The sequence below is a fragment of the Haloarcula sp. R1-2 genome (genome assembly GCF_011627385.1).
Classification (GTDB): domain Archaea; phylum Halobacteriota; class Halobacteria; order Halobacteriales; family Haloarculaceae; genus Haloarcula; species Haloarcula marismortui.
Genome location: NZ_JAANTG010000007.1, coordinates 1 through 57671 on the forward strand (window position 1 = coordinate 1; position 57671 = coordinate 57671).

Below are 57671 nucleotides of genomic sequence, written 5' to 3' on the forward strand. Positions count from 1 at the left end.
GATCAGTTCCAGACAGAGCGACAAGAGATGGCTCTCATCATCGAAGACGGCGAGGTTATTGGACTAGTGACCGTCACTGACCTGCTGGAAACGATTATCGGCGATATCGAAGATCCGCTCGACCAAGGCAGCGCTGACGTACTTGAGTGAAAAATGCTTGACCGTTAACACATACGTCAGTGGATTCGCCATCGCTAATTGTTGTCGGAGCCACTCATGTGAGACTTGCGTATCTCTCGCGGAGCCGACTACAGATTGAACAGATTGGACTGGTAGATATTCCGCCTGTACTGATTGGTTCAAGCGCTGAACCACAATCGGTGAGTTACTGCTGTATTCGTGGGGTCTATTCAGCAGTTCGTGAACGAACCATTATGGATTCTATCAAAATCATGGTACCCAATACAGCGCGCCTATGCAGCAGCGGTCTCAACACCAGTAACCTCGAACCGCGCTCCGCCAGTTTCGCTGTCGGTCACACTGATATCCCACCCGTGGGCTTCGGTAATCTCCTGCACGATGTTCAGTCCAAACCCAGTCCCCTCGTCTGCAGTCGAGTACCCGGCCTCGAACACCTCGACGCGCTCGTTCTCGGGAATGCCGGGACCGTTGTCAGCGACATAGAAGCCGTCATCCAGATCGCCGGCTGTTATCCTGACGGTTTCACCACCGTGTTCGACCGCGTTCCGGAATAGGTTCTCCAGCAATTGTTTCAGGCGGCTCGACTCGGCGATGATCGTCTGCTCGGTCTCGGTCACGAGGGTTGCCGAGACTGTCTCAACGTTACGCCAGCACGCATCAATCGTGTCCCCGAGATCGACTGGGTCCGAGTCCTCGACTTGTTTGCCCTCTCGTGCGAGCGTAAAGACGTCGTCGATGAGTGCATCCATCCGGTCGTGTGCCTGCGCGACGCCGTCGAGATGGTCGCTGTTACACTCTCGTTGTGCCAGTTCCAAGCGTCCAGTGGCCACGTTCAACGGGTTGCGAAGGTCGTGAGAGATGATGCTGGCAAACTCATCAAGCCGGTCGCGCTCACGCTGGAGGTGCTGTCGCTGTTCGACGTGGTCGAGCGCAGTTTCAACATTCGCTGCGAATACGTCCGCGAGTACTTCATTTGTCGCGTCGAAAACGTCTGCTTCCGGTGATGAGAGGATGAAGACACCGTAGTCGTCGAGCGGAATGATGTATTCACTGCGAAACGGCGTCTCGGGGTCGAATGTATCGTCGGCCTCGCGAATATCCGCAAATCTCTGGGCCTCACCCGTTCGGTATACCTGCCCCGCCAGACTACTATCGACAGGAAGCGAAGGTGGCGAGTCGTCGAGTACGTCGTCGGTCTTGTCCGCCCATGCGATGGGTACAAGCGCGTCTGCCTCCGTGTCGTAGTGATGAATACCGTTCATCGGAACCTGCAATACCTGCGTGGCCGTCTCAGACGCCCGTGTCGCGACTTCCTCAACGGTCGTTGCCGTCATCAGGTCCCGCGTGGCTGCGTGTAACTGCTCCAGAGAATTCTCTCGTTGCTTTCGCTCGGTGATATCCTGAAACTGAGAGAAGATAGCTACGACATCCTCATTCTCGTCGGTTACTACTCTATTGTGCCACTCACAAATAATCTGTTCACCATCTTCCCGGATATTTTCATTGATGCTGTGGTATCCACCCTTGTTTTCGAGGAGATTGGCCACAACGTCACCAACGGCATCGCGGTCGGGTTCCGTGACAATCACCTCCCATGGTTGGCCTGCCAGATCGTCTTCAGCATACCCGAGGATATCTTCGGCTGCATCATTCATACGGACGGCATCGAAGTTCTCATTCCACTCGATGACACCGAGCGGAGACTGCTCGAAGAACAGGTTAAGCCGTTGTTCCCTGTCAGCAAGTTCTATCTGGGCATAGTGATTTTTGACTGCGTTCCTGATTCGGTTTGTGAGCAGGGCATACTGGCTGATTCCACCCTCTTTTTGCAGATAATCCGTGACACCTGCTGAGATCGCGTCGCTGGCGACTTCCTCACTGCCTTTTCCAGTATACAAAATAAACGGGAGGTCCGGGAACTCATCACGGACTTGTTCGAGAAACTCAATGCCGTTCTGCCCCGGCATATCGTAGTCGGAGACGATACAGTCGAAGTCATCCGCAGCAAGTCGCTCCAGCCCCTCACTCGCGCTCGTTGCGGTCGCAACAGTGAACCGGTCGTCCTCACGTTCAAGCATATCAGCTGCCAACTCTGCGAAATCCGGCTCATCATCGACGTGAAGGACGGAGATACTCACTGTTTTGTTCAATATGTCAGAGTTTGGCAGTTGGCCTTTATAAGGTTGTGGCACGATTTTCGGACGAAATAATAGGAATGGTAGCTGGTCAGAAGGTACCGTCCGCTGCCGACTCCTGATCGAAAATGTCGCAGTTTGCGCACGGCCATGACCCGGAGGTGATGGAGATGGGACCACCAGACCGTGCAAGATACGCGTCTTCCATCTTACATACCAGTTCGAATACCACTCTCATCTAGTAGTTGCTTGACCGGTCAGTTCGCAGACTGAGCAGCCTCTTCACTCTTTTCAATGAGCAAAGAACCTGTATTTACAACGGCTGAGAGACTGTGATTGTATAGTTTCAGTATGACGGGGCTCCTCTGTGACTAGTATTCAGCACTGAAGCAGTACTGCACCGTCTACGTCCAATACAGTAGTGCTACCTGCAGACAGCCGGTGCTAATCAGATTCATGTGAGTATGGATTGTTTCTGTCTATCTCCCTTCTAAGCGCGGCTTAGCGCGGGTTCTCTCCACATCTGTAAGCCACCAATGACTGATCCAGACAACTCGACAGACAGTCGTATCGTAACGCTAACCGACGCGAAAGGGTTCGTCTACGAGCCGGTTCGTGGTCCAAAGCGCAAAATCCAATTCAACCCGCGATCTGACGGCCGCTTCGAGCGCGTTGAGGCCGTCTGGAACGGGTGTCGCTGGCGTGTGACTGGTCGGGAAATCGTGACGACAATGCGCCGGATCTAATCTCTACATCGCTCTTTTTTAATCGAGTCGAGTGTGTAACTGCACTACTGTGGTGTATTAACCAACAACTTGCAGCTACTATCTACTTTTGTTGGTTAAGTTGACCGAGTCGTTGCACCGCCCCGCACCGGGTTTCCGGTGATGCAGGCATATGCGTTAGGTGGATCACAAAATATAGCGCAAATGTGTTCCGTGGTCCAAGGTACGGTCCCCACCACTCTCGGAGTAAATCAATGACTTTCCATTGGAATCTCTCATGTAGCGCAGGGTAGTGTGGCGACACACTAGGCTTTTGACAGACGATTACCTACTGAGAGATATGAGCAGCGACAGGATCGATGCCGAAAGTAAGGTGTCCGGGAATCAAGCAAACATCCCTGCCCGGATTCGACGTGAACTCGATATCGACGATGGTGACCAGCTCCGCTGGCAACTCGAAGACGACGGGAGCATCCGGGTGCAGGTCATCCAACAGCAAACGGGCACGTTCGCCGATTTTAACGGCTACGCTGGTGAGGAGTCGACCGATGTAATGAGCGATCACGACGCCTGGGGCGTCGACGTCGAGTAAATGCCACGGGCACTCATCGATACGACAGTCCTCTTTGCTGCCGCATATCGGCGGGATGGATCCCACGACGTTGCGCTCCCGGTACTCCAAGGCATCGACAATGGAACGCTTCCGGAAGCAGTCGTCCTCGACTACGTACTCGCGGAAACCCTCAACGGCCTCACGACCCACGCCGGCCACGACGCAGCCGTCGATTTACTTGATCGCATCGAAGAAAACGCCCGCTTCCACATCGACTCCCTCACCACCGACGCCCTCGCGACAGGGAAGGCCCTCTTTCGCCAACACGAACCGCTTTCCTTCGTCGATGCCTGCATTATCTCGTATATGCAAACCGAGGGACTCGGCTACCTGTATGCGTTTGATGACGATTTTGACGCTGTCGAGGATGTCTATCGGCTCGATACAGCAACGAATCCCTACGACCCAAACTGACGCTGGCAGACGGCACAGCTGGCGACGACGGCCGGTCTCAGGATAGTCACATCTCGTAGTCAACCGCTAGCTCCTGATACTCGTCCCACTCCGGAAGCCCGTCGTCGTCGACCTCGCCGTGCGTCTCGAGGTAGCGCAGCAAGGCGTCGATTTCGGCTTCGAGGCCATACTTCGCCGCCTGCTCTCGGAGGTCCGCCTCGTCGACGTCGACGTGGCTGAGCAGGAGGAGACAGTACGAGCGGTGGCGGCTGCCGTCGTCGATCAGTAGCGTGTGACAGCAAAGTTCCGCCGGGGAGACCGCATCAAGTTCCTCGGAGTAGACGTAGTAGCGGTGGCCGGTAAGCAGGAACTGGAGGTCGAAGGCCGCGAATCGAGCGAGGCCAGTTTCGTGGAATCCCTCGGCGTCGATTTCCGTCTCAGATTGGGCGAGAAATTCGTCGTAGTCCTCCCAAAGAATCGTGCCCTTCGGGGCGGCGGCTTCGAGGCGCTGGCGGTGCAGATGGTGTGCGAGTTCCCGGGCAAACGCGTGGAGGCGGTCGAAGTCGGCGTTGAAGTCATAGTGGCCGTCGTCCGTCCCGACGAGACCACGGTCGCGAAACCGCTTGAGGACGCGGTTGACCGTGTTGCGGTAGTTGTCGCTCCGGTCGGCAACCTCGGAGACAGTTCGCGACTCATCGAGGTAGTACAACACCTCAAGTGCCTTGCCGGTCAGCATCTCGGGGAAGCCGATGTGGGAATGCTGACGGACGAGGTCCCGATAGAGTTCGACGGCGCGAGCATCCGACGGAACGACTCGTTTTCGCCGGCCGTCGCGTTCCGTGTAGACGAGTCCCTTCTCGACGAGGTCGCCGACGGCACGAGAGAGGTAGCTCTCGCTGTGGTCGAGCTTCGTCGCGAGTTCGGAGATCGTGTCGCCGCGGTCGACCGTGGCGAGGACCTCGAGTTCGATGCGCCGGAGCACGGTGTAACATAGTACGAAACTATTATATAAAGAAGTTTCAAGTGGTGTTACAATCAGCGGTCGCGAGAACTGCCTCCACCGTCTTAACCAACAAAACTATGGATTCATGGGCCGTGTTGGTTAACACGAGAGGAACCGATGACCTACGAACCCCCGACCCCACCGGCGAACCTTCCGACGGAGGTCGTCAACACGCTCAACGAGTCGTCTCCGGAGCAGGTCCGAAACGTTGCTTCGTACGCTAAAGCGCTCGCCGAGCACAAGGAACGAGAGGCCCGCCTTGAGGAGTCAGCAGATCAAAAAGAGGTCGAAGAGCGACCAGACGATCTTCCAGACGACGTCCCTGCTAAAGCGACGATCACGATCAAGGAGATCAACGACAATCGCTACTACTACTGGCAGTGGCGGGAAGGAGATTCGGTGACGTCAAAGTACAAAGGGCCGGTGAATCCCGACGAGTAGATGAGATTGAACTGTAGCCTGATGTCCTTTTCAGTACCACTAGAGACGTAGCGGACGACGCCCCAGAGTGTGAATGGGTCCGGTCAAGCCGGACGAGTAAAACTCGAAGAGAGAGAACACCCTCCCCACGTTTCCGTCGTAACTGGATGTTGACAGAGGGGTGAAGCAGATTTGGAAGGGACCACACCCCCCGCATCTCCGTCGTTTCTCCACCGTCTCCGCATCATCGATGGTACCGACGACAAAGAAATCGTAGGACACCCTCCGTTTTCGAGTTGTAAATGGGAGAGGGCAAAGAAGTGACATCCTCCGCGCCGTGAACGGCGCGGCTTCCCTGCATGGGAATACCGGCTAACTACCGGCAGAGGGTTCCGACCCGACCTCTCCGAGCGTCATCTGCCGTGGTTGGCTCTGCTCGGTGGGGATCGCGGCGCTGTCACAGGCGCTCCCATCCCGTGGGATGTCATCGCCCGCCGGTTTCAGCGGCAGGCTCTCACCCCACGGGTCGTGGCGGTCAGCGATGTTGGCCGCCGCGTTGATGTCTGCGTGGTACTCCGACACCCAACACTCCTCGTTCTGACACCGAAATTCATCGCCGTCCCGACGCCCGACGTGGCCGCACTCGTGACACGTCTGCGACGTGTAGGACGGCTCGACGTATTCGACCGGGATGCCAGACTCTCGCGCTTTGTCCTCAATGCGCTCCTGCAAGCGAGCGAACGCCCATGCGTGGAGGCGTCGGTTCATCCACTCGCCGTAATCGAGATGCTCGCGGATGTACGAGAGGTCTTCCAGAACGATCACAGGCTTCTCGAATCGGCAGGCGTACTCGATTGCCTGCCGAGACGCCTTCTCGATGATGTCTGTGAGTGCGTTCTGGTAGTGGTCGAACCGTTCGTCAATCCGCCACTCGGCGGCGTCACGCTCTTGGAAGCGCTTGAGCGTCGTGTGCATCTCTTTGCGGAGGTGGCGAGCGCGGCCACCGTTGATGAGTAGTGGGTCGGTCGGAGTGCCCTGCTCGCAGGCACAGCCCGCGAGCAGGTGTGCTTCGCCAATGTCGAAGCCGACTGGTGTTACATCGTCGTCTGTCGGTTCGTAGTTCGGTTCTTCGACCGGGAACTCGACGGTGACGTGTAGCGTCCACGACGTGCGGTGGCGTTGCAGGCGGAGTTGCCCTGCCGACGGTTCACCGTCCACGAGGTCGTGCCACAGTTCTTTTTGAGCGGGGTTGATACGGAGTGGTATCCAGAAGTTGGTGCCGCGACCGGGCTGTGGTACCCACCACGTAAACTCGTAGTCGCGTTCCGGCGAGTGGTCGAACTCAGCGGCTTGGTTGGTGAGCCGAACCGGGTGGTCGTCGTCCAACTCCTGTGCATCGTAGGTTCCGTACAGTTGCGGAACGTAGTTGCACAGGGCCGCCTTCGCCTGATACGGCAGGTCGTAGGGCGTCACCACGTCGCTGGTGGCGGTCATCGTCTCGCACCCGGCCTCGAACGCCTCGTGGAGTCCTGCGCGGTAGGTGTCGAGCAGGTCGCACAGTTTGCGCTCTTTGTGGTCTGTCGGCGGGGCGAGCGTGGCCTCCAGCGTTTTCGTGGTTGTTGCGGTCATGCTACTGGTTTGCCACGTAGTCCATCAGCACGTCGATGCTCACTTGACCGGTCGTGGCGAGGAAATATCCCGGTTGCCAGAACGCATCTTCGAGCGTCTGTTTCACCTCAGGGTACTCCTGCCGAATCCGGCGGGATGTGACGCCCTTGAGCGAGTTGATGAACTTTGTGAGGTCGGTGGTGGGTTTGGTCGTGAACAGGATGTGAACGTGGTCGGTGCCGCCGTCCACGTTCTTGATGTCGGCCTCGAAGTCCTCTGCAATCTCGTGAGCGACTTCAGCCACGCGCTCCAGCCGCTCATCGGTGAGGATGTCGGCGCGGTACTTCGTGACGGTCACGAAGTGATATTGAAGCGCGTAGACCGTGTGCGATCCGGATTGCAGGTGATACTCCATTTGGCCTCACCGAATACAAGACACCCAATCTCAGTAACTCTTGCGCCGTTGGGTATTCGGTTGGGCAGAACCGCGTGGAGTGTCGAACCGGGCTTACGCGATTCACGCCCGCCGTGAACGGCGGGATTCTCTCGCTGAATCAAGATCGATGAGGATAGAATTGAATTCAGGTCCCTAATGAGTTCGTCGAACGGTGAGGAAGTATTCGAGAGTGGCCATCGAGGCATCACCAATCAAGAACAGGACGACGGCAGTTTAGATACAGCACGAAATGAAATTCGAGCGGTGAACATCAAAAGAGCCGGAAACTGAACCGGTTTTCACTTCGATGACGGGGGGATGGTCGACCCTGCATTTACACTTCGATGGCGGGGGGTGTCAGACGTTCGGCTTACACTTCGATGATGGGGAGGGTACATCTAGTTCCAACCACAGATACGCAAATATACATAGGGGCCGCCGATTCTGCGTTACACATCGATGACGGGGGGCCTTCCACCAGATATACTTCGGTGTCGGTTCTAACTAATGGGCCGTGAAATCGCTAAATTTAGACGATGTATTACATACAACGGGCGAATAAACATCGACGGAGGTTAATCTTTTTAATCCTCCGGCGTACAGCAGGCATATGCCCGGTAGTGATCAAAAAGAGGGGGACCAATCCACCCTTGATGAAGAAACTAATTCTACATCGGATGGACAGCAGTTAGAATCCGCCCGTGAGGATGCTGCCGGAGACGCAAGCCCAAATCAGGGATTGACCGAAGAGACCGCTCAGCGGTCGATCCGTGATATGCTCGATGATGAAGGGGAGGCATCGGTGTTCGTCAACCGGGACCTCGTCGAGCCTGACACGATCATCGACGAGGAGCGAATCGTCGGCCGGGACGACCAGCTTGAGTCCGTCGTCTCGTTTTTGAAACCGACTCTCCAAGGAAATCGGCCGCCGAATATGCTGCTGTACGGTCCCGCAGGAACAGGTAAGTCACTCATCATCGGGGCCGTCACGCAACAGATCATCGATCTCTGTCAATCCAAAGGCGAACGTTTCGGTGTTATCGATATCAACTGCCAGCCAATCAATACGCTCGATCAAGCCGTCTACGAACTTGTCCAAACCGTCGCTCAGGACGTTGGTACTGAAGTCGGTGTTCCAGAGACCGGTGTATCGACAAAGCGCAAGTACCGACGTCTGTACGAACTCATCAACGAGTTCTACGATTCGGTTATCTTCATTCTCGACGAGATCGATCTCTTGGTCGGCCGGCGTGAAAACGACGAACCCGCATACTCGAAGCTTCTCTATCAGTTATCGCGGGCAAGTAACACGAACGAAATCGAAGGCCGCGTGTCCGTTGCAGCGCTGACGAATGATCCAAGATTCATGGAAGACATCGACGGGCGTGCCGAGAGTTCATTCAATCCACGTGACGTCTACTTCCCAGATTACGACGCGAACCAACTGCGCGAAATTCTTGCAAATCGACGCGATGCGTTCCGTCAAAATGCTCTCGACGACGACGTGATTCCGCTCGTGGCGGCGTTCGCTGCACAAAGTCACGGTGACGCACGGAAGGCGATCGACCTGTTCCGCGGTGCCGGTGACCTCGCAGACGAACGGGGAGATGAAGTGGTCACGGAGGACCACGTCCGAGAATCTCAGGAGGAGATTGACAAAGACCGGTCGCTGAAGCTCGTTGAGGGGCTTACGACACAAAAGAAGATTTCACTGTACGCAACTGCAGCCGTTGCGTATCACTCGAGTCTGACGGGTAGTTCCGTCCCAAGCCCGGTTGGATTCAAAGTTTATCAGTGGGTCACGAACGAACTCGATGCGGACCAGATGACTCGTGAAACGTACGTCAAATATGTCAAAGAACTCTCGACGTACGGGTTGATTTCAACATCCCGGAAAAGCCGCGGACGAGGCGGCGGGATGTATATGGAGTTCACATTCACGGGTGATCCTGAAGCGATGATGACTCGGATTGTCGATGATACACGTCTGGAAGGAATAGCCCAGCAGGAAGAACTCCTCAGTTCAGTCGTGAATGCTCAACTGAAAGAATTTCACGAGGAGTGAGGTCTGGTCGAGCATCTAATGGAAAACACACCCCCCATGTTCGATGTGTAAAGCCGAGACAGTAGCGGGGTAGAGGTCGAGAGAGTCCTGAACTGGTCTCGGTGCGTCAGAGAACACGGAGCATCTACTTCCACATCAAACCTTCTAACGGACTAAAGATGAGATCAAGATACGGAGTCTCGTGACCCCCACCCCCCGTCATCGATGTGTAAACAGCAGGGGGTCGAAGGGGAACTCACGTGGATCAGATCACGAAAGTCGGGTTTGACGCCATGAGACGGTTGAAAACAAGATAGATCGCATATGAAGACAGGAGGCATGATGGAGACATCCATGTTCGGTTAGTCGAAGTATCACTTCTCCTAACCTTTTCATCTAAACCTAGTACGGTTTTGATTATAGCGCACTACATATAAAACTTCATCAGATAATATGCATTGCTTACGAGGATATAGATTCGACCGCTGAGACGTTCTTCTTCATGTCTGTAGCCTCATCGCCCGTTTTCGCCGTTCTCCTCTCGTCACCCCTCCCCTCCTCTCATCGTTTTACACATCGATGACGGGGGGAGGGAGTGGGGGGCATGGTTCTCTACTGAAATTATTCACTGGTCGGTCACTGGAAATCGGTTAGCTCTGGGTCACGTACCCCTGAGAGTTCTTTTTGAATGTCCGTGTAATCCCACCCTAGCGGAGAGAGGAGGCTCTCTATCGCCCGGACGAGTTGCGTTTCGTAGTATGACGCATCGTATGACCCGATCTCCTCGTGAGCCAATGCGACACGGTCTCGCGAGGATTTCTCGTCGTCGACGACCACGTACTCGATATCCTGGCCCGGGTGGACTGCCAGGTCCTGCTCGCGGGCTCGCTTCAAGGCGGCCACGTTCTGGGTATTCTGTGAGTAGCCTTCCAGCGGCTTGGAGACACGGTTCTGTTCGACGAGCCGCTCCACTGCTACGTTGCCCGCCTGCAGTTCGTCGATTGCTCGTTCGAGATGCCCGAGAACCGCGTCCGGAGATTGAGTCGCATCGAGCCGTTCGAGACAGTCCCGCTGGACATCCTCGATGAACGGCGGGGTCGAGCGCTGCCGGGCTTCGATACCTCTGACCTTGAAGTCGTCGTCGCCGGCGACCTTCCCGAAGTACTTCGTCAGCGCGCCGGCGCCGCTCTCGCGCTGCGGGACGAACCCCACCCAGTCGTAGTGGGCTTCGTGTTCGAGCCGGATTTCGACCTCTTCCGTGATTGCCGTCGCGAGTGTTTTGAGGTCCTCGCGGTTCTCATCGTTGACATCAGGGTCCGGGGTCACCCAGATGGAATCGACGATGCCGTGGACGACCCGCCAGCCGCCGGCTTCCAGTCGCTGTTTCGCCGTCAGCAGAATCTCGCGAGCAAACGCGTTGATTGCCTCGTGACACTCGATACGGCCGAACTTCGCGTTGCTGAACCCCTGATAGCCGAAGCAGGCGACGAGGATCCACTTCAGCGCTCCCGACCGTCCCTCGAGCTCCGCCAGCCAGTCCTCATCGGGGTCGTCCCGTTCCTTCTCGCGATGGATGGTCGCCTTGATCTCGTCGCGGGCGTCGATGATCGGCTGCAGCACGTCGACGAGGTAGCCCCGGTCGTCGCAGATCGAGTACCCGAGGCCGGGGACATCCTCCCGGTCGCTGTGGCAGTCACACCGGATGACATCCGGTGAGACGTTTCTGGTACAGATGATGTTCGGGTACAACGAGGAGAAGTCGAGTTCATGGACGTTCTCGTGGAGGCCGACCTCGGGCGCGAAAATGAACCCGCCGCGGTCGGCGTCGTGGAGTGTCCCCATCGGCTTGTAAAACTCGTGACGCCAGGAGTTCCACGGGACGAGGATGCCGCGGTCGTGGGCCTCACAGATCTGGATCGCCGTCAGCACGTTCCCGATCGACGCCCACGCGAGCTCCTGAACGGGCTTGTTCGAGCGCGACACGAGGTCGAGGACGCCGTCGAGGTTCGTCTCCCCATAGAAGAACGTGTTCGACTCGTCGATGATTGCCCGACCAGGCACGTTGTACCGCGCCGGCGAGTGACCGACGCGACCGTAGCTTGAGTATGTTGACCGGCTCGCAAGCTGCTGGTATTCGACGTCCGGCCACCGACTCAGCGAGAAGTCGTCGATGCCGGCGTCCGTCGCCATCTCGTACAGAGTCGGGACGATCTCGCTGGTTGAGCAGACCAGGACGTCCGGATCGTGTGCGTCGAGCGCCCCCTGGACGGCGGTCAGGAGATCCGTCGGCGAGCCGGTGACGGTGTCGCCGGCGACGGACAGCTCCCCATAGATGTCGTTGCTCGTTTCGGTCACCGGGACGCTGAGCCGGAGCGTCGACAGCTCGCTCGCCGGCGTCGGATCGGCGCCGGTCTCCAGACAGTACCGGAACTCTCGCGAAAAGTCCACGTTGAAACAGGCGAGGTCCCCGACTGGATAGTCCGACAGCTGGCGCGCTTGCCGGGCGAGTGGAGTGACGCGATCGATGTGGGCAACGTCGACTGCGAGAACGGCCTCCTCGTCTCGTCGAAAGCCGGGGCGTCGCGCAACCAGTTCGGTCGCGACGACATCCGGGTGCTGGTCGTACACCGACTGGAGTATCGTGAGGTCGAGGTCGGCATCAGGGTCGCGAGCGGCGACGTAGAATCGCGGTGTGTAGTTATCTCGTTCTGATGCGATGGCGCCGTCGGCGGTCACCTCCCACTCCAAGACACGACCGTCGCTTAGGAAGTCGATTGTGAACGGCATTCCCTACAGAGCCTACAGTGAGGTTCCGGATAATCGATGGCGTGTCACTTCCGGATTTCAGGGAACGATGGTCTCTCTCGCAACCATCTCGGTCACGGCGACGACGGATGCTGGTCGTACACCGACTGGAGGATCGTAATGTCGAGGTCGGCCTCTGGGGGTGAGGGAAGACGTAGAAGCGTGGAGTTTGACATCCTCCGCGCCTTCTATGGCCCGGTTTCCTCTGTGGAGTTTTCGGCTATGCCGATTCCCTGAGGGCAATATTCCCGTGGTGAACGGTACTCGGGTCTGTGCGCTGTTCGTTGGGACTTTCGTGAGGGTGTGGTGTCCCCGACCAGGTGTGGTCGTCCCACTGGAACCGCACGGGCCGTGCCATCGGCCTGACTGCCTGTTTTGTGTGCCGCTCGAGAAACGTCTCTGACGCGGTTAGGTCGGCGTGCCCTTGGAACCCACACGGACAGGTGAGCGTGTCTTGATGCCGCGTCGTTCAGTCAGTCGATCCACACCGTGGACATTCCTGACTCGTCCACGCTTCCGATCGAACCTCGACCGAAATCCCGTATTCCTCTGCGGTACACGCTAATCGCTCTGTGAACTTCTTGAACGCCCAGAAGTTGTGGGTCTTGGCGTTGGTTTTGACCGACCAGTGTGTGTCCAGCACGTCGGTCAACCCGCCGATATACACCGTATCCACGCCCTCGGCGTACAGTCGATCCAGCAGGTCACGACATAGTGCTCCTTGCGCGTGGTCGCGGCGGCGGGTGCGTTTGCGGTACAGTCGCCGGATACGCTCGCTACTGTACCGGCCTTCCGGGAGCTTGGATTGCAACCGGGCAATCTCTCGTGTCGTCTCACGGAACCGCTGGAACAATTCACGGCCTTCGTACAGGTATTGCTCGCCGGTCGTGGTGGTACAGGCGACGAGATTGTTCGCACCGATGTCCAGAGCGGCCGTTTCATCGGCCAGTGGAGTTGCCCGTGCACTATCAGACACAGTCACAGGTTGGGAAGCTCGGAAGGTGCTTTCCGTCTCGTCGTACCATAGGTCCAACCGGCCCTGTTTTTCGTAGTTGGGCCAATTCGGGTTGCCAGCGATTTCGAGTCGGAGGCGGCCGGTGTGATCGTATTGGTCCTTCAGCTCGCTGCCGACCAGAATCTCAAGCCGAGACCGGTCGCCCCACTCAGTCGTGTATGCGTCGTTACGAATGACGGTTCTGAGTTGGCGTCCGTCGTCCTCGTTGCCACGGAATCCCGGCGGGTTAGGATGTTCCGTAACCGACGTGTTCGACTCGTCGTGGTACTGGTCTTTCAGATGCAAGAAACTGCGCCACGCTTCGCTGTTTTTGCGTATCACCTGTTGAGCTGTAGACGCCCCGAGCACGCCTTTGTATCGACCTTCGAGTCGGCCGGTATCGGCGTCCCATATGCCGCCTTCGAAGCCGTCCTCGTCGTTGTACCGCATAAGGCGTTGGTAGTTAACTTCGTTCCAGAGAGCGGCAGAAGCGTCCAACAGGTCCCGTAACAGTTGCTCTCCGGTCTCGGAGAGCGGTCGCACGGCGAACGTATTGGTACGCTTCATCTACCACCTATCGATCTGTTCCGTCGCAAGGTAAACACTGTCCCGCCAGAGTGAAAGTAAAACTGGAGTCGCCACGTTGGAGACTTCTGACCGGAAGGAATACGGCGGTATCTCAGCAGATCCGCCGCGATTCTCGTCTACCCTCTTCGGACCTTGGTTCTGAGAGGCGACGGCGTATCGCTTCTAATTTTCAGCAAATCGGTTCGAAAAGCGTTCTCAACGCTATATTCTGGCTTATTGGTCGTTGTCATGGGGCTTCCGGAACGATTTCCGGAATTCATCTGTGTGGATTCAGCCGGTGTACTCACCACCGGGAGGAATATAGGAATCTGCCAAAGAACTATGTTTCTCTGAACCGTGCGTTTCCATATGAACGACCGAAGTCCACCGGAGGAGTTTGCTGACGTCAACGAGGCGGTCGGCGAGGAATGGGAGGCCGAAACGACACCCTACGAGCGCATTCGACACGTCGTTTCACATACGTACAGTCCCGTCTCAGCTGATGCCGTAGCTGACGATGCACGGACGGCTCCAAAGACCGCTCGAAAGCACCTGAACACACTCGCAGACGAGGGGTTTGTCGAGACGACACCCGGCGAACAGGGTGGCACACTCTATCGGCGCTCACCTGAATCACTCGTCGTCGAACAGGCTGCCGACATCCTTGAGCACGTCTCGACCGATGAACTCGTCACCCGAATTCAGGAGATGCGCGAGCAGCTCACCGAATATCGATCCGAATTCGGTGTTGATTCCCCCGAAGAATTGGCGGTCAACCAGACGAACCAAGCCCTCAGCGAGACCGGGTCACAGGACGAGATCGACCCAGAGACGATTCGTGAGTGGAAGACGCTCCAACGGAATCTCGCGTTCGCGAACGCTGCCCTCTCGATCGGCAACGCCGAGCAGTTCGTCGATAGTGACCGTCGCTCGACTGACGACAGCGTCCCTGCCTGAGCAATGCGGGATTCGCCTGACCAAGCAGAAACCCATACTCTCCGGGGAGCTGCGGATCGGCCGGTGCTACTGACGATTCGTGATGTCGTCGAGGAGATGGAACCGCTCGCAACACCTGAACTCGACGACTACCTCCATCCATCAGTCCTCGAAGTCATGCTTGACGATGGACTGTGTGGGGCCGAGGACGCCCGGATCGATATCCAGTGGACGACACGAGATGATTACAAGTTCCATTACACGGACACGGAAGGGGTGAATCTGCGCTGGGGGAAGCACCCACACGCAGGCGACTATATCCACGTCCCTGGATTAGAACACTATCATCCACCGCCGAACGCGAGTTCTGATCCAGACGAGGTCGAAGCGTCCTGTATTTCACAATCTCCTGAAGAATTGGTCACCCGCGCGGTCCTTAAACTCTGGCGGGTCGCCTACCACACGGACTCGTATGAACCACTCAACGCAGGTCGTAACCCACCGTAGGAACCATCCGGGTGCTTTCCTTTACGAACCCCCACTGAGAAGCGAGTTCTTCAGGCGATAGGCTCCAGCGACTTCATAGAGAAATCTGACTTTGAACAATACCGTTCTGCAAGCTCCATCAACGCTCGAGTCCGTCGGATATCGGCGACGTTGTGGATGATGAGTGGCTCGTAGGCTCCCTCCTCCCATGCGGTGACTGCCTCGCTACTGTCGGTATGGATCCAGGTCGTTCAATCCGGCGCCGATCAGTTCCTCGTAGACGCCACTCAGCGTATCTTCACTCGTATTGAAGCGTGTCTCGAAGACATCCATCACGTCGACGTATGGCAACGTGCCAAACGGCCACTCGAGCCCGTGCGTACAGAGCCGTGTGCGAAGGAACGGAAGGTCGAACCCTCCGTTCCACCGCTCCCCGTTGTACGCAACGAGCTTTGCATCACGTTGGGTGAGTGTCGATGTGACAAACGTCGCCAGTTCGTTCAGGAGTTCCCGTTCGCTGTCGTGAAGTGAGAGTTGCACCGGTGTCTCGAGAGTGTTGTTCAACCGATCTGCCAGCGCTTTCGGAGGTGTCGTTCCGGTGTGGAGAAACACTCGCGACGAGACCGCCGAGTCGAACCCAACTACTGTGAGTTCATCACCAGTCTGAAATCCCGTCGTTTCGATATCGAAGGCAATCGTCGTCAACTCAGTCATTCTGCACCTCCAGTGTCACCTTCGGCGGGCGATTGCTGCTGTTCGCTCACAGTTTCCGAAAGCCGTTGCTCAAGCTCCACTAGGCGTTCCTCGTGGTCGTCAAGTCGGCCCTCCTGTTCGAGATCGATGCTGAGCAGCGCCGGCAGCAGCGGGTTCTGGTGATTCAACAGTCCGCTTGCGTCAGCATGGTTGCGAGCGTACTCGAACAACTGGTCGAACTGGGGCTGGTCACGACGCCGGAGTGCTCGTCGAAACTCCGCCCATCGCTCTTCGATGGCCCGCAACGCATCTCGGTACGTCGGGTTCGTACGCCCCATCGTTATCGCCCTCCGCTGGTTGCCGTCCACGCATCGAGCAAGGGATCGGCGGTGGCCGCCACCGTCTCACCGTCAGTCGTGACGCCCGTTCCGACACCCTCCGGGGTCGGCGTCGACGGCGTCGGCGTTGTCGGTTCCACGCCGACTTGCGTGGCGCGTGCCGCGAGCAGCTGCCGCCAGTACGCGAACGTCGTCTGGTAGTACTCGCCGTCATCGACGGGATAGACGAGCGTCTCGAAGTCGTCGCCGACGAATCGTGGCCCCATCCGAGTATGCTTACACTCCAGACGATGGTCGGCGGCCGTCGCGACCGACGCTGTGAAGTCGTCATGGTTGCTGCGAGTGGCGAGGACGGGAATATCGTAGCCATCGGCGTATGTCGCTAACCGAGCGAGCGTCCGGGCTTGAAGGGTTGCTGCGTGCTCGTCGCTGAGGGTATCGTCAGCGCGATATTGGGCATCGACCGCCGGTACAACGATGAGCGAGGGGGTATGCGGTGACGGGTTGTCGTCCCGCCTTGTTGGCTGCTGGACGCCTGACTGGGTTGGCTCAATCGATTGCTGGATGGATTGGTTTACTGCTGTTGAGAGTTCGTCAACGGCACCGTAGTGCTGGTAAGCCGTGAAGCCACGGGCGACGTGGATGCGGTCTAAAAGTCGCTGACTCGGGGCGATTTGTCCGAGCGTGGTTGTCGTTGCATGGCTGTTGGCGTCAACCCAGAAGGCGGGACCCTCATGCATAAGGAGATGATCGAGGACGAGCGACTGGAGAACCGGCACGCCGCGACTGTCGTCGATGTCCAGTAACGTGATTCCGTCGTCAAGCGACGGAAGCAGGATATCGTCAGTTGCTGGGTCAGCCCGGTCAGCAATGGACTGATTTCGGTCTGCCCCTCGCATAGGCTGATCGACGGCCAACAGATTCGATGCTGCGTGATCTGGCATACTCAATTAGATGCTCACTGACCCAATAAGCCGCGGCGTGTCACTTCCGCGTTTCAGGAAATCCTCTGTAGCAGTCTGCATTCTGCTGCAGTGTGTGGGTTTCCGTTCCTTCGGCCTGTTTCCAGAAATCTCTCCGGAATGGTCTTTGACAGAGTTAACCAGCAGCCGCAATCGAATCAGCCAGTCTGTTGGTTAATACAACACGGCGAATCGAATTCCTGTTCGGGTCTCACCTCGTTGGCGAATTAATCGAATCGGTGGTTACCGAATACTGCCGATCACGGCTCGTTCCCTTGGCAACCAGCAGGTTGTACTGAACCATCTTCGACAGATAGGTTCGGACAGTCCGTTTCGTTCGGGGGTCATCGACGGCATCGCAGTAGTGGTCGTGAATCTTGCTGGGCCCTACTGGCCCATGTTCTCGTATAATGTCGTAGACGGCTTGCTGGTGTGGTGTGAGCGAATCGAGACTCGTCTGTCTGATCTGGGCGCGAGCATCGTCTGCTGCATCAAGCAACATCTCATCGGAGATCCGTCCGTGGTTTTCCCTATCGGCTATGCTGGCGGCGGTACGGAGAATCCCAATAGCGAGCCGGGCATCGCCGGCGGCTGCATCGGCGATCTGGTAGAGCTGAGTGTCTGTGATGACGTCATCGTCGAGTCCCCACTTCGTCCGAGCGTGCAGGATGTCGTACAGCTGCTCGTCGTGGTACTTGTCCATGCGGACGTGTTCGCTTGATCGGAGACGGCTCACTAGGCGGTCGTCGACGCGGCTGAACAACTCTTGTTCCGTATTGGCGATACAGACCAGCGCGAACTGCTCCAAACTATGGAGGTCGTAGAGAATCCCCGGATCCTCCAGTTGGTCAACCTCGTCGAGGATGATCACTGTTCGGGGCCCGTCGTACTGTTGGAGTCTGTCAACGAGCTCGTCGTGGGGTGTCGACTGCCGGTGGATATCGATGGTCTGGCCGAGGTCGTCGAGGACTTGGTAGAGTGTTCGGAAGCGGGTGTAGTTGCGCCAGCAGTTGACGTAAGTTGTCTCGACGTCGAGCACTTCCCCGCGAAGACGTTCGGTGACGAATTTTGAGATGCATGTCTTTCCAGTTCCACTGGGCCCAGTGACGATGGCGGTGTCGGCGGGCTTGCCGTTCACAATCGGTTCCAGAACGCTGGAAAGGTGGTTCACCTCGGCGTCGCGATGCTCGACTTCACGAGGGACGAACCCTGCCCGAAGCACACGAGCATCGCGAATCATGGATTGATCAGTAGATTGGTTTTCTAGCGCGGTATATAATGGTGGCTGGGTAGTTTCCGGAAAGTGAAAAGCTATCGCTGGTTTTGCTTGCCAATCTCGCCGTTGTCAAGCGATTTTGTTTCCGGTAAACCGTCGCTTCCAAGATTTCCGGAAAGCCTGCGAAACGCCCAGAATGCAGTCCTGATTACAGGGATAATCACGAGCAGTTTGCTGGAGAGTGTTACCTCTGTTCGGAGTGAGACGCACGAGCGGAAATAAATACGTAACCAGGAGCCAAGGGAAATTTCCTGAAGAGTCAATTCCGAGATTTTTGAGTCGAGCCACCTGCTCAGTGGATCTATCCACGGACTGTAACGATTGTGCCAGCTTCAAAAGATGTTCAACTAGCCGTCCAAGATACAGAGCGCATAGTCAGCGCTAAACAACCCCAGTCATCAACCCTTACAGTATACTGGCGTCAGATTGGTAGCTACTCTGGTGCTTTGCTCTCAGCTAGCAGGGACGATATGATGAGTCGCCTGATTCCACGTCGGAGGAGACCACCCGCTGCAGGCTGAGAGATATCCAGCTCGACGGCGACTTGGTCGAGTGTTGCCTTCCGTGGTTCTTCGAAATACCCTGTTTCGAGCGCGACGAGGAGTGCTTCCCGTTGGCTATCGGTCAACCCAGCGTCCGTATTTCCTAAACTCGCGTATTCGTTCACGCGAAGTAACTTGATGTCAATGTCGTTCTCTTGAGCGTAGTCCCAGATCTGATGCAGGCCTGCTCGTTCTGTCAGCCAGATTGTGAACAGCCAAGCGCTTCCATTATTTTCCTTATCGAGGATAACACCATTCGCGTCCGAAATCACCGGTGAGAGAAGTATCCCTTCACCACTGTATTCGACGCAATATATTGCCTCCTGATCTCTGGTTTCGATGATCCGTTCGAATTCAGCAACAGTATTATCGTTCCGTAATCCCTCTTCGAGCCGGTGGAAGTCGGACGATTCGATGTAGTAATAGAAGGTTCTAGATGTTGGGTCAGTTCCCGCCTCTGAGACCGACATCACTTTCGAACTTTGGTCGTACGTGACTGACTTCGTACACACTATGTCGGGATGCTCGACCCGTATGTCGGCTTTAATATCGGTCACTGTCTTAATTTGGCATTTTATTGTCTAGCTGCGAGCCTATCTTCCGACACGTGACGGTAACTTATCTTACTGTGCTAGTGGCCTGGATTGTAACAGTGTTAGTGTGGTCCGACAAGTAAGGTGGTGATTTCCACTGTCGTCTCGGAGAAGCGGCCGAACAGGTCTTGGCATTCCTAACGATAATGTTGACTGATTGTGATTGTTCGGAAACATTATAATTCATCTCACATCAAGTGTGGTTTTTTGAAGTCAGTGGTCACGTTCGGAAGGGCTAGAGCCGCACAAAATTATCGCACCCCATATAAGGGTGTTATACGGATAACCTCCAGAAGAATACAATTAGAGTGTTATTTTGTCGTATAATGGCTGTAGGAGATTTAGTGCTGACAGGGCTGATGGCCGTCCTCCTCGTCGGCATCACCGCAGTACTCACACGTATCGAGAGCTGGCGGTCGTATACGCCACTAGCCGGGGGTGGAACAGCGACCGGTGAAGACGCCGTCGTCCGCAAGCGCGAGAAACCCACTGGGCTAATTCGCTGGCTGACGACCGTGGATCACAAAGACATCGGGCTACTGTACGGGCTGTACGCCATCATCGCCTTCGCGGTCGGGGGTATCATGGCGATGCTCATCCGCATCCAGCTCATCGTTCCGGGGGGAGCGATTCTGGGAACGAACGCATACAACTCTATACTTACTAGTCACGGCATCACGATGCTGTTCCTCTTCGGGACGCCCATCATCGCGGCCTTCGCGAACTACTTCATCCCGCTACTCATCGGGGCCGACGATATGGCGTTCCCGCGTATCAACGCCATCGCCTTCTGGCTCCTCCCGCCGGCCGCCCTGCTCATCTGGGCCGGTTTCTTTCTCGCGCCGGTCACCGAGAACATGATAGAGCCGGCCCAGACCGCTTGGACGATGTACACGCCGCTGTCGGTCGAGCAGGTCAACCCCGGCGTCGACCTGATGTTGCTGGGGCTGCATCTCTCTGGAGTCGCGACGACGTTGGGAGCCATCAATTTCATTGTGACTGTCTTCACCGAGCGCGGTGAGGACGTCAGCTGGGCAAACCTCGACATCTTCTCGTGGACTGTCCTCACTCAGTCGGGGCTCATCCTTTTTTCATTCCCACTGCTGGGCAGCGCTCTCGTGATGCTGCTCATGGACCGCAACCTCGGGACGACGTTCTTCGCTGTCGAGGGCGGTGGTCCGCTGTTGTGGCAACACCTGTTCTGGTTCTTCGGCCACCCCGAGGTGTATATTCTGGTGCTCCCGCCGATGGGGCTGGTGAGTCTTATCCTGCCGAAGTTCGCTGGTCGGCAACTCTTCGGGTTCAAGTTCGTCGTCTACTCCACGCTGGCTATCGGTGTCCTCTCCTTTGGCGTGTGGGCCCACCACATGTTCTCGACGGGGATGGACCCGCGGCTCCGGGCATCGTTCATGGCGGTCTCGATTGCGATATCCATACCGAGCGCGGTGAAGACGTTCAACTGGATTACAACGATGTGGAACGGCCGCCTTCGACTGGCCACGCCGATGCTGTTCTGTATCGGCTTCGTCTCGAACTTCATCATCGGCGGTGTCACCGGTGTTTTCCTCGCCTCGATTCCGGTCAACCTGTTGCTGCACGACACCTACTACGTCGTCGGGCACTTCCACTACGTACTCATGGGCGCTCTCGCCTTCGGTGTCTTTGCGGGCATCTACTACTGGTTCCCGGTGTTCACCGGCCGGATGTACCAGCGCAGGCTCGGGAAGGCCCACTTCTGGCTCTCGATGATCGGGACCAACCTCACCTTCTTCGCGATGCTTGCGCTCGGCTACCTGGGGATGCCCCGCCGGTACGCCACCTACGAATTTGACGGCGCTATTGCACCGCTGACGCAGGTCAGCACCTTCCACCAGTTGGCGACCGCGGGCGCCTTTATCCTGCTAGTCGGCCAGCTTATCTTCGTCTGGAACTTGCTGCAGTCCTGGCTCGAAGGCCCGAAAGTCGAGGACGGCGACCCGTGGAACCTCGAACGCGACGGGATGCTCGACAAGGAGTGGACTTGGTTCGACCGCAAGCTGGAGACGGCTATCACCGACGGCGGCGAGGACGAGGAGGGGTCCGCGTTGACTGACGGAGGCGCGCCAAAGGACGACTGACGCTATTAAAGTTGATGACTAGGCTCATTTTGGTAGTATCTGCTCAAGTATTACAGTACGTTGTATACTCTGAATCGAATTCTCGCGGCGGTGGTTGCTGGAATTGTGAACCCATATCTTTCGATGTGTAGGGGCGTTCCAACACTGTCAATAGCCCCTTGAATTTGGATAGATCCCCAGTTTCGAGATACTCCTCCAGTGCCTCTTCAATTAAGTAGTTGCGGGCGATATACCTCGGGTTGGCTTCCTGCATCAACTCTTCATCTAGGCCGACAGCAGCCAACTTATTCCTCAACTGTTCGAATTCTGCAGTTGCAAACACCGGGTAATCAAACGTCCCAGGCGTCTCTAATTCGAGGAAGGTGTTGGTATAGTCTGCGTTCGATTTGCGAAGCCACTGTATGAATTCATCGACGAGTCTGTTATCGCCATCTGAGTTGATTCCCAGCTTCTTCCGCATCATCGTGTAGTATTGCTCATCAAACCGATTCTCAAATTCGTCAAGTTTGCCTTCGAGTTCATCATATGTGAGCGCTGATTGCGTACACAGCGGTTGGAGTGCCTCTGCAAGCCGTTCAAGATTCCACCGCAAGATGGGGCGCTGATTTCCGAATGCGTATCGGCCGTGCTTGTCGATCGAGCTGAAGACCGTCTCCTCATCATAATAATTCATGAACGCACAAGGTCCGTAATCAAATGTTTCTCCATCGACACTCATGTTGTCCGTATTCATCACCCCATGGATGAATCCGACACGCAACCAATCTACAACCATCTCAATAGATGACTGCATGACTGCATCGAAGAACTCTAGATATGTGCGATCCTTCGTATTTAGCTGCGGGTAGTGCCTGTCGATAACATAGTCAGTGAATCGCTGTAGTTCGTCGGATGCTTGGCCTGCAACATACTGGAAGGTCCCATATCGAATGTGGCTATTCATCACTCGGACAAGGATGGCTCCAGGTTCTGTCTGTCGTCGTTCGACTGGTTCGTCAGTTTCGATGACTGCCAGACTTCTCGACGTTTTGATGTTTAGATTCTGCATCGCATACGAATACAAATACTCTCTGAGCATTGAGCTGACAGTCGCGTTGCCATCGCCTCTTCCGGAGTACGGCGTTTGACCAGCCCCTTTCAGTTGAATATCGTATCTATTACCATCGTGAACGTGTTCGCCGAGTATCATCGCTCTCCCATCGCCCAGAACTGTAAAACTTCCATACTGGTGGCCTGCATATGCTTGAGCAATCGGCTCCTCTAAGCGATCTTGGCCTGCTAGAATGTTAGCATTGAGCTTTACCGTATCCAATCCAAGATCAGCACATAGTCCGTCATTGAGAAGCAAAATTTCGGGGTTAGCGATACTGTTGGGCGTTGCTCTCGAATAGAGGTCCGAGTCTAAATTTTTGTAAGTGGTATCAAATGAAAAGGTCATTTAGTTTCATATGCCGTTACCTTGCTTGTTTTAATAAGCTTATTTTTCATCTATTTGTAGAGAGTAGCACAGAGAAGCCGAGTCGCCGGTCCTCTGTGTCACTCTGATAGGAGTTGGGAAAGACCACGGCTCCTGGTAGCTGGGGCAATCTCCAGGTGCAATTGTCTGTCTTCCCCATACCAGCCTATATTTCGAGGACAGAAAAATATTTTTGGTTTAAAAAATAGTATACAATACAGACAAAATAATACCTCTAATTTACCTAGAAATTTTTTAACCCTTCGACTCAATATATGATACATGAGTTCAGATCAAGACCACCTCAAAGAGACGGACACCGAGAAGCGTTTCGAATTCAAGAAAGAGGAGAAGTCCGCCTTCGAAGCCGAGAAGGGCCTCACGGAGGAGACCATCCGGGTCATCTCCGAAGACAAGAACGAGCCGGAATGGATGCTCGACCGCCGCCTGCGCGCGCTCGAACAGTTCCACGAGATGCCGATGCCGGACGGCTGGCCGGGCGCACCCGACCTCTCCGAAGTCGATGTTGACGAGATCGTCCCGTACATCCGCCCCGACATCGAGACACGCGGCGGTGTCGACGACTGGAACGACCTCCCTGAAGAGATTCAGGACACCTTCGACAAGCTCGGCATCCCGGAAGCCGAGAAGAACGCGCTCTCGGGCGTCGGCGCGCAGTACGAGTCCGAGATCGTCTACCAGAATATGCAGGAGCGCTGGGAGGACAAGGGCGTCATCTTCTGTGACATGGACAAGGCCGTCCAGGAACACGAAGACATCCTCAAAGAGTACTTCATGACCAAGGCCGTGCCGCCCAGCGACAACAAGTTCGCGGCGCTGCACGGCGCTATCTGGTCTGGCGGGTCGTTCGTTTACGTCCCCGAGGACACTACGGTCGACATGCCCGTGCAGGCGTACTTCCGCATGAACTCCGACGGCATGGGCCAGTTCGAGCACACGCTCATCATCGCCGAGGAGAACTCCGAAGTCCACTACATCGAGGGCTGTTCCGCCCCGAAGTACTCTGAGTTCAATCTCCACTCCGGCGGCGTCGAAGTGTTCGTCAAGGAGAACGCTCACGTCCAGTACTCGACCGTCCAGAACTGGTCGAAGAACACGTACAACCTCAACACCAAGCGCGCCATCTGCGAGGCCGACGGCACGATGGAGTGGGTTTCAGGATCGATGGGCTCGAAGGCCACGATGCTGTACCCCTCGACCGTTCTCAAGGGGCCGGGCGCAACGGACAACCACATCACCATCGCCTTCGCCGGCGAGGGGCAGGACATCGACACGGGCGCGAAGGTCTATCATAACGCCCCCGAAACGAAGTCCACCATCGAATCCAAGTCCATCAGCAAGGACGGCGGCCGCACGAACTACCGTGGCCTCGTCCACATCGCTGACGGTGCTGAGGACTCTTCGACCTCCGTCGAGTGTGACGCTCTGATGTTCGACAACGAGTCGACGTCGGACACGATGCCGTACATGGAGATTCAGGAGTCGAAGGTCGATGTCGCTCACGAGGCGACCGTCGGCAAGATCGGCGACGAGGACGTCTTTTACCTCCAGTCGCGCGGCTTGGACGACGACGACGCAAAGCAGATGATTGTCGCCGGCTTCATCGAGCCGATTACAGAAGAGCTGCCAATCGAGTACGCCGTCGAACTCAACCGCCTCATTGAACTCGAGATGGAGGGTTCACTTGGATGAGTACGGACAAAACGGTGGAAGCCGGGGAATCCACGGTCCGATACGGCGCGTACGATGGGCGCCTCAGAATGGAGCAAGCAGAAGCGCTTGCGGCGGAATACGCTGACCCCCGGGACATCCACTCATGGATTGACGGCAAACACTTCGTCCTTACCGTTGGCGAACGGAAGCTGGTCATTGACCTCCTTAGAGGGAAGTATGACGTCGTTATTGGCGACAAAATAATGGGAAAGTTCACCGAGTGGAACGATGCGGCGAAGAAGTTTGAATCGCTGCTGTCCGAGCGGTCAGACGCCATACCGTTGGAGTGAACTAAGACTTCATCCGCTGGAGGCGCGATTCGAAAGTCTGTCAAATCGGTCCTGTACAGCGTTCTTTCGATTCTCAGTCGCCGCTGGTCCGTAGTCCCAATTGAGGTTTATACCGTTTACAAGGGCTGTAAGGATGGGATCAGTGTGTCGGCTAGCTTCCGGGAGTTCGGTTGCCGCCAGAATGAAACCCCCGACCTCCTCACCGTCTTGATTGAAGAAGACAGGCGCCAGCCAGCCCTCACTCGAGTTTGTTACAGCCACCAGTATAACTCGTATCTCGACCGTCGAGGGGAATCCGTAGTTATTGGCCGCTGGGGTCACAACCATAGGTTGATGCCGGACACAGAACGGCCGTACGACGTCGTCGTATGGGGAGCAACCGGTGTCGCAGGTGGCCTGTTGGCCGACTATCTCGCTTCCCAGTACACACCGGACGAACTCTCAATCGCGCTGGGCGGACGGGACCCAGACAGACTCGAGGATATCAATGCGACACTAACCGGCCGCTATGACGCCTGGAGTGATCTGCCGGTCGTCGTTGGCGACGCCACGGAAACCGATACTCTCCGCGATATCGCCTGCCAGACGACCGTCGTCTGCACGACGGTTGGGCCATACACTACTTACGGGACACCGCTGGTCGAGGCATGTATCGACGCCGGAACCGACTACTGTGATCTGACCGGCGAGGTGAACTGGGTCCGCGAGGTCGTCGACCGATACCATGACATGGCTGTCGAGAGCAACACACGGATCGTCCACAGTTGTGGCTTCGACTCCGTGCCTGCCGATCTCGGCACGACACTCGTCCAGTCGTACGCGGCCGAAACCTACGGTACGCCCTGCGATGTCGTTCAGATCTACCTTGAGGACGGCAAGGGAAGTGTCAGCGGCGGAACGCTGGCCAGTTTTGCTGAGTTGTTCGAGGCGGCTTCGAACGATCCCATCGCCCGGCACACGCTGGCGAATCCCTACTCCCTGGCTCCACCAGGCGAACGTAACGGCGTCGACTTGGGCGAGCAAACCAGCCCGCAGCGCGACCGACTGGGCCCGGGATGGACGGCGCCGTCGCCGATGGCTCCGGTCAACGAGCGAATCGTCCGGCGGAGCAACGCCTTGCTAAACTACCCCTGGGGACAGGAGTTCCGATGTACTGAAGTCGTTCCGACCGGTTCGGGCCCCGGCGGCGCGGCCAAGGCCACCCTCATCGCCGCTAGCCTTGCCGGGTTCAAGACCGCAATGGGTGTCGACATACTACGGAACGGCATCCGGGAGTACGTCTTCCCGGACCCCGGCGAGGGACCGACACGAACGGCAGCTATGGATGGCAAATTCACTGTTCGCGTTCGCGGGCGTGGGACTGGAACGGACGGCCAGTTCGCTGTTGAAGCCGTCGTAGGTGCCGACATGGACCCCGGCTACGGTGCCACTGCACGTATGCTCGGCGAATCCGGTGTGGCCCTTCTCAGAGACGACACAGATTCTTCGCTTGACGGCGGTGTTCTCACGCCCGCATCGGCCATCGGTGAGCCCCTAGCCGACAGGCTCCGTGCCGTCGGGTTTACCGCCAGCGTGGACGACATCACCGCCGACGGCTTCGACCAGGGCGGGTAGCCATTGGTTTCAATCTATGACTAGGGCAGCCCCAGAGCGACGCGAATCGCCGATAAGTCGTTACGGATGCCTGTCGAGGCTCGGCGTGTGCCGGCATAGTTGCCGCCGTGGCCCCTGATTACCTTCGTATCGACGGAGAAACACGGTACATACTAACCGTACCGTGAATTTATTTTCTCCGAGCCGTGTTTTGTGCTATCCCAATTGGCCGGTCGGGACTCCCTCGCATCCATTCGGATGACTAAATAAAACTATGCAAAACGACAATTCTGCTGAGGCTAACAACAGCAGGAGAGAAATAGAAGTGAAGCTAATCGTTGGTAGCGACACCGTTTCCTTGTGGTGGGATAACAGCCATGTAGCTGAGTTTGAGCGAGAGTGGTATGAAGAAACTAAGTCAGACGGGGAAGGCGGAGACAGGATGGTGGAGACTATCGTCTCGCAGGCCGTTGATGAGCATACTGACATAGACAGCGGGGATATTAATTGGGCCCGGTGAGCGGGTTCTACTCACTGTCCGTAGGTTGAGGTTGGTCTGCTGAACCCACCTCTCACCCTCTGGTATCTGTATCTTTCACGGCGGTTCTGATGGAATTCTGATAAGTAGTCGCTGGTCACGGTAAGCGTGTTACCCGTACTAATCGTTAGATAGGTTGGTCGAGAATGTGGTGATAATCACGACCAACTCCCGAGACAACAAGAGATCAGGGGGCTGCAGTGGCCCCGTCTCCGGGGTCGTGAGCAAGCGGTGAGACGACGAGATCGTCATAAGGGAACACTGGCTTCTTTGCCCGCCCGACTGTCTCGAAGCGGATAACGCCAAGCGCTTCCAGTGTGGTCAATTCTTCGTGGACGTTCTTTTTGTCACGGCCGACAAGTCGTGCTGTCTCGCGAATGCTCTCTGGTTCTTCGTCTCTGATTACGCGCAAGAGTGTGTACGTCCGTTCGTTGAACACGTCGGTCAGCTGGCTCTCGTTCGGGAACTGAACAGTAGCCGGCCGGTCAAGGTATTCTCCCTCTTTGAGTGTCTGAATAGCTTCGAGGCCTTCTTCGTACGGGTTGGTCTCGTTGTCGACCGTGACCACGAGCACATTTTGTTCAGTCATGGGTATCACCGTTGTCGTTGGATGGACCGAAGCGTGGCTTCGGGATCTCGTCCCAGAACCGTTCGTAGAGTTCCTCGATGCCAGGGAACTTGATGAACGCCGGTTCCGGGTCGGGAGCGACATGCACTTCATGGCCTTTCGTGTCCTCGTGTGAGTTATCGTAGCGACGGATCGTTCCGTCGTCGAGCGTCTCGGAACCGGCGGTCAACGCTCCGTAGTGAAGCGTGTACCGCCACCCCGACGGATAGGCGTCGTCGTCCGTCCGTCGAATCGACACACGAACGACAGTCCCATCCTCGTACACTGTGGCGTTGTCATATCCATCGAGGTCGTCGGCCGTTGGTTCCATCCGGTACCATGTTGGTTTCGTAGCCAACGATAAAGGAGTGTTGGTTCCTCAAACAACGCACTGGAGACTACGCTGTACCCACGACGGCGAGACACGCCGGGGAGCCATTTGTACTGAGTGCGGCTGGTGATTCAGCGTCTTCCCAGTGGAGTGACGACGGCAAGTAGTCGAACACACCTCCTTTCGAGTGTTCCACAGTTCACACGAAATAGTTACCTTTATTTGCCATTTCTGTAGACCGAGGATTGGGGAATTGCTGTAGTCCCCACCTGGAACACCGCTCTACAACATTGGAAGGAACGTGGCAACATTGGCGGTGTCCGCCGGAGGGTGTTCGCCCGAAGCCACTCACTTTCCCCACCCCGGCGATCGTCTGTATTGAGTACGGCCGGTGGCTCACTGTAGTACTCTCGGGTATATCTATGCATACTAATACTAACTAGGAATCGGGCGATACAGCGCGGAACAAACCTTTGACTCACACCGTCCTTTCGCAGTCCGATGGTTCGCTGTAGTGGCACGCTCACGGACTGGCCGTTCATTAATATAACTAAGCTCATATGCTGAAGGTTGTCGGCCGCTTCGACACCACTGATCAGAGCGATCTTGTCGGCGTCTACAACGTCCTGATTGGTTAGGAAACGTGTGATCTTTGAGGACAGCGCTGCTGCGGTCACCGCCTTCAACGATGGTGAGTGGCTTTCGCTGCTAAAACACAATTTGGCCGATATCTAGCGCACCCGAGAGTTGGCCGACCTCGCTAGCCGAGTCATCCCGAAACCAGATTTCTCAATGAAGAATCTCGCGCCACCCCAACCCTGACTCATAGGAGTCAGACACGTAGCAGACCGCTATCTGACAGGGAATTAAATCACACACTGGAGACAAAGCTGGTGGGTACCCTTCGATCTGCAGAAAGGCTTCAAGCCTCATTCTATCCTTTCCAGCGGCACTCCTATTTTTTAACCTGGTCGTCATCGACGCGATTAGAAAATGTACTTTTATCAGACAGTCCCCAGCACCGCTGCCCCTACTTATCAATCATCTCGAAGACAGCCTCAGGGGAGTTCATCAACGTGTGGAGCGTATATGATCCGCGACCACGCCCACCACCGGTTTTATTTGATTCGGTGATTTCGAGGAATGACAACTCTCGAAGGAGATCACGAACCCGGTCTAACCCGAGTGGGTCGCTCGCTTCGGATTCGCAGATGGTCTCGTAAGCCTCGTACACCTCAGTCGTGCGGAATTCCTCACGATTGCCGTCCTTGGTATCGAGGTTCGTCAGTGCCAGCAGGATGTACTTTGAGTGGGGTGGTAATCCCGACAGAAGTTCACGTAAGCGGTCGGCCTCAGCGCGTTTTTGTGCTCGGTCGACATGATCTTCACAAACTTTCTCGACATCTTCTTTGGTCGCAACATCGCCAGCGTTGCGTAGAATTCGAATTGCCCGTCGTGCATCCCCGTGTTCGCGAGCGGCTAGTGCGGCGGTCTTCGGGATGACAGCAGATTCCAGCGCTCCATCACGGAAAGCATCAGTTCGGGCTTCCAGAATTGCCTGTAGTTGGGTGCCGTCATAGGGTGAGAAGACGAGCTCATCGTCGCCAAGCGAAGACTTCACTCGTTCATTGAGGGATTTGCGGTAGTTGATCTTATTTGAGATCGCCACGACGCCAACATGGGTTTGGATTTTCCCACTTTCGCACGGGTGAGTTGCATTAGGACTCCGCCCTCACTATCTTCGTTGTTGATGAGTTGGTCAATCTCGTCAAGAATGATAGAGATACGAGCGCATACCCCCGCCTTTCCGTGAGTGACGAGCGTTCCGACGCTTAGTCGGAACCGAGGAGCGAACAGGCGGGGGTTGAGCGGACAGCAGAGTGTGACAGTCCATCGCCCTATTGCACTGCCGGATTTCCTACCGTTTCACTTCCACTCCGGATGGCTGAGGTATATGTCGATGACAGTCGAAAGGTGTAGTACGACGACGATGGGTACACTCACGAAAACACTGGAACTGAAGCTTGTGGACCCGAACGTCCACAAGCGGCAGAAGCTTCGTGAGACACAGGACGCTTACCAGCAGGCACTTCAAGCCGCTTTCGCCGCTGGCTGTGACACACAGTCAGCGGCCAACGACTTGGTTGTTGAGTACGACCTGAGCGGCTACGCCAAAAACGCCCTCAAGAAGTACGTCCCACAACTCTGTGGGAACAGCTACGACGCTACCGAGCTTCACGACGACCATCCAGTGCGGTTCACAAACGAGGGCCTGCAACTCGACCATCAGCCACAGAATGCTATCGAGTGGTACGTCAAAGTCCCGCACCACGAAGATTACCACCTCTGGATTCCAGCACGCGCTAATCCCGAACAGCGGGAGTGGCTTGAAGCGTTAGACGCAGACGACGCCGAGATGGGTGAAAGTCGGCTGTTCGAGCGGGACGGAACGTGGTATCTCCACATCACCGTTACCCGCGACGTGGAGGACCAATCTGAAGCATCTGCCGACGAGCGGACGCCGATAGGTGTGGACATCGGAGAAGCGAGTCTTGTCACGGTGTGTCACCGCGACGGCTCTGGTTCTCCGGTTCGCCCCCGACTGTGGGCCGACGACGGCAAGGCCGTCCGTCGGCTCCGCAAAACCTACTTCACCGCCAAGAGACGGCTTCAGAAGCGCGGCAGTGAGCGAATCACAGAGTCTTACGCTGATGCACTGTGGGACCAGATTAACGACGTTTTCCACCGTGTGACCCGCGAGGTCGTGGAATACGCCGAGTCTGTCGAGAACCCAGTGTTGGTGCTGGAAGACTTGACGTACATCCGCGAGAACATGGACTACGGCGAGTACATGAACCGCCGGTTGCACGGATGGGGCTTTGCCAAGCTCCACGCACAGATTCGCTACAAAGCCGCCGAGAAGGGGGTTCCCGTCGAGACGGTGAATCCCCGGAACACGTCGAAGGCGTGCCACGCCTGTGGAGAACACGGCTACCGACCACGACAGGCGACGTTCAGATGCTCAAACGGCGGCTGTTGGGTCGGCGAGTATCAAGCCGACGTGAACGGGGCGATAAACATTGCAGACCGCTACCGTAGTGGAGAGAGTCACCGCCGAAGCGACCGGAGTTCCCGGCAGAAGGCCGGTGACGATGACTCGGCTACGGATGGGGCCTCTTTGACCGGGTCACAAGACAGCCACGCTGATGCTGAACCCCAGCAGACGACGCGTGGAACGTATGCGTCTTGAAACCAACAGGCCGCTACACTCGGCCTGAAATCCCGTGGTGGGATTCCTCCGCGTTCACGCGGAGGAGGAGGTCAATCCAGTATGAAGCTAGTACGATATTGACCTCTCGCCAATCTGGAGTCTGGACCGACCGATTATAGTGCTTTTACCTGACCCTGTCGGACGGAGTGTTCTCCGATCTGTTGAGCCTCCAAATTCCATCCTTCTAGCGAGACTCCTACTTTCAGGCTGGTTGTGATTAGCGCGATAATCACGACCAGTTTCTCGGAGAGAGGTACCACGCTAATTAGCGAGAGAAGCATGAGCGGAAGTCGAATACGCAGATACGGAGGCAATGGACAGTTCTCACAGAGTGGTTTCAAAAACGGTGGGATGAACCAGCTGCTCGCTAGGTCTGCGAACTGACCGCAAGTCTACCCACCAACCAGCAATGATGATCTGAGCGGCGTGCAAGATAGAGGGCGCGAATATTACAACTAAAGACATATATCAATAGCAACTAATCAAAGAATATAATCAGCACCAGTTGAATGAATACTTATGGCACGAACAACGTTCTTTAGCTTCCATTACGATAACGATATCTGGAGAGCTAGTCAGGTCCGGAATTCAGATGTCGTTGATCAGAGTATTGAGGAATCTGGATTTATTGATGGCGCAAGTTGGGAATCGATAAAACGTGAAGGGGACGATGCAGTTCGAGATTGGATTAATAGGCAAATGAAAGGTTGTTCCGTGACAGTTGTTTTAATCGGCAGTGACACATATGATAGGAAATGGATAAATCACGAGATTGAAAAGAGTTATGAAGAAGGTATGGGACTAGTCGGTGTTAGAATTCATAGAATTCGAGATAAAGATGGCAATCGGGATCAACGTGGTAAAAATCCGTTGTCAAAATATAAAGACACAAACACAGGTGAATATCTGTCGTCTATATTTAATACGTATGATTGGGTAGGAGACAACGGACGCGATAATTTAGGGGATTGGGTGGAGGTAGCGGCTCAAATTGCCGACCGGTAATGGGCGACGACGATACTCATACAAAAGATCTGGAATTCATTCAAGATATAATAACTCGATTATCTGAGAATTCATTTAAAATCAAGGGATGGTCAATATCTCTTATTGTGGTAGTCTTGCTTTTTCGGACTAGAGATTTGCACCTCTTAGTTGCGTTTATACCTCTTTTCGGGTTCTGGATATTGGACGCATACTATCTCAAACTTGAGCGAAGATACCGTTCTATGTACGAGGATGCAAGGACAGGAAATCAAGATAGGGAGCAGTTCGAGATGGACTCATCTGCGTATAGTGTAGACCCAATTCCAAATTTGATGTTCTCAAAGTCATTAGTTCTATTTCATGGTACAATTTCCATTCTATTATTAATATATTCGACTTTAGTTTTCTTATTGTGGTTATCTTCTAAAATTCAGGGTATGTCTTTTTAGCCAGCTCACTTAATAACCTCCTTTGAGAGGGTGTCATAGAACAGTTAACACACCAAAGAGCAGGGTGAATGCTGAGGTGGTATGGACTCAGCGACCCTGCAAAATGATCCTTCGGTCGAGTCGTTCTTCAATGTCGTGGAGACAGAGACGCTTGCGTTGTTCGAGCACCTCTCCTTCGAGTTTCTCGAAGAGTTCGACGTGTTCGCCCCGACGAGACGGGGCGAACACGAGAGCACGAGCCTCCAGAAATGATGCGTGGCTTCCTCCACTGCTATTACAAAGACATCTACGGGATTCGTCCTGTTGCAAGAGAGCTGCACAACACGGTTGTCTGGCTTGGCTGTGGCTTTGATTCACCGCCATCCAGAGATGCGGTTGATCGCTTTCTCACCGACCTCGAACACGTCGTCGACGACGTATTCGACCGGTTCGTCGAGCAGGCCGCCCGCCGCGGCCTGCTCGACTTGACCTACTGTATCGATTCAACCGACGTGAGGGCGATGCCCGCCGATCAAGACGCGTCGAAATGCTATGATCCAACCGACGACGAGTACTACTACGGCTACGGCTGCACGATCGTCTCGACCGGACAAAAGATCCCGATTGCGGCGGAGTTCACAGAGAGTAAGCAAGCGCCAGAAGAGACGGCGATGCGCGTCACACGTGACGCGCTCGCCGTCGCCACACCGATCTGGATGGTTGGTGACAGCGCCTACGACACACTCGACTGGCACGACCACCTGCTGGCTGCAGGGGTCGTGCCAGTCGCCCCGTACAACGCGCGAAACACCGACGACCCGAAAGACATCGAGTACAGGGTCGAAGACCGTATCGAACAACACGGCGAGGACGTTCAGCTGAAGCAGTCCACGTTGGATGAGACGTACAACCGACGTACGGGAGTCGAACGAACTAACGACTCAGTGAAGGACTGCGGCCTCGGGCGAACGCACGCCCGAGGCCGCGTTCACGCACGAGCACAAGTGTTCCTCGCTCTGTGCCTTCGTCTCGTCGTCGCAATCACCAACTACGAACGCGGAGACAATCCGGGAAGCACGATCATCACGGTGTGAGAAGAGTTCTATGACACCCTCTCCTTTGATTTAAAAGCTTTAACAACACCGAGTATCGAGTGGGGGAACAAATAATGACTTCTAGATGAAACGCTCATTCAATGGTTGATTGTGAGTTTTGTGAGATCGTGGCTGGCGAAGCACCGAGAAGTGTTGTTTATGAGAATGACTGTACCTTGGCTATAATGACTCTTCGGCCGATGAACAGAGGTCACACCCTTATAATACCAAAAAAACATGCAGCCTCACTGTCAGAGATGGAATACAAAATTGGAGGAGAGCTGTTCAAGACGGGGATGAAGATCTCTGAGGCTCTCAGAGCTTCAGAGATAGAGAGTGAAGGAATCAACTTTTGGCTAGCAGACGGGGAAGCAGCAGGCCAGGAAGTGTTTCACGTACATCTTCATGTGTTGCCAAGGTCAGAAACAGACGAAATTCGTTTGGCAGGTCCGCGATTGGACTTGAATCGTTCAGAGATGGACTCTGACGCGGAAATCATCAAAGAACAGCTAAATAGACACAGACTATAATTTCACTTCTAGCCAGAACGCAAGTTCACCGACCGGCTGGTTCATCAGAACCGGGGGAGTCAACGATTGATGATAACATCCTCTAAACCTAGAATGGATTCCCTAATAACTGAACATTCTCCCTGTTTTCACTTTCACTGTGGTGGCGGAATTTTGATACTGGTAGGTACTTAACTAAGCTACAAGTTTAAGATATGGTTCGGCGAGTATTCTTCAGCTTTCACTACGAGAGAGACAAGTGGCGAGTCAACCCGGTTAGAAATGCGTGGGTGACACAGGGGAGGGACGCAGCTGGTTTCAAAGATGCTGCAGACTGGGAGGAAGTGAAAAAGCAAAGCGAGGAAGAAATCAAGTCCTGGATAGCCGACCAGCTACACGGTACCTCAGTAACGGCGGTTCTGATCGGTAATGAAACTGCGGGCCGGAAATACGTTAACTACGAGATTAAGGAGAGCGTCAATCAAGGTAACGGGATAGTTGGCATCAAGATTCACCGGTTGAAAGACAAAAACGAGGGTCAGGATTTCCAAGGTCCCAACCCGTTGAAAGATTTCGTCATCGAAACCAAAGATGGGGTAAAGAGACTCTCCAAGGTATTTGAGACGTACGAATGGAAGAGAGATGATGGCTGGGATAATATAGGAGACTGGGTTGAAGAGGCCAAACAGCAGGCTGACCAGCTCACTGAGAACGAAAAGAGTTCGGTCAGAGAGGTGACTATCGGAGAGAAGTTTTTCGAAGGTCTTCAATCTGCAGGTAAAATCGGAGGAATTGTTGGGGGAGGCTATCTACTATACAAATTGCTACAGAACGCTAATAGCGACTCTACTCCTGTTCAGAACCAGAATGGGCCTGAACTACCGAACAACTCTCAGCAAAACACAGGTGACATTAACGTAGATTCTCTCAGAAAGAATTTAGATAACTCTGGAATTAACCTAATCAATCAGGACGACGATGACAACGATGGGTTGATTTAAGACTGCTAAAGAACAATGTTCTCCGATTCAATCATTACTAGATATAGAGTTTACAGCGGCTTGAGGATAAGTCGATAATACTCATCAAGTAACTTCCATATGTCCGAGACCTACACTGCGAACGTGAACTTTGTCGACCAGGAGATCACCGATGAAGAGTACGAAGAGGCCATCTCCGAGCTGGAATTAGTGGACGGCGCCGAAGTAGAGGAGCGAAAGCAGAATGTCGCGATGGTGGCCAACTCCGAAGCTGGGGCCTCACTCGCGCTGATGGCAGGGACGCTCGCCGTCACCGGCATCGACACGCTGGTCAACATCTACAAGCTCGCCCGGTCTAACCCCGCGTTCTACCATCTATGGATTACGGACGAGGACGGCAACAAGATCGAGCCGTGGGACGATGAACGGATGGAGTTCTACGATATCAGCGGCGACGACGAGCGAGTCCTCGCCAAAGTAGACGGAGACGAGAACGATGTGGAGATTAACATCGACGGGCCCGTGTACCTTGTCAATTCGTCCGAAGTGAGCATGTTCGACGACGCAGAGGAGGACTGAACCAATGTCCCACGTCCAGCACGGCCAAGACCCCCATCCCGCATCGGCAGCAGGTATCATCTTCGGGTTCGTTGAGGGCATCGCGCTCGCCCTGATCAACTGGTACGTCACCATCTTGTTCTCGATGCTTGCTGACATCCAGCAGCAACTAAACCCCGAAACTGTCGTATTCGATCTCGGCTTCGTCTTCAGCGCGTGGGGTATCACATACTTCTTCATCGCCTATATCGCACCCATCCTCGCCGCCTATGTCTGGGCCGACAAGGCTGGTCTCGCCGTCTACACGGTCGGCTGGGTCGGCACCTCGCTATTCCTCGGCGGTGCGTTCACGATCGGGATGGTTCTCCTCGTCATCGCCATCCTGCTCGTACTCGTCGTCGACGTCATCAAGAACTCCGGCAACCGCAGGCGGCGCGGCGGTCACCGCCGTCCGCCGATGTAACCCGGCTTCACTGCGCTAGCGCGGTGCAGCGGCCCGTCTACCAGACTTCCAAGAACTCCTCGACGACTTCCTCTTCCCCGTCGTCCAGCCCGTACACGTCGCCGAGGATCAGCTCGTCCAGCTCGTCCTGCAGGCGCTCGAAGTCCTCACGGAGCGACTCGATGCGGGCGAGATCGTCGGCGTGGTGGTTCATCAGCTCGATCACGTCGTTACGAGGCGGCACATTCATGTTGATCACCTCGGAGCGCGTCAACCGCTTGTCCTGCGCGGTCAACACCTCGTACACGAAGTCGCGCACGCGCTCGTCGGCGAACTCCATCTCGTGGTTCCGCTTCATCACCACCTGATACACCTTGTCGGTGGTCTGCACGTCCATCTTCACGTCCTTCCGAATCGGGCCCTGCCGGTAGTCGTCGCCATCGAGGTTGACGGATTGCGCAAGGTCAAGAACCGTCCACGAGCGGTCGTACTCGGCGGCGTAGTTGCGAACGTCCTCCGTCTTGTACTCCAAGTCCGTGATCTCCTCACGTGTCTCCTTGATGTCGTCCGCCAAGTCCTCAACCGCGTCCTCGGGCGCGTTCTCGGGGAGAACGATGGGGTGTGGCTCCAAGTACCGCTTGTTGTACGAGTAGTACTTCCCGCCGAAGATCGGCGCGATGTGCTTGTGGTAGTACTCCAGCACCGAGGAGTTGAGCAGGGCGACGAAGTAGAGGTGATCCTCAGACCGGGGCGCGTACTCCTCCATCAGATCGACGCCGTACCCGCCCGCGTTCCCGCCACCGATGAAGTAGTACTCGCCCTCGGTGTCGACGGCGAACCGGTTGTAGTCGCTCATGATGTTGAGCATAATCTTGTCCGGCTCCATCTTGGCGAGGTTCTGACTCCGACCGAACGCCCACCACTGCTCGACGTCCTCCCACTTGCCGCCCTCGCGGCCCTTCAGCTCGTCCTCGTGGTTCTCGAAGAAGTCCCACAGGTGCGGGTACTCGTCCTCCAACGTGACCTGCGGCAACAGGTTCGCGTCGCCGTCTCTGACTTCGTACGGCCAGATCAACCAGAGACCTTCCCAGTCGGCGCCCCAGTGGTCAATCTCGCTTCCCTTCAGCAGACGGCGCAGACGTGACTTCTCCACGGGCTCCGGCTCGTCACCGCCCTCGCGGACGAACTGCACCACGCCGTCCTCATCGGCGTCGCCGACGATCTCGCCGACGAAGACCTTGTTCCATCCCGTGATGAGGCCCTGAAACACGGAGTCGGTGATCTCTCCGAGTCGGAAGTCTCCGTTCTCGATGATCTTGTCGTACACCTCGCGCTCGTCCGCTGGCATCAACGGCCAGCTCGACAGGTGGCCGTTCCGATTGTCGGCGTCCAGCCGGTCGCGTGGATAGGTGAACAAGTCGTACTCGTCCACTCCCTCCGGCGTCTCCCACCCGTCGCTGTGGAAGATTTCGTCGAGGATGTTGTCCCGGGGCTCGGCGAACCGAGCGCATCGAACGGCGTCATCATTCCAAACGCTCTCCCGGTTGACCGCGACGATGCACGGATAGGGCGTGGCGGCGTCGAATACCTCCACGTCCTTGAAGTCCACAACCACGTCCAGCGGCTCCTCGGCGATCCGTTCCCGAATGTCCTCCGCGTACTCGTTCGAGAGCAAGCGGTTCGGGCAGATGTACGAGAGCCGGCCGTCATCCTTCAACCACTCCAACCCCCGCTCGACGAAGGGCACGTAGATGTCGAACGACTTGCTGTCGACGGACGCGTACCGCTCCGCGTACTCGTCCTTCGGCCCGTTGATGTTCTGCGTGCGCACGTACGGCGGGTTTGCCACCACGACGTCGAACTCCACCTCGTCCTTGATGCGGTCAACCTCGTTCCGGTCGTCAAGGAACGACTGCGCCCGCCCGTTGTAGTTGGCGAACTGCTGAATCTGGGACTGTTGACTCTCGCTCTCCATACTCCCTTCCTGCTTCTCCAACAGCGTCGGCGTCAGCGTGTCGGCGACGTGAATCTGGAACCCGTCCATCGTGTACGACGGGTCTTGCTCCGTCACCTTGTCGTACAAGTCGATGGTGCGGAACAGCAGGTTGATCTGGGTGATGTGGACGGCAAACGGGTTGATGTCGATGCCGTAGATGTTCTCTTCCACCCGCTCCAAGATCGTCCGCGCTTCCTCCGCGTCGAGCCGATGGACGCTCGTCTTCCCGAACTTCTGCTGGTAGTGCTGTATCAGACGCTCGCACGCCTCGGTCAGGAAGCCACCACTCCCACACGCCGGGTCAAGGATCTTCTCCCGACCGATCCCTTCCTCCGGTCGGTACCCGGACTCGTCCAACATGTACCGGATCACCTCGATGGGAGTGTAGTACTCGCCGAGTTCCTTCCGTTCCTCTTGCGGCAGGTAGTCCTCGTAGACGTGCCCGAGGATGTCCCGGTTGACGTACTCGAAGTCGAACCGGTTCAGGCGCTTGAAGACCTCCCCGAGCCGGTAGTCCAAATCGTCCTCGAGATCCTCCTGCCGGCTCTCCTCGTCCGAGTTGAACCCTTGGCGCTTGTCGCGGCTCACCCACCACCAGTCGAAGATGCCCAGCTCGTACAAGTCACCGTAGTGATCGTCGATGCGATCGTATGTGTCCATCAACGCATCAAGATACGGACGGTCGTCACCGCGCTCTACGGCTTCCGCCATCCCGCGTCCCGAAAGACGCGTCTGGCCGACGATCTCCTTGTCCTCGGCGATTCGAGCGAACATTGCCCGGTTCATCAGGATGTACGCAGTCTCCCGGCAGAACGTCTTCTTTGCGTCGTCGCTCTTTCCCGTGTACTCCCGCCAGTCCTTCCAGTCCGGGAACGTCGTCTCGAGGAACTCGCGTGGGTACGAGTCCTCCGGTCGCTCCTTGTAGTCGTCGAAGAACCGACTCATAGCGCTCGACAGCTCGTCCAGCGATTTCTTCACCGCGTCGAGGAACAGCTCGTACCCCTCATCGTCTGTCCCGGGCTGGTGCTGCACCGGAACTTCGCGCGCCCGCCGTCGGAAGTACTCCGCGTCGCCAACGTTCGTGAACCGATCTTGACGAAGGTACTCGAACTCCTCCAGCGCCTCGCGCTGTTCGGCCGATAGCCCGCTCGGCTCAACACCCACTACCTCGTCAAGCATGAACTCATCAATCGACCGGATGGTCCGCTCGTCCGGGACGTACTCGTACAGGCGGAACTCGTGGCCGTTCGTCAGGATGCCGAACTCCGCACTCCCGACACCAACCATGTATGTCTCCAACTGCTCGACATCGGCCAGCTGGATGTCATGAGACGGTCGTTTCGTCTCGCACACTATAACAGGGAACGGCGGGTCATCGTCGTCGAAACAAAGGACGTCCTTCCTGTCGTCCTCGAAGTTGACGTGGCCGTCGCCTTCGGTGCGTGACCAGCCGAGTGCGTCAGTGAAGAGGTGGTCAACCAGACTGTACCGGAAGTCGAACTCGCTCCCCTCCTCGCGAATCTCGTTGTGAACCTGTGTGAGGGCAGAGTGAAGGCTAGAAACGAATTCGTTAGGCATTATCAACCCCTTTCATACTGTTCTATATTAAATGCGGCTAAGAGACAGAAGAAATCATACAGCCCTCTGACAAGTCCTACAAACCTGCAACCGTGTACGCAGCTACCTCGCGGAGGACGACCTGACGCCCAAAATGAAAAGGAAGTGCTTTCTACGGTCCCGCGAAAAAGTGCGTGGTTTATATATTCAGCCCCCGCCGCAAAAAGTATGTCTAAAATCGGGATCTATGCCCGTGTCTCAACAACAGACCAAGACCCACAACGACAGCTTGACGAACTGCGTGCATTCGCTCAAGACACATACGATGGCCCAGAGATTCACGAGTATGCAGATATCATCAGCGGGACCGAGACTGATCGCGGAGACGAGTACCAACGACTCCGCGGAGATATCGAAGCCGGACATCTTGACACTATCGTCGTCCACGAACTCTCGCGACTGTCTCGACTCGGTGCCGGTGAAATCCATGAATTCCTCGAATTCTGTCTCAGTCACGAAACTGGCATTCAGGACTTAGAGGTTGGCCTCGAAATCAGTCTTGACGATGATCTTGTCGATAGAGCGGTGAGCCAGCTCATTGCCGGAGTGATGGGTGACCTCGCGCGTGTCGAGCACAAACAGAAGCTCCGGCGGATTCAATCCGGTATCGACGCTGCGAAAGACGCTGGCCGATGGACTGGGCGGCCTCCAGCTGGGTTCGATGTCGAAGACGGCTATCTCCGGGTCAACGCCGACGAGTTCCTGACCGTTCGACGAGCGCTTGAGCGCGTCGAGCAAGGCTACACCTATGCCGAAGCCGCTGATGGAACCCCAGTGGCTGAGTCAACGCTCCGGTCCCTCCACAACGACCGGCGTGATCTCTACTTCTATGGTGAGGCTACCGATGACCGGCTTCAAGCCGCTGTACAACAACTAAAGCCGCTTGAGGAACCTGACATCCCCAGTGAGACAACCATTCCAGAGCAAGAGATCCGCACTATCGTTCGCGACGAGATTCGTCGCCACCAGCAATAGGCATCAGACCGATAGCAAACAGTCCCACGCATCCGCTAGTTTAACCACTGTATAGTGTCGTGTTTACGTCATATATTTTCGTCTCAGGCTACATCTGAAGCAACATACTAGTAGTCTGCATCCGATTTGACTCTATGGATGATGCTGTTCAGGTGTTATACGTTGAGCGAGATTTGGAGTTCGCACGTAAAACAGCTGAACAGCTTGAACAGGTAAATAGTCAGCTAGAGGTCACGACTGTTCTCGGATCGAGGCCTGCATTCCAGGCGCTCAGTAATGATGAATACGACTGCATCGTTTCAGAGTATCGACTCCCGAACAGTACGGGACTTGAACTGTTTGACCAGATTCGGCGTAACTACCCTAATCTCCCATTTATACTGTTTACTGAGCACGGGAGCGAGTCGATTGCCGGTGACGCTGTTACTGCGGGTATCTCTGACTATCTTCAGAAGGCCGAAGCCGACGACGACTATGAATTACTAGCAGATAGTATCAGTAACGCTGTCACAGCCAACGAAACTGTGATTGAGGCAACTCAAGAGCGTCGCCGACTCGAACAGGTCCTGAAGACCGTCCCGAGTTGTGTAGTTCAACTCAACCGAGACGGTCAATTTGTTTTTGCGAACGACAGGGCTGAGACAGTTCTTGGATTAAAACAAGCAGAACTAGAAGAGCGTGCGTATAACGATCCTGAATGGGATATCAAAGATCTAGACGGAAACCCAATCCCTGATGATGAATTACCGTTCGCACGTGTCTTATATGAAGGCGAACAAGTGCGGGACCAGCACACAATCAGGTGGCCCGATGGGAAGAAGCGTGTACTCGCTGTGAACGGTGCACCAGTCATGAATGAAGGGTCCGTGGAGAGTGTCGTTTGCTCGCTCACAGACATCACCGATCGCCACCGACGCGAGCGCCGCCTTGAGAAGCTTCACGAAGCGACTCACGAGTTGTACGATGCTAAAACGAAACAAGAAGTCGCACAGATCACCAGCGACACAGCAGACGCTATTCTTGATTTCGAACTGAACGGTGTCCACTTCTACGATGAACAGGCAGGTGGGCTAAAACCCGTAGCTGTGTCAGACCGAACACAGCGCGTTACCGATGAGTTAGTGACTTTTGACCACGGGATTGCTTGGGAAGCGTTTCAGTCTGGTGAAATCAGACAGTATGACGATATCCACACCGCTGATAACATATACAATCCCGAGAGCGAGTTCCGAAGCGGATTGTACCTTCCGCTTGGGGAATATGGCATTCTACTCGCGAACTCAACCCAGCGTGGTGATTTCGATGATAGTGATGTCTCGTTAGGACAACTCCTTGCGGAAAATGCAAAGAGCGCACTTGATCGTGTTGAACGAGAGCGGCGACTTGCGCTCCTCCAAGAGCGGACAAGTGCTCTAATGCAAACTACGACCGCGGATAAAACGGTTGACCTTACTGTTGGTGCTGCAGCCGAGATTCTTGGAACGAATCTCTCTGGGTTTATTCAGGAAGACGAGCGCGAAGAAGTCTTACGCCCCCTCTCTACGACCGACGCACTCGCAGCGGAATTCAGCACGTACGAAGGCTTTGAATATGGCGCAGATGGTGACCCTATTAGTACATTTCTGTGGGATGTGTACGACTCAGGCACACCAGAATATGTGGGCGACGCGAGCGACCACCCAGCGCTCCCATCTGATATCTCGGTCCGCAGTGCGTTATTGTATCCACTGGAGTCGTACGGACTCCTCGTGTTTGCAGCTAAAACGCCAGACGCGTTTGACAGGACAGATAAGCGATTCGGCTGGATTCTTGCTTCGACACTTGAGACAGCGTTGGAGCGTGTTGACCGAGAAAGACTCCTCCGTGACCAGACACAGAAGCTTACGAGACAGAACCAGCAGCTTGAGGAGTTCGCACAGACTGTCACACATGATCTCCGGAATCCACTGCAGGTCTTACGAGGGACACTTGATGGCGTTCGCAAAACGACTGATGTCAACCATCTTGACCGGGGCTATAGGGCACTTGACCGGATGGAGACACTCATTGATGATGTGCTCATGCTCGCCCAAGAGGGACAACTAATCGACGACACAGAGATGGTTTCGCTTGCATCACTCGCTGATGACTGCTGGGACGTTCTGGAGACCGCTGATGCTGAACTGATGATAAATGACGATATGGAGTTTGAGGCTGACTCAGGACGCGTCCGCCAACTTCTTGAGAATCTCTTTGCCAATGCAGTGACTCACGCTGGTACAGACGTGACAGTCACAGTTGGTACACTTACAAATGGATTCTTCGTTAGCGACGACGGACCGGGAATTGATCCAGTAGAACGTGACCAGATTTTCACTGACGGCTATACAAGCACAAGAAGCGGTACCGGATTCGGACTCTCAATCGTCAAGCAGATTGCTGACGCCCATGACTGGGATGCAACCATAGCAGAGAGCCCCAGTGGCGGAGCACAGATTGAGTTTACTAGTGTCAGTGTAGCGTCGTCACAGATGGGTAATTAAATACAACTGACGGCGAGAGCGCGGCAGGTTCTAGAGGTTTAGTGAAGCGAAAGAGGAGAGTATGGGGAATGGAGCGTGTGAGGAGGGCATGTCAGAGGGCACTCGGTGGGCTCCAGCCCCAAGCGGGGAACGGGCGGGGCCGATGGTGGGCAGGTGTGTCGGATACTTTTCGGGGACCGCCTCCGACCGGCGGCTGTCCATACATACCGGCCAGTATGTATTGAAGCCCCAAGCCGAGTTTCTGACGCTGAAACTCTAGCGCAGAGTCTTGTAGTATCGGCATTAGCAGCATGTCGTGACTCGCGAATAGCCCAGTCCTGACAGCGGGGAAGACAACGACGATTGTGGTCCTTTTCCAACCCGCCCGCCGCAGACGCCCAATAGGCGGCCACTGACGGTAACGCTGCGGACATCTTTATTCACGATCAAGAAGCAGAACAATGAGCGACGACCCGGACCTCGACCAACTCCGGGAAGCGACCGACCACGGCGATCGCCTCGACGAGGCCGCCGGGGCGGATGTGTACGAGGACCTCCGCGAGAGCATGGTCGAGTACCTGGAGGAAACCGACGAGGGTGGGCGTCAAAAGACGGTGTCCGTGTGGGACGGCGATATTGCGGCGCGCATGGCCGCGCTGGAGGACCACCCCGAACACCTCCAGGCGTACGGCGAGGCCCTTCGCGAGGAGCTTGACCTCGGCGGGACCGAGCCGCCCGATCGGAGCGAGGTCCTTCGTCTTGCCCTCCGCCTCGGGCTTCGGGAGGCCGCACCCGATAATATGGAAACTGCCCGGAAAGCCAAGCAAGACCACGCTACACGCGGGCTATAGGTTCCTATAGGAATACCTGTAGAATCCTATAGGCGGGTATCTACCGACCGGCACCCCGTTGATGCCCTGCGTTGCACGCTTTTCTACAAACACGCAACCATCGAAACCGAAAGTGGCGCGTGACACCGTAAACAGGAAGTTCACCACCAGACTGAGCGCTACGGGCCGCGCGTGTGCCCGCAGGTTGCGTATCTCATCCAGATCGATGTTGATCATCATCGGATATATCATCAGAAACAGCACTGGGACAACGGCCGTCTGTAACAGTCCCCGAGTGCTCTCACCCGCCACCTGGCCGGCAGCGAGTCCGGTGACCAGCGCACCGACGACGACGTAGATGAGGTTGGCTTTCAGTGTCTCGAGGAGTCTCCGTATCATTGTTCTGAGGCGGTGTCTCGACGCGCGCTACCGGTATGCCGCCCGGCCCCATAGCGACGGACGCCGTACGTAGGGAGAATCGACCATCGACACAAAAATGTTTAGTTGTCACAATACAATAGGGGAGAAGTTGGCCGTTGGCGTGTGCCAACCACAGCTATATATTTGTCTCGGGTCTTCTACTCGACATGGTAGAGACACAGTCCCGGTCGGCTGACCGCCCGACAACGTCGTTATCGACGCTTGAAAAGGGGATCGTCGTGCTGGTCGGTATCACCGCGGTGACTCACATTTATCCGGGTGTCGTCGAGGGCGCGCCGCCGCTCGTACTCGCCGGACTGGGATTTCTCGGAGGGGCGGCGCTGTACGTCCGCGGCGTCCGCAGGGACGCCCTCGCCATCGCGGCGATACCCTACACAGCCATCCAGATACCGCTATGGGTCGTGATCAAGGCCGGCAACTACACGCTCGTCGGCTACGTCGACAAGGCCGTCCAGGTGGTCCTTGTCCTCGCGCTGCTCGTCTTTGTCGTCAGACGATACCGCGACTGACTGGTCATCCCGTCCACTCGCCGCCATGGTCGTATCGTTCGTCTGACTTTCCATAGACTTGGGATTATTATACACTATTAAATTATCTGCTCGCCCACACTCAGACGGGAACAGATGACACGCAACGACAGCGGGCCGAGTTGTCGCTACGTATACCGGATGCGTGCTGCCGACGCCCTCACAGACGAGATGTATCGGTTGCTGACCGTCTGGCCTGTTTGTCGGTGATACCTGTTGTACGCACATGTCTCAACGCAGCGTTTGGTTACGGCAAGTGGCTATCAAGTCTATCTGACGGCTCTTAGCTTGGGACTAGCGGCCAACTCGATCCCAATACCTGACGAGCGCGACTCCGAAAGCGAACACGATAGCACCGACTCCGAACTGTCGCCCGACGGTGCCGAACTCGCCGTTCTGGATACCGACGATTCCCCGGACGATCATGACCGCTGTCAGGACCACCACGAGTGCGAATACCGCCCACCGAGTGTCCATATCAGGATACAGGCGATTCCACCAGTAAATCGCTCCCTTGTCTTACGACAAAACTGAATCTAAGGCTTTCGCTCGATTACATTCCGATATACGGCAGCTCCGCGACCACACGGTTTCACATCATGATCGACCCAGTCATTGCAAGTCGGCTCCAGTTCGCAGTCACGACCATCGTCCACATCATCTTCCCGGTGATGAGCATGGGACTCGCCCCGTTTCTCATTTATTTCACGTGGAGAGATATCCGGACTGACGAGCCGATATACGAGCAGTTGCGTCGGTTCTGGACCAAGATTTTCGCCATATCTTTCGTTGTCGGTACGGTTACCGGCATCGTTCTCGAGTTCGAGTTCGGGACGAACTTCGCCGCGTTCGCGACGGCGGCCGGTGAACTGTTCGGCGGCCCGCTGGCCGTCGAGGGGATGATGGCGTTCATGCTTGAGGCTACCTTCCTTGGCGTGTTCGTCTTCGGCCGTGACCGGGTCGGCGACAAACTCTATTTCGTCTCCAGCGTGGCCGTTGGCCTGGGGACGTGGCTGTCGGCAGTGTGGATTCTCATCGCAAACTCCTGGATGCAGACGCCGCGTGGCTACGAACTCGTCACCGAGAACGGCCAAATGGCTGTCCACCTCGTCGACCCGCTGGCGGCGTATCTCAATCCCCGCTTTGGATACATGTTCGTCCACATGCAGAATGCGGCCGTCGAGTCAGTAGCGCTGTTCATGGCCGGTGTCGGTGCCTACTTTGTGTTCCGCCACCACGTTTGGGGCTACCCCGTAGAGAATCCACAGTTCTGGGAGGCGACGCTAAAAATCGGTCTCGTCGCGCTGCTCATCACCGCACCGCTACAGGTACTGCATGGCGATATGTACGGCCGCCACGTCGCAGAGACCCAACCGCAGAAGTTCGCCGCGATGGAGGCTGTCTGGGAGACTGAGTCGTACGTCCCCGAATACATCTTTGCCGTACCAACGAGCATCGACGGCTTCCTGAACCCGCGAGCAAAGGAACTGTTCGGCATCGGTATTCCAGGCGGGGCCTCGTGGCTGGCCAGCGGAGGTGATCCGACAGCCGAGATACGTGGGTTGAATTCTTTTGACACAGAGGCCCCGCCTGTCGCTATCGTCTTCTGGGCCTTCCGTGCGATGGTCGGACTCGGGTTCTGGTTCATCCTGCTGGCGTTCTGGGGCGGCTACCGATGGTACAAGGGCCAACTGCTCGAGGACGGTCTCCTGCACAAAGCGTTGATGGGGTCGTCTCTGCTCGGGATTCTCGCTGTCGAACTTGGTTGGATAGTCACAGAGGTCGGCCGCCAACCGTGGGTGATTCAGGATGTGATGAAAACCAGCGCGGGCGTCTCTCCGGGCTTGACCGGGACTGAGGCGACTATCACTCTTGTTGGGTTCATCGGAGTCTACACCACGTTACTGGGTCTGTACACCTACGTCATCTGGCGCATCATCCGGAACGGGCCCCCGGGCAATGACGAACTCCGGTCGGTCAAGAACGATACGCGGACTCCTGACTCGGGTCCGAGTCCGAGCCAGCCGACCCCCGGGGCGGTCGACGATGATTAGCGTCGATTCGCTTGCTGCCGGCCCGCTGTTTGGGCTCCCACTGCCGGAGCTGTGGTTCGGGCTAGTGTTTACCATGCTCGCGACGTTCCTCTTTCTCGATGGGTTCGACTTCGGGGCCGGCGCGATATTCGCGCTCCTGGAGACTGACGACGAACGCGAGACAGTGCTGGCGGCTATTGGCCCCTTCTGGGACGGCAACGAAGTGTGGCTAGTGGTCTTCGGCGGCGCTCTCTTTGCCGCGTTCCCCCCGGCGTATGCTGGCCTGTTCAGTCGCCACTACCTGTTGATGTTCGGTATCCTTGGCGCGCTCATCCTACGCGGGCTCGCCCCGGAGATGTACGAACAGCGCCACGACGCGGCGTGGCAGCGGTGGTGGGGGCGGGCGTTCGTCGCTGGCAGCGTCCTCGCACCGTTCCTGCTGGGTGTGTTTGCCGGCAACTGGCTCGTCGGGGCCACTAGATCGCTGACGCTAGTCGGCCTCATCGTCGGCGTCACGCTAACGCTGCTGACGGTCGTCTCAGGGGCAGCGTTCCTGCAACTGAAGGGACGAGCACAGCTCCCCGATTCGGTGACGACCTATGGGACGGCGGCGGCGGCGGGCTACCTGCTTGCTGTGGTCGCCACGCTTGGGGTACTCGGGATACGGCTTCCAGACGGCCTCTCGGCGCTTCTCTCTCCGGCGATTGTGGCCCTCGTCATGCTCTCGATTGGATTGGCGGTTGGCTACACCGTCGCGCTTCGGCGCGAGCAAAGCCTGCGGGCACTCGGCGCGGCAGCGGCTATGACCTACGGTCTCGTCGCTGTCGTCGCGAGACTCATGTATCCCGCCATCGACCCGGCGACGGGCACGACAGTTCGTGGAGCTATCGTCTCGACACTGCCACTGAATCTGATGACTATCGGTGCGTCGCTGCTGCTCCCGCTGGTGGCGGTGTACTTCGTAGTGCTGTACTCGGCTTTCAGCGGTCCCATCACGCCTGAGGAGGCGTACTGACCGTGGCCGGGACTATGCTGTTGTCGCGTGTCTTTGTCACTTGGATTGAGGTCATTGTCGTCGGCTTTGCCGGCGCGGCGCTGGGCGGGGCGGCCTCCGGCCCACCACAGCTAATCGTCTATCTTGCGACTGTGCTTGCTTCCGTGGGAGCGCTGCTGTACAACGTGGACAAGTTGGTACAGCAACGTATCGCCGAGAGTCGGTAAGTAGTGACATCGTTGTCACAGTTCGCGGCTCATTCACGCAGTGGCGTGCTGACTGGACATTCAGCCTCACCGGCTCTGTTCCGCCCAGATATAGACAGTCGAGATTTTCTGCATATTTTAGTCTAGCCAAAAAATGTTTTGGCTTTTAGGAACATTCTTTTGTTCATAGGGGTAAAAGTTAGTATGATACTCGTTAGCCACATTGGACTCGTATTCGTTGCCGGTCTAGTCACTGCGGTAGCCACTGGGCTGGGAGCGATCCCGTTCTTCTTTATTGACGAGTTTAGCGACCGTTGGAACGTCGCGCTCTGGGGCATTGCGTCCGGCATCATGGTGGCAGCGTCGCTATTCGGGCTGATTTGCGAGGGACTGCAGTACACCGCTGGGGGGCTTCCGACGCTGATGATTGGCGGCCTCTTGACTGGAGTCGCACTGGTTGAAGTCTCTGATCGCCTGCTTGATCGGATTGATCTCGGTACGGACGACCATCCTGTGAGCAATCACGGAGACGCCCCACAAGGCAAGGGTGCTGACCCTAAAGATCCTGACACCACTCAGAGCGGGCGCGTAAGTCTGGCTTCGACCCGGTTCAATTCCGGCAGATCAGTGCGTTCGATGGTCCGATAATGCAGTAGTCTCCCGTTTGAGACCGATCGCAAAGAGTAGTATCGCACTCGGGACCAACAGGAACGCACCGAGCGCCGTCACCATGTCACCAGTTAGCAAGCCGATAACGATAGCGGCGGTGGCGATACCGGCGGTGAACAGCGCCGGCAGACAGAGACGACAGCCCAGAACCCGGCGTTTGACCGTAGTGCGTAGGGGCATACAGACATGTTCACGCCAGAAAATCCTATATCCTGTCTTGTCGAGTGACAACGGTCACTCCGTCCCAGTTATCGGCGGGGACCACCGGCAGGTCAGCCTCTGGGATCTCTGTCGCGCTTGACGGTCTCGTAGAGCGCATCACCACCGCTCAGGCTGGCTGCTTCGATACCGAGGTTCAGGACAGAGGTATAGAAGAATCGCCCCCCTGCTGCACACATTTTCGGCAGAAATACAAGCGAATAGGATTGAGAGTAGGGGCATAGAGCGAAGCTTCACTGGCCGTGCGAACGAGCCTGCAGCCTGTGACCCGAAGGCGACCCAGTACTGACCACTCATCATATTTGTTGCATACCTGCTCCCAATGAGTGACCACAATCATATATTTGAAATCCTGTGGAGTACCGTCGTACCGCCGTAATCAAGCCTGACACGCCCGAGAGTTTGGCTGCACCTCTTCGAGAGACTGTTGAGCAATTCAAACCCTGTGATAACTAGGAGCTTGAACGTCCCATCTCGTCTGGGGCGTAGCGCGTGAGTCCACACGAAAGCCATCCCAAAATAGCGATCAGGACCATTGCCCCCAAGTGAAGTAGGTAGGGTAGTTCACACGGGGAATGGTGGGGCCGCGGGGTTGAACGCGCCGTCGGCAACCATAGAGTAGATTGGGAATCCATAGGCGATGGCAACAAGGACAACGGCGATGAGGAACCAGAGTTTGACGTTGTCGAGCACCCGTGGGCTGTCCGAAGGTCCGGAGATGGGTTCGGGGAGGTGGCTGTCGACGCGCAACCGACCCCGGCCACGCTCGGCCAGCCACGTTCCGACCATCACGAGGACGAACATGAGCGCTCCAAGCGTCAGTAGCGTCCCGCCGATAGCAATCTGGAGACGCATCTCTGGCATCGAGCCCAGTACCGGCGCGAAGTCGAACTGCTGGTACTGCGGTTCGGCGGTCCGTCGGGGGACGCCGGCCAGCCCCGCTCGGTGCATCGCGTTGGACATCAGCCCCATCCCGATGAACCAGATGTACGGCTGTATCTGGGCGACGCCGTAGAACTGCAGGCGCTTGCCGGTAATCTGTGGGTAGAGCCAGTAGCTAATCGCCATCATCGTCAGGGCACTTGCCGTCCCGACGGTGAGGTGGAAGTGCCCAGGGACCCACAACGTGTTGTGGATGAGCGAGTTGATGTTCATCCCGGCATTGATGATGCCCGAGAAGCCCCCGGCGGCGAACATCATCCCGGCCAGCGCACAGCCGGCGAAGGCGGGGTTCCCCCACGGAAGCGCCTTCAGCCATCTCAGATAGCCCGTGCCACCTCGCTGGCGAGCGCCGTACTCCATGCTCGCGACGACGGTGAAGGCGGTGAGGAAACTCGGGAGCAACAGGAACATCGTGTTGGTCATTGCGATGAACTTGAACCCTTCTGGCACGCCAGGGTCGGCGTACTGGTGATGGAAGCCGACCGGCGTCGAGAGGATGAGAAAGAGAATAAAGACGACGCGAGCTAGCGGATCACTGAACAAACGCCCGCCAGAGAGCTTCGGAAGGACAGTGTACCATGCGAAATAGGCCGGCATCAACCAGAAGTAGACGACGGGGTGGCCGAAAAACCAGAACAACGTTCTTGTGAGTAGCGGGTCGACACTGTCGATGAGACCCAGGGACAGCGGCAAGAGAAAGACGAGTACCTCAACGGCGACGCCGAGCGTGGCGATGTACCACATCAGCATCGTCGTCATAATCATGAACATCTGCAGTGGGATGCGCTCGTTGGGGTTGTCTTGTCGCCAGTGGTAGTAGGTGCGTATCCAGTCTGCCCCGGCAAGCCACGTCCCCACGAGCCAGGCTGCCAGCCCTGCGTAGAACAGTGGATGGGCCTGCAACGGGGCGTAGAACGTGTACAGGACGTCGGCCGAGAACGGAATCTGGCCGACCAACCCACCGAAGATGGCTGTAGCAGTCATCACTGCACCCGAGAGCATGAGGAGAAACCACCCCAGTGAGAACCCCGGTGACGGTAATCCCATGCCGAGGCTTCTGCTGGTCCCCCAAGTGAAAATTCCGGTCAGGAAGAATATCGTGAAAAACAGCGCGAGCAGAACGCCGTGGCCCGTCAGCACAGAGTAGTAGTCAGCCGAGCTGATGACTCCACGGAAGACGTTCGTCCGGTGGAGCGCCTGAACGATCCCCAAGAGAGCACCGATAGTCAATGCAGTAAACGAAACGCCCATGCAGAGACGGGTGATGCGTGCGGCGTTGGGGTACCGGTCGATGAAAGCGAGCCGGTCTTTGAGAGATGTCTCGTCTGCCTCGTACGCCTGTGGCTGCTCTGACCGGTGTGGATGTGCCATCTCAGTTCACCTCACTCTTGTTGAATTGCCCGGGTGGGACAACCTCCAGCGACCCTTCCATCGTGTGGTGGCCGCTCCCGCAGTACTCGTTGCAGACGAGCCCGTACTGACCGGGGTCGTCGAACTCTACCGTAATCGTCGCCACCTGCCCAGGAACAGCCATGGTGTTGATATTCGTGCCGACGACCTCGAAGCCGTGGACCACGTCTGTGCTCGTCACGTGGAACGTGACGGTGCTGTTTGCGGGAACGCGGACTGGGTCGCTCGTCCCGGGAACGAACAGGAACTGCTTCGCTTCGATATACACGTCGTAGTGGCCCGGTTCGCTGCCGTTGTACACACCCGGTTCTCGGAAGTTCTCGCTGGCCGTGGCGTCTGTGGGGTCAACCTGGCCACCAGTGTCATCAACCATCCCGTAGCCGGCGCCGACAGCGCCATAGGTCACAGTTCCGATGAACAGGACAATCATCGCGAGCGCGGCCACCAGCCACAGCCGTTCGAATCTGTGGACGTGCATATTATCCCACCACCGATGGCCCGTTACCGAGGAATTCGACGAAGTACATGAACAGCCACATCAGCGAAATGATGACGAAATACATCACGAGTAACAGTCCGGTCCCGACTGGGTCGAATGCGTCGTGGGCGACTGACTCGGTCTCATGTTGTGCGACGTTGGACTCAAACATTTGTCCAGTGTGCTGATTGGCGACTCGGTCTTCAGTGGCTGTTGCGGGAGAAAACGACTGCTCTGGCCTGTCTCGCCAGCTAAGGAGGTAGACCGCGCCGATGGTGAGTCCAGTGAGCCCCAGTGCCACCGCCGTTACGAACAGCCCGGAGCCACTGCCACCGCCAACGGCACCCCCACTCGCTTCCTGCGCGCTTGCAGTGCCGGCGAACCCAAGTGCAGCCACTGACGCCGCCCCTCGGAGAATCGCGCTACGGACGCGCCGACAACCAAGCAATCCGTTGCGGTCGGGTATCGACCTGTTAGTGCCTGATTGCATCTTGTTAGTATCCATGCTGTTTCGTCTGAATCGACCCGATAGAGTTGTATTCTCACTTGTCACAGGACAACTCGACGGCTCCTGTCTGCTGGCCACGGCGCCGAGGTATCGTAGTAGCCGACAGCGTCTGACGAGTCGAGCACGGCTAGCAGGCTATTCGTCACTATCAGGACGGCCATCGTTGCCTTAGACGGGATATTAGCGATGCTGCCCAATGGCCTTGACCACCGAAGCAGCGTGTGACGAATCCGGTGTCAGCACTCCACGAGCGGCTAGTCGCTCACTGAATCACCCCAACGGTTGATATATCGGAATCGATGGATGAGGGAGTTCGATACCAAAGATCATCAGTCCGTGCGAGAGCGGCAAATATCCCAGGACGAGGAATACGGCCCCAAGTGTGCGATGTAGCCTAGACTGAAACCGCGGCGACATCGAGTTGAACGCAACACCGTACCCAAACACTGCGGGGATAGTGCCCAGTCCGAGCACCGACAGTGCGAGCGCACCGTAGGCCGGCGAACCGATAGCGAAGGCGTACAGAAACGCCGGATAAAGAAGTGGACACGGGAGTATGCCGTGAACCGCACCCAACGCGATGATACGCGGACCGCCGACCCATTGGTCGATGTGCTGGTGAAGCCGTGTGCTCAGACGCCAGAATAACGACCCTGAACCAAGACTAGCGATAGCACCGGCGGTTGTCCCGGTTCGGAGATACATGCCCCCGGTCACGATAATAAACCCACCAACAGCCATTCCGGCGACTGCCCGAAGGGTGTCGGCCAGTGCGAAGACTGCTGCAGTGTCGTAGATGACGGTACCGAGCAGTCCCATGAGTCCCCCCAATAGCGCATAACTCGCCGTCCGTCCGAAATTGAACAGCAGGTGCTGGCGGATTTCGGTCCACTTTACTGGCCCGTCATCCCCTAGCTGGTCGGCGTACAGTGTGACAAGTGGCCCACACATCCCTAGACAGTGCGCCCCACCGAGCAAACCAACGATGGCGAAGACAACGAGACTAACGTCACCAGTGATAACGCCTGTCCCGTGGGTGCCGGCCATCATCGTATCCGAGACCACTCGCGCTCAAGCGTGTCGAGATCGTCTGATCCAAACATGAGGCGGACAGCGATAACGATGAGTACCGTATTGATAATTGCCAAGAAAGCAACTGGTTCGAGGGCGATAACGAACGCGGCTACGAATGGAATCGCAAGTAGCCCGACGAGGGGCAATCGCGAGGCAGGCATCGAAAGCATAGCAAATAGTCGCGTCCTCCGTGGCTTAGTTATCCGGTTGGCCTATGACAATAGTATCATGCTACCGAAATGGTCTCCGTTAGTCTGAGCCTGTTGCAATCGGGACACCGATGAGATTCCCCCACTCTGTCCACGCACCATCGTAGTTACGGACGGACGGGTAGTCGAGCAACTCGGACAGTACGAACCACGTCAATGACGACCGCTCGCCGATGCGACAGTAGACGATGACATCGCTGTCTCTATCGATGCCTCGATTTCGGTAGAGCTCCGCCAGTGTCTCGGGAGATTTGAACCGCCCGTTAGACTGGAGGTTCTCTGACCACACGATGTTCTTCGCGCCGGGGATGTGACCGCCCCGCCGGGCCGATTCCGTCATTCCAGGCGGGGCAAGGATAGTGCCGTCGTATTCTTCTGGTAACCGGACATCGACAAGTTTTGTTGGCTTTGACAGAGCCCGTTTGACAGCGCTACGATAAGCTCTGACGTGTTCAAACGGGCCACGTGTGCGATATGACTGTGTCGGATAGGACGGCACAGCAGTCGTTGTCGGCCGGCCCGACTCAAGCCAGTGTTCCCGCCCTCCGTCTAGTAGGTACATCTCTTCGTGGCCGTAGTACGAAAGCATCCAGTACAGATGGGCTGCAAACCAGTTCGAGTTATCACCGTACAAGACTAGCGTCGAATCCTCTGTGATGCCACGCGCACCGAGCAGGTTAGCTAACGCGGTTTCCGACGGGATATCCCGCCGAGTCGCGTGCTGTAACTGTTGCTGCCAGTCGATACAGACCGCACCTGGAATGTGCCCCTGCTCGTAGAACGCTGTGTTGAGGTCTACCTCCACTAAGCGTAGTTCATGGGACTCAGATTCGGCCTCGTCGAGGTGTTCTTCGAGCCACGCGGGAGTAACGACAGCATTTCTCACAGACTGTATAGTTCCACTCAGCCGTGCATTCATATGCAACTCACCATTGCCAGCGGCGGAGCTGGTCTATTTAAGAACATCTGACCTGTCCACATAACTCTAGCCTTGGTAGCCGACAATCATCAGCCAAGAACTAACTGTCAGACTGTGACCTACGCGGTCAGCCTTGTTTGGCTACCACGCTGCAGCGAACGTGAGCAGATCGATACCGATGATGAATAGAACGACCATGAGTGCGACAGCTATGACGACTTTGACAAACCACGGCAGAGAGCCATCAGCAGTGGTATTACTCATATTCAACCTTTGTTACCATGACGTCCTGAGCTTTTCGTTGTCCTACGACAAGTAATCGGAACCAGCGTGCCCACTCTCCAGCATACCGACATGGATAGCGGTCCGATTCGAACCGAAATTGACTGTACCGTTGATGCGTAAATTACAGTAGATGCGGGAGTTCGTCTTCGAAATCCGGTACGAAGCCAACACTGACGAGTTGATGGACCTGTTCATCGAGACACCGGAAGCCCGTTCCACGACGTTCCTCTGTTCGATGGGAAACGCGCAGCTCTGGCGGTTAGACCGCATAACCGGTCCCACCTCACTCGTCGAACAAGCGACAGCACTGTTGACAGGGTCGACGTACAATCAGTTGAGTATCAGTGACCGCGCCTGTGGTGGCCGTCACTACTGTGACGTACTGGAAAACAGCCCACAGCGAAGCCTCGTCTACAGCTATTTTGAAAATCTCGTCCACTGCGATTCAATCCCGACTATCACTAACCGGTATATAACCGGGGCACTCCTCTTCGAGATTATCCGTGAAGGGGACACTGAACGCTGGCGCATCCTTATGGAGGACGATAAAAAAGTCGGTATGCTGTACGACACGTTAGGCGGTCTGCTCCAAGACGGATTGTCTTTTCACTTCGACCACGTGAGTGACGCGACTGGGCCGTTGCTCACGCTGTTTGACTCAGTTTCTATTCGGCCTGAACAGAGCCGAGTGCTTGAACTGGCCGCCGAAGAGGGATATTACGAAACCCCACGCGAAACGACCCTTGATGAGCTTGCAGCGGAACTCGATTGGCCACGCTCAACGGTTTCGTACAGGCTGCGAAAAGCGGAGGCTAGCCTCGTTGAGTCCTATATCTCGAGGAAGTAATCGGTTCCAGAGTACGGTCCCTATTCTGACTGGCTCACACGTCGTTCTTGGGTCGCTTCCCCAATACCTGCGTTCGCCGAACAGTTCGGACACGCGTAGACTTCTCCCTTTGTATCACTGAACACACGCTGGAACTGTTCGGATACGTGATGACCACAGGTGGCACATTGAGGCATCGGTTAGCTTTCCATAGAGTCGTCAGTGGCAGGTCTAGGACTTGGTTGTCAGGGACCTCCACAGGCCGGTTGTGTATTACGACCGTACACCCATAGCTACGTGGTTGTCGTACGACAAACCAATACCACTCTCACTTTGAGCGAGAGAGATACCGAAACACCGCAACTATTGTTTCAGTTTTCGCTATACTCCTTCTCGAATCCACGAAATTCCGTCCGGTGGGCTTCCTCGTCCCCGAGAATTTCTACTGCCAAGTCCTCCGTAACCGGGTCGTCAGCCTCACGTGCAAGATCCACTAATTGTCTATACGTCGAAATCGCGTCTTCTTCAGCGTCGAGAACGCCCCTGATGACTGCCAGAACATCAGTCGAATCCTCAGGGGGTTGCAGACTTTCCTGCTGGGCAGTAAACTCGGCGGATCCAGGTGGTCGAGCGTCCAGTTGTTTGAGTCGCTGTCCCAGTAACTCTGCATGTGTGAGTTCTTCTAGAATATCCTCTTCGAGACTCTCTTTGATCTCTTGCGCTCGAACACCATCGAGAACAATCGAATTAGTCCTGTAATTCATGACTGTCTCCAATTCTTCTAAGTACGCGCTCTGGAGTACCGAGATCACTTCATCTGTAGTCGAGGTCATCGGATAAGTGTTAGACTGGTGGAAATATAAGAATTGTATTGTCCTGTGACAAGCGTAGCGTTAGACCAAGACACCGGTACTGAGCAGGTGGACCTGCTGGACTGTTTAATAAATATCAGCGTTGACAGAACCTACACATCCCACGGAGGACACATAATAGCTGCTGAGTCGTCAGTGACGCTTATACTGGTACCAGAATGCAAGTGAAAGTTCATCACTTAGCGTTGATAGGCACTTCTGCCGCTGGTGGCATTTATGCGTGGCTGTACTTGAATAACGGCCCTGGCAAGTGTATCAATCTGCCGGCCACACACCGGGTTTCGAGTGTAAATCGGGGATGTCTGTTACGACTAATGGACAAGTCGGTACACAACCAGATCTTGGTCTAACTGGTATCGCATGGGTCTCGTGCTCGCGATGATAGGCTACTGGCACTCCGCCGCAATTCATATAATGTATGCAAAGTTAGAAGCTAGTAAGCCATGTCTCGAACCACTGCCACCATTCCGGATGATCTAACGGACCTCATGGAGG

Annotated in this window: 50 protein-coding genes and 5 pseudogenes (1 of these 55 running past the window's edge); 29 read left to right on the plus strand and 26 right to left on the minus strand. The window is 56.1% G+C overall.

The genetic code is table 11. The features are described from left to right. Window positions 1–413: 413 nt before the first annotated feature. On the minus strand, window positions 414–2279 hold the full coding sequence (locus G9C82_RS19500) for a PAS domain S-box protein (RefSeq protein WP_127015091.1): 1866 nt from the start codon (window positions 2277–2279) through the stop codon (window positions 414–416). 533 nt (window positions 2280–2812) lie between these two features. Here G9C82_RS19500 and G9C82_RS19505 point away from each other — a divergent pair. From G9C82_RS19505 to G9C82_RS19515, 3 genes are all read left to right on the plus strand, one after another. Further along, on the plus strand, window positions 2813–3022 hold the full coding sequence (locus tag G9C82_RS19505; protein ID WP_004966715.1) for a hypothetical protein: 210 nt from the start codon (window positions 2813–2815) through the stop codon (window positions 3020–3022). Between the two features lie 319 nt (window positions 3023–3341). Further along, window positions 3342–3593: an AbrB/MazE/SpoVT family DNA-binding domain-containing protein gene (locus G9C82_RS19510; protein WP_127015092.1), complete on the plus strand. Its 252-nt coding sequence runs from the start codon at window positions 3342–3344 to the stop codon at window positions 3591–3593. Then, window positions 3594–4028 carry a PIN domain-containing protein gene (locus G9C82_RS19515; protein ID WP_127015093.1) on the plus strand — a complete coding sequence of 145 codons (435 nt, stop codon included), beginning with the start codon at window positions 3594–3596 and terminating at the stop codon, window positions 4026–4028. Between the two features lie 46 nt (window positions 4029–4074). Here the strand turns inward: G9C82_RS19515 and G9C82_RS19520 are convergent, their stop codons facing one another. Further along, the gene (locus G9C82_RS19520) at window positions 4075–4989 is read right to left on the minus strand and encodes a MarR family transcriptional regulator (RefSeq protein WP_127015094.1); all 915 of its coding nucleotides are present in this window, start codon (window positions 4987–4989) and stop codon (window positions 4075–4077) included. Window positions 4990–5127: 138 nt separating this feature from the next. Between G9C82_RS19520 and G9C82_RS19525 the strand changes: the two genes are divergently transcribed. Further along, window positions 5128–5451: a hypothetical protein gene (locus G9C82_RS19525; protein ID WP_127015095.1), complete on the plus strand. Its 324-nt coding sequence runs from the start codon at window positions 5128–5130 to the stop codon at window positions 5449–5451. A 351-nt stretch (window positions 5452–5802) separates the two neighbouring features. Here the strand turns inward: G9C82_RS19525 and G9C82_RS19530 are convergent, their stop codons facing one another. Together G9C82_RS19530 and tnpA are read right to left on the minus strand one after the other, a co-directional pair. After that, complete coding sequence (locus G9C82_RS19530; RefSeq protein ID WP_127015096.1) at window positions 5803–7059, minus strand: RNA-guided endonuclease TnpB family protein; 1257 nt, start codon at window positions 7057–7059, stop codon at window positions 5803–5805. A gap of 1 nt (window position 7060) precedes the next feature. After that, window positions 7061–7453: an IS200/IS605-like element ISNph5 family transposase gene (tnpA, locus tag G9C82_RS19535; RefSeq protein ID WP_127015097.1), complete on the minus strand. Its 393-nt coding sequence runs from the start codon at window positions 7451–7453 to the stop codon at window positions 7061–7063. A gap of 796 nt (window positions 7454–8249) precedes the next feature. Between tnpA and G9C82_RS19540 the strand changes: the two genes are divergently transcribed. After that, entirely contained in the window at window positions 8250–9539 is a 1290-nt protein-coding gene (locus G9C82_RS19540) for an orc1/cdc6 family replication initiation protein (RefSeq protein WP_174790062.1), read from the plus strand. Between the two features lie 615 nt (window positions 9540–10154). Here the strand turns inward: G9C82_RS19540 and G9C82_RS19545 are convergent. Then, entirely contained in the window at window positions 10155–12305 is a 2151-nt protein-coding gene (locus tag G9C82_RS19545) for a type B DNA-directed DNA polymerase (protein WP_127015099.1), read from the minus strand. A gap of 238 nt (window positions 12306–12543) precedes the next feature. Beyond that, window positions 12544–13884, minus strand: a pseudogene (locus G9C82_RS19550) (RNA-guided endonuclease InsQ/TnpB family protein). Between the two features lie 369 nt (window positions 13885–14253). Between G9C82_RS19550 and G9C82_RS19555 the strand changes: the two are divergent. After that, the gene (locus tag G9C82_RS19555; RefSeq protein WP_127015100.1) at window positions 14254–14841 is read left to right on the plus strand and encodes an Rrf2 family transcriptional regulator; all 588 of its coding nucleotides are present in this window, start codon (window positions 14254–14256) and stop codon (window positions 14839–14841) included. Between the two features lie 3 nt (window positions 14842–14844). Continuing rightward, complete coding sequence (locus tag G9C82_RS19560; RefSeq protein ID WP_127015101.1) at window positions 14845–15327, plus strand: hypothetical protein; 483 nt, start codon at window positions 14845–14847, stop codon at window positions 15325–15327. A gap of 50 nt (window positions 15328–15377) precedes the next feature. Here the strand turns inward: G9C82_RS19560 and G9C82_RS19565 are convergent. The 5 genes and pseudogenes from G9C82_RS19565 to G9C82_RS19585 form a co-directional block, all read right to left on the minus strand. Beyond that, a pseudogene (locus G9C82_RS19565) lies at window positions 15378–16020 on the minus strand (ribonuclease H-like domain-containing protein). Next, the gene (locus G9C82_RS19570; protein WP_127015102.1) at window positions 16017–16337 is read right to left on the minus strand and encodes a hypothetical protein; all 321 of its coding nucleotides are present in this window, start codon (window positions 16335–16337) and stop codon (window positions 16017–16019) included. The pseudogene G9C82_RS19565 and the gene G9C82_RS19570 overlap by 4 nt, the downstream one beginning before the upstream one ends. A gap of 2 nt (window positions 16338–16339) precedes the next feature. Beyond that, window positions 16340–17281 (minus strand): hypothetical protein, encoded by a 942-nt coding sequence (locus G9C82_RS19575; RefSeq protein WP_127015103.1) that lies wholly within the window; start codon window positions 17279–17281, stop codon window positions 16340–16342. 229 nt (window positions 17282–17510) lie between these two features. Continuing rightward, window positions 17511–18539 carry a Cdc6/Cdc18 family protein gene (locus G9C82_RS19580; protein WP_127015104.1) on the minus strand — a complete coding sequence of 343 codons (1029 nt, stop codon included), beginning with the start codon at window positions 18537–18539 and terminating at the stop codon, window positions 17511–17513. 469 nt (window positions 18540–19008) lie between these two features. Continuing rightward, window positions 19009–19674: a helix-turn-helix domain-containing protein gene (locus tag G9C82_RS19585; RefSeq protein ID WP_004965087.1), complete on the minus strand. Its 666-nt coding sequence runs from the start codon at window positions 19672–19674 to the stop codon at window positions 19009–19011. A gap of 362 nt (window positions 19675–20036) precedes the next feature. Here G9C82_RS19585 and G9C82_RS19590 point away from each other — a divergent pair, with 362 nt between their 5' ends. Then, window positions 20037–21827: a cytochrome c oxidase subunit I gene (locus G9C82_RS19590; RefSeq protein ID WP_127015105.1), complete on the plus strand. Its 1791-nt coding sequence runs from the start codon at window positions 20037–20039 to the stop codon at window positions 21825–21827. A gap of 43 nt (window positions 21828–21870) precedes the next feature. On the opposite strand, the gene G9C82_RS19595 is transcribed toward G9C82_RS19590, so the two are convergent. Beyond that, the gene (locus tag G9C82_RS19595; protein WP_127015106.1) at window positions 21871–23265 is read right to left on the minus strand and encodes a YdiU family protein; all 1395 of its coding nucleotides are present in this window, start codon (window positions 23263–23265) and stop codon (window positions 21871–21873) included. A 300-nt stretch (window positions 23266–23565) separates the two neighbouring features. Between G9C82_RS19595 and sufB the strand changes: the two genes are divergently transcribed. The 4 genes from sufB to G9C82_RS19615 all read left to right on the plus strand — a co-directional run bounded on the left by sufB (window position 23566) and on the right by G9C82_RS19615 (window position 27420). Beyond that, window positions 23566–24996 carry a Fe-S cluster assembly protein SufB gene (gene sufB, locus G9C82_RS19600; protein ID WP_127015107.1) on the plus strand — a complete coding sequence of 477 codons (1431 nt, stop codon included), beginning with the start codon at window positions 23566–23568 and terminating at the stop codon, window positions 24994–24996. After that, window positions 24993–25307 (plus strand): hypothetical protein, encoded by a 315-nt coding sequence (locus G9C82_RS19605; RefSeq protein ID WP_004965114.1) that lies wholly within the window; start codon window positions 24993–24995, stop codon window positions 25305–25307. The genes sufB and G9C82_RS19605 overlap by 4 nt, the downstream gene beginning before the upstream one ends. A 333-nt stretch (window positions 25308–25640) precedes the next feature. After that, a complete protein-coding gene (locus G9C82_RS19610) occupies window positions 25641–26921 on the plus strand; it encodes a trans-acting enoyl reductase family protein (RefSeq protein WP_004965119.1) in 1281 nt (426 codons plus the stop codon). Window positions 26922–27174: 253 nt separating this feature from the next. After that, window positions 27175–27420 carry a hypothetical protein gene (locus tag G9C82_RS19615; protein ID WP_127015108.1) on the plus strand — a complete coding sequence of 82 codons (246 nt, stop codon included), beginning with the start codon at window positions 27175–27177 and terminating at the stop codon, window positions 27418–27420. Between the two features lie 205 nt (window positions 27421–27625). Here the strand turns inward: G9C82_RS19615 and G9C82_RS19620 are convergent, their stop codons facing one another. The 3 genes from G9C82_RS19620 to G9C82_RS19635 all read right to left on the minus strand — a co-directional run bounded on the left by G9C82_RS19620 (window position 27626) and on the right by G9C82_RS19635 (window position 30045). Further along, entirely contained in the window at window positions 27626–28027 is a 402-nt protein-coding gene (locus tag G9C82_RS19620; RefSeq protein WP_004965126.1) for a hypothetical protein, read from the minus strand. Continuing rightward, window positions 28020–28376: a DUF6516 family protein gene (locus G9C82_RS19625; protein WP_127015109.1), complete on the minus strand. Its 357-nt coding sequence runs from the start codon at window positions 28374–28376 to the stop codon at window positions 28020–28022. The genes G9C82_RS19620 and G9C82_RS19625 overlap by 8 nt, the downstream gene beginning before the upstream one ends. 1030 nt (window positions 28377–29406) lie before the next feature. After that, the gene (locus tag G9C82_RS19635) at window positions 29407–30045 is read right to left on the minus strand and encodes an orc1/cdc6 family replication initiation protein (RefSeq protein WP_241244161.1); all 639 of its coding nucleotides are present in this window, start codon (window positions 30043–30045) and stop codon (window positions 29407–29409) included. A 321-nt stretch (window positions 30046–30366) separates the two neighbouring features. Here G9C82_RS19635 and G9C82_RS19640 point away from each other — a divergent pair, with 321 nt between their 5' ends. The 7 genes and pseudogenes from G9C82_RS19640 (at window position 30367) to G9C82_RS19675 (ending at window position 36666) form a co-directional block, all read left to right on the plus strand. Continuing rightward, the gene (locus G9C82_RS19640; RefSeq protein ID WP_127015166.1) at window positions 30367–31626 is read left to right on the plus strand and encodes an RNA-guided endonuclease TnpB family protein; all 1260 of its coding nucleotides are present in this window, start codon (window positions 30367–30369) and stop codon (window positions 31624–31626) included. A 540-nt stretch (window positions 31627–32166) separates the two neighbouring features. Beyond that, complete coding sequence (locus tag G9C82_RS19645; protein WP_127015111.1) at window positions 32167–32652, plus strand: TIR domain-containing protein; 486 nt, start codon at window positions 32167–32169, stop codon at window positions 32650–32652. Window positions 32653–33164: 512 nt separating this feature from the next. Continuing rightward, window positions 33165–34156, plus strand: a pseudogene (locus G9C82_RS19655) (transposase). 101 nt (window positions 34157–34257) lie between these two features. Further along, window positions 34258–34686, plus strand: coding sequence for an HIT family protein (locus G9C82_RS19660; protein ID WP_127015113.1), 429 nt, complete (start codon window positions 34258–34260; stop codon window positions 34684–34686). A 194-nt stretch (window positions 34687–34880) separates the two neighbouring features. Beyond that, complete coding sequence (locus G9C82_RS19665) at window positions 34881–35666, plus strand: TIR domain-containing protein (protein ID WP_127015114.1); 786 nt, start codon at window positions 34881–34883, stop codon at window positions 35664–35666. 99 nt (window positions 35667–35765) lie between these two features. Continuing rightward, window positions 35766–36224, plus strand: coding sequence for a hypothetical protein (locus tag G9C82_RS19670; RefSeq protein WP_127015115.1), 459 nt, complete (start codon window positions 35766–35768; stop codon window positions 36222–36224). A gap of 4 nt (window positions 36225–36228) precedes the next feature. Continuing rightward, complete coding sequence (locus G9C82_RS19675; protein ID WP_127015116.1) at window positions 36229–36666, plus strand: hypothetical protein; 438 nt, start codon at window positions 36229–36231, stop codon at window positions 36664–36666. A 37-nt stretch (window positions 36667–36703) separates the two neighbouring features. Here the strand turns inward: G9C82_RS19675 and G9C82_RS19680 are convergent, their stop codons facing one another. Beyond that, the gene (locus G9C82_RS19680) at window positions 36704–40219 is read right to left on the minus strand and encodes an Eco57I restriction-modification methylase domain-containing protein (protein WP_127015117.1); all 3516 of its coding nucleotides are present in this window, start codon (window positions 40217–40219) and stop codon (window positions 36704–36706) included. Window positions 40220–40426: 207 nt separating this feature from the next. Between G9C82_RS19680 and G9C82_RS19685 the strand changes: the two genes are divergently transcribed. The 3 genes from G9C82_RS19685 to G9C82_RS19695 all read left to right on the plus strand — a co-directional run bounded on the left by G9C82_RS19685 (window position 40427) and on the right by G9C82_RS19695 (window position 44585). Further along, entirely contained in the window at window positions 40427–41233 is an 807-nt protein-coding gene (locus G9C82_RS19685; RefSeq protein WP_127015118.1) for a recombinase family protein, read from the plus strand. A 134-nt stretch (window positions 41234–41367) separates the two neighbouring features. Further along, on the plus strand, window positions 41368–43755 hold the full coding sequence (locus G9C82_RS19690) for a GAF domain-containing protein (protein WP_127015119.1): 2388 nt from the start codon (window positions 41368–41370) through the stop codon (window positions 43753–43755). A 440-nt stretch (window positions 43756–44195) separates the two neighbouring features. Next, entirely contained in the window at window positions 44196–44585 is a 390-nt protein-coding gene (locus G9C82_RS19695) for a hypothetical protein (protein ID WP_127015120.1), read from the plus strand. Between the two features lie 90 nt (window positions 44586–44675). On the opposite strand, the pseudogene G9C82_RS21060 reads toward G9C82_RS19695, so the two are convergent. Then, a pseudogene (locus G9C82_RS21060) lies at window positions 44676–44963 on the minus strand (arsenic resistance protein); the annotation flags it as partial. A 188-nt stretch (window positions 44964–45151) separates the two neighbouring features. Here G9C82_RS21060 and G9C82_RS20630 point away from each other — a divergent pair. Further along, the gene (locus G9C82_RS20630) at window positions 45152–45514 is read left to right on the plus strand and encodes a hypothetical protein (RefSeq protein WP_007189785.1); all 363 of its coding nucleotides are present in this window, start codon (window positions 45152–45154) and stop codon (window positions 45512–45514) included. Window positions 45515–45826: 312 nt separating this feature from the next. On the opposite strand, the gene G9C82_RS19710 is transcribed toward G9C82_RS20630, so the two are convergent. Next, window positions 45827–46009, minus strand: coding sequence for a hypothetical protein (locus G9C82_RS19710; RefSeq protein ID WP_127015121.1), 183 nt, complete (start codon window positions 46007–46009; stop codon window positions 45827–45829). 122 nt (window positions 46010–46131) lie between these two features. Between G9C82_RS19710 and G9C82_RS19715 the strand changes: the two genes are divergently transcribed. The 4 genes and pseudogenes from G9C82_RS19715 to G9C82_RS19730 form a co-directional block, all read left to right on the plus strand. Continuing rightward, on the plus strand, window positions 46132–47586 hold the full coding sequence (locus G9C82_RS19715; protein WP_127015122.1) for a cytochrome ubiquinol oxidase subunit I: 1455 nt from the start codon (window positions 46132–46134) through the stop codon (window positions 47584–47586). Next, window positions 47579–48580, plus strand: a complete 1002-nt coding sequence (locus G9C82_RS19720) for a cytochrome d ubiquinol oxidase subunit II (protein WP_127015123.1) — start codon at window positions 47579–47581, stop codon at window positions 48578–48580. Before G9C82_RS19715 ends, G9C82_RS19720 begins: the two co-directional genes overlap by 8 nt. Before the next feature lie 2 nt (window positions 48581–48582). Then, window positions 48583–48786, plus strand: coding sequence for a hypothetical protein (locus tag G9C82_RS19725; protein ID WP_225308222.1), 204 nt, complete (start codon window positions 48583–48585; stop codon window positions 48784–48786). A gap of 183 nt (window positions 48787–48969) precedes the next feature. Continuing rightward, window positions 48970–49269, plus strand: a pseudogene (locus G9C82_RS19730) (transcriptional regulator); the annotation flags it as partial. A gap of 120 nt (window positions 49270–49389) precedes the next feature. On the opposite strand, the gene G9C82_RS19735 reads toward G9C82_RS19730, so the two are convergent. The 7 genes from G9C82_RS19735 to G9C82_RS20980 all read right to left on the minus strand — a co-directional run bounded on the left by G9C82_RS19735 (window position 49390) and on the right by G9C82_RS20980 (window position 55457). Beyond that, on the minus strand, window positions 49390–49614 hold the full coding sequence (locus G9C82_RS19735; RefSeq protein WP_121513612.1) for a hypothetical protein: 225 nt from the start codon (window positions 49612–49614) through the stop codon (window positions 49390–49392). 603 nt (window positions 49615–50217) lie between these two features. Next, window positions 50218–51966: a b(o/a)3-type cytochrome-c oxidase subunit 1 gene (locus tag G9C82_RS19740; RefSeq protein WP_121304721.1), complete on the minus strand. Its 1749-nt coding sequence runs from the start codon at window positions 51964–51966 to the stop codon at window positions 50218–50220. Between the two features lies 1 nt (window position 51967). Continuing rightward, entirely contained in the window at window positions 51968–52483 is a 516-nt protein-coding gene (locus G9C82_RS19745; RefSeq protein ID WP_004965248.1) for a cytochrome c oxidase subunit II, read from the minus strand. A 1-nt stretch (window position 52484) separates the two neighbouring features. After that, the gene (locus tag G9C82_RS21125; RefSeq protein WP_241244164.1) at window positions 52485–52973 is read right to left on the minus strand and encodes a halocyanin; all 489 of its coding nucleotides are present in this window, start codon (window positions 52971–52973) and stop codon (window positions 52485–52487) included. A gap of 288 nt (window positions 52974–53261) precedes the next feature. After that, entirely contained in the window at window positions 53262–54038 is a 777-nt protein-coding gene (locus G9C82_RS19755; RefSeq protein WP_049919341.1) for a sulfite exporter TauE/SafE family protein, read from the minus strand. A gap of 276 nt (window positions 54039–54314) precedes the next feature. Beyond that, window positions 54315–55193 carry a sulfurtransferase gene (locus tag G9C82_RS19760; protein ID WP_127015125.1) on the minus strand — a complete coding sequence of 293 codons (879 nt, stop codon included), beginning with the start codon at window positions 55191–55193 and terminating at the stop codon, window positions 54315–54317. Between the two features lie 141 nt (window positions 55194–55334). After that, on the minus strand, window positions 55335–55457 hold the full coding sequence (locus G9C82_RS20980) for a hypothetical protein (protein WP_004965263.1): 123 nt from the start codon (window positions 55455–55457) through the stop codon (window positions 55335–55337). A gap of 151 nt (window positions 55458–55608) precedes the next feature. Here G9C82_RS20980 and G9C82_RS19765 point away from each other — a divergent pair, with 151 nt between their 5' ends. After that, window positions 55609–56325: a helix-turn-helix domain-containing protein gene (locus G9C82_RS19765; RefSeq protein ID WP_004965265.1), complete on the plus strand. Its 717-nt coding sequence runs from the start codon at window positions 55609–55611 to the stop codon at window positions 56323–56325. A gap of 350 nt (window positions 56326–56675) precedes the next feature. Here G9C82_RS19765 and G9C82_RS19770 read toward each other — a convergent pair whose 3' ends face one another. After that, window positions 56676–57137: a ferritin-like domain-containing protein gene (locus G9C82_RS19770; protein WP_004965268.1), complete on the minus strand. Its 462-nt coding sequence runs from the start codon at window positions 57135–57137 to the stop codon at window positions 56676–56678. Between the two features lie 482 nt (window positions 57138–57619). Here G9C82_RS19770 and G9C82_RS19775 point away from each other — a divergent pair, with 482 nt between their 5' ends. Further along, window positions 57620–57671: the start of a UPF0175 family protein gene (locus G9C82_RS19775; protein ID WP_127015126.1), read on the plus strand. The gene runs 275 nt beyond the window's last position; 52 of the gene's 327 nt are visible here — the first part of the coding sequence; its start codon is at window positions 57620–57622; its stop codon lies off the right edge, out of view.

Coding starts and splice junctions, on each gene's coding strand:
- G9C82_RS19505 (WP_004966715.1), top strand. CDS start 2,813: ATGACTGATCCAGACAACTCGACAGACAGTCGTATCGTAACGCTAACC.
- G9C82_RS19510 (WP_127015092.1), top strand. CDS start 3,342: ATGAGCAGCGACAGGATCGATGCCGAAAGTAAGGTGTCCGGGAATCAA.
- G9C82_RS19515 (WP_127015093.1), top strand. CDS start 3,594: ATGCCACGGGCACTCATCGATACGACAGTCCTCTTTGCTGCCGCATAT.
- G9C82_RS19525 (WP_127015095.1), top strand. CDS start 5,128: ATGACCTACGAACCCCCGACCCCACCGGCGAACCTTCCGACGGAGGTC.
- G9C82_RS19530 (WP_127015096.1), bottom strand. CDS start 7,059: ATGACCGCAACAACCACGAAAACGCTGGAGGCCACGCTCGCCCCGCCG.
- tnpA (WP_127015097.1), bottom strand. CDS start 7,453: ATGGAGTATCACCTGCAATCCGGATCGCACACGGTCTACGCGCTTCAA.
- G9C82_RS19540 (WP_174790062.1), top strand. CDS start 8,250: ATGCTCGATGATGAAGGGGAGGCATCGGTGTTCGTCAACCGGGACCTC.
- G9C82_RS19545 (WP_127015099.1), bottom strand. CDS start 12,305: ATGCCGTTCACAATCGACTTCCTAAGCGACGGTCGTGTCTTGGAGTGG.
- G9C82_RS19555 (WP_127015100.1), top strand. CDS start 14,254: ATGAACGACCGAAGTCCACCGGAGGAGTTTGCTGACGTCAACGAGGCG.
- G9C82_RS19560 (WP_127015101.1), top strand. CDS start 14,845: ATGCGGGATTCGCCTGACCAAGCAGAAACCCATACTCTCCGGGGAGCT.
- G9C82_RS19570 (WP_127015102.1), bottom strand. CDS start 16,337: ATGGGGCGTACGAACCCGACGTACCGAGATGCGTTGCGGGCCATCGAA.
- G9C82_RS19575 (WP_127015103.1), bottom strand. CDS start 17,281: ATGCCAGATCACGCAGCATCGAATCTGTTGGCCGTCGATCAGCCTATG.
- G9C82_RS19580 (WP_127015104.1), bottom strand. CDS start 18,539: ATGATTCGCGATGCTCGTGTGCTTCGGGCAGGGTTCGTCCCTCGTGAA.
- G9C82_RS19590 (WP_127015105.1), top strand. CDS start 20,037: ATGGCTGTAGGAGATTTAGTGCTGACAGGGCTGATGGCCGTCCTCCTC.
- G9C82_RS19595 (WP_127015106.1), bottom strand. CDS start 23,265: ATGACCTTTTCATTTGATACCACTTACAAAAATTTAGACTCGGACCTC.
- sufB (WP_127015107.1), top strand. CDS start 23,566: ATGAGTTCAGATCAAGACCACCTCAAAGAGACGGACACCGAGAAGCGT.
- G9C82_RS19605 (WP_004965114.1), top strand. CDS start 24,993: ATGAGTACGGACAAAACGGTGGAAGCCGGGGAATCCACGGTCCGATAC.
- G9C82_RS19610 (WP_004965119.1), top strand. CDS start 25,641: ATGCCGGACACAGAACGGCCGTACGACGTCGTCGTATGGGGAGCAACC.
- G9C82_RS19615 (WP_127015108.1), top strand. CDS start 27,175: ATGCAAAACGACAATTCTGCTGAGGCTAACAACAGCAGGAGAGAAATA.
- G9C82_RS19620 (WP_004965126.1), bottom strand. CDS start 28,027: ATGACTGAACAAAATGTGCTCGTGGTCACGGTCGACAACGAGACCAAC.
- G9C82_RS19625 (WP_127015109.1), bottom strand. CDS start 28,376: ATGGAACCAACGGCCGACGACCTCGATGGATATGACAACGCCACAGTG.
- G9C82_RS19640 (WP_127015166.1), top strand. CDS start 30,367: ATGGGTACACTCACGAAAACACTGGAACTGAAGCTTGTGGACCCGAAC.
- G9C82_RS19645 (WP_127015111.1), top strand. CDS start 32,167: ATGGCACGAACAACGTTCTTTAGCTTCCATTACGATAACGATATCTGG.
- G9C82_RS19660 (WP_127015113.1), top strand. CDS start 34,258: ATGGTTGATTGTGAGTTTTGTGAGATCGTGGCTGGCGAAGCACCGAGA.
- G9C82_RS19665 (WP_127015114.1), top strand. CDS start 34,881: ATGGTTCGGCGAGTATTCTTCAGCTTTCACTACGAGAGAGACAAGTGG.
- G9C82_RS19670 (WP_127015115.1), top strand. CDS start 35,766: ATGTCCGAGACCTACACTGCGAACGTGAACTTTGTCGACCAGGAGATC.
- G9C82_RS19675 (WP_127015116.1), top strand. CDS start 36,229: ATGTCCCACGTCCAGCACGGCCAAGACCCCCATCCCGCATCGGCAGCA.
- G9C82_RS19680 (WP_127015117.1), bottom strand. CDS start 40,219: ATGCCTAACGAATTCGTTTCTAGCCTTCACTCTGCCCTCACACAGGTT.
- G9C82_RS19685 (WP_127015118.1), top strand. CDS start 40,427: ATGTCTAAAATCGGGATCTATGCCCGTGTCTCAACAACAGACCAAGAC.
- G9C82_RS19690 (WP_127015119.1), top strand. CDS start 41,368: ATGGATGATGCTGTTCAGGTGTTATACGTTGAGCGAGATTTGGAGTTC.
- G9C82_RS19695 (WP_127015120.1), top strand. CDS start 44,196: ATGAGCGACGACCCGGACCTCGACCAACTCCGGGAAGCGACCGACCAC.
- G9C82_RS20630 (WP_007189785.1), top strand. CDS start 45,152: ATGGTAGAGACACAGTCCCGGTCGGCTGACCGCCCGACAACGTCGTTA.
- G9C82_RS19710 (WP_127015121.1), bottom strand. CDS start 46,009: ATGGACACTCGGTGGGCGGTATTCGCACTCGTGGTGGTCCTGACAGCG.
- G9C82_RS19715 (WP_127015122.1), top strand. CDS start 46,132: ATGATCGACCCAGTCATTGCAAGTCGGCTCCAGTTCGCAGTCACGACC.
- G9C82_RS19720 (WP_127015123.1), top strand. CDS start 47,579: ATGATTAGCGTCGATTCGCTTGCTGCCGGCCCGCTGTTTGGGCTCCCA.
- G9C82_RS19735 (WP_121513612.1), bottom strand. CDS start 49,614: ATGCCCCTACGCACTACGGTCAAACGCCGGGTTCTGGGCTGTCGTCTC.
- G9C82_RS19740 (WP_121304721.1), bottom strand. CDS start 51,966: ATGGCACATCCACACCGGTCAGAGCAGCCACAGGCGTACGAGGCAGAC.
- G9C82_RS19745 (WP_004965248.1), bottom strand. CDS start 52,483: ATGCACGTCCACAGATTCGAACGGCTGTGGCTGGTGGCCGCGCTCGCG.
- G9C82_RS21125 (WP_241244164.1), bottom strand. CDS start 52,973: ATGCAATCAGGCACTAACAGGTCGATACCCGACCGCAACGGATTGCTT.
- G9C82_RS19755 (WP_049919341.1), bottom strand. CDS start 54,038: ATGGCCGGCACCCACGGGACAGGCGTTATCACTGGTGACGTTAGTCTC.
- G9C82_RS19760 (WP_127015125.1), bottom strand. CDS start 55,193: ATGAATGCACGGCTGAGTGGAACTATACAGTCTGTGAGAAATGCTGTC.
- G9C82_RS20980 (WP_004965263.1), bottom strand. CDS start 55,457: ATGAGTAATACCACTGCTGATGGCTCTCTGCCGTGGTTTGTCAAAGTC.
- G9C82_RS19765 (WP_004965265.1), top strand. CDS start 55,609: ATGCGGGAGTTCGTCTTCGAAATCCGGTACGAAGCCAACACTGACGAG.
- G9C82_RS19770 (WP_004965268.1), bottom strand. CDS start 57,137: ATGACCTCGACTACAGATGAAGTGATCTCGGTACTCCAGAGCGCGTAC.